Here is a 57171-nt window from a genome sequence, read left to right as displayed (position 1 = left end):
AGCGTAATCAGTGGCCACGGTTACCGGAGCCCGACAGCGAGTACGTCGAGGCGCTGGCGGCTGAACCGTCGTGGGTCGTTGATGCCACAGGTTTCCATCGAGGAGAGTTATGAGTCGGCGTTTCAAGGTCCTGCAATTGCAGCCTGACTACAATGTTAAATCCCATGATTTTGCCGACCTGGCCGAACAGATCGTCAAGGCATTGCCTGCGGACCGCTACGAAGTCACCGCCGCGTTTTTGCGTGGCCGACCCGGGCCCGCGGACCCGATCAGCCGTGCGGCAACGTCGGTCTACTTCGATTTCTCCGACAAGGCGCTCAAGGGCTTGAGGCTGCGCGCCATGTGGCAGATGTATAAGTTCTGTCGCAAGGAACAGTTTGACGTGGTGGTGTGCAACCGCTTCAAGCCGGTCAACATGATGTTGCAACTCAACCGCTGGTTGAAGATTCCACTGTGTATCGGGATCTCCCACGGCTTTGGCGAGTATGACCGTCTCTACCGCCGTAAACAGGCGCGGCGCTGGATCGACGAGCATTGGCGGTTTGTCGGGGTTTCGCCGGCGGTCAAACAGTACCTGCTGGACTGCCAGTGCGGGTTTACCGACAGCAATACCTACGCGATTACCAACGCCATCGACATCGAGCAGGCCGAAGGCTTGCAGCATTCGCGCGAACGCGCGCGTGAGTTACTGGGCATCGACCCTTCGGTGCGGTTGATCGGCGCCCTGGGGCGTCTGGTTCCGGTCAAGGGTCACACCTATTTGCTGCAGGCGTTTGCAGCGCTCAAGGATAAATACCCTGCGGCGCAACTCGCCATCATTGGCGCGGGGCGTGAGCAGGCCAACCTGGCCGCGCAGATCCAGAGCCTTGGCCTTGATGGGCGGGTGCACTTGCTGGGCTTCAAGGAAAACGCCCTGCAGTACGTGCGCGCTTTCGATATCTGGGCCATGCCCTCGCTGGCTGAAGGCTTGGGCCTGGCGCTGCTGGAAGGCATGAGCGGCCGCCTGCCGGTGATCGCCTCCAGTGTGCCGGCCATGCTGCCACTGATTGAAGGTGCCGGTGGCCTGGCGGTGGAGCCGGCCAACGTGCCCGAATTGACCCAGGCGCTGGACACCTATCTGGCGCTGTCCGATGAGGCGCTCGCGCAAAAGGGCGACCAGGCTTACCAGTACCTTCAGGCGCAACATGACATTGAGGTGTTCCGCCAGCAATACCTGGAGCTGATCGAGTCCGGGTTGGCCCAAGCACGCAGGAACAGCGTATGAACCAGAGTCAGCCCTTGGTCACGGTGATCATCGCCTCGTACAACCACGGCCCGTACATCGAGGAAAGCATCCTCAGTGTGTTGAACCAGACCTACCCCAACATCGAACTGCTGGTGATCGATGACGGCTCGACAGACGACAGTGTCGAGCGCATCCGCCGCCTGCAGGAGCGCCACACGTTCGACTTTCGCGTCCAGCAGAATCAAGGCCTGACGAATACGCTCAATGGCGCTATTGCACGCTCCCACGGCCCGCTGATCGTGCCGTTCGGCTCCGATGACATCATGAAGCCAGAGCGCATTGCGACTCAGGTGGCTTACATGGACGGCAAGCCGGAAGTGGGTATCTGTGCGGGTAACATCGAGCTGATCGATTCGCGAGGCGAACTGCTTCCCGAGAAGCGCCAGCGCCGCGACGTGCCGTTTCGGCGTCTGGACTTCGACGACATGTTCCTGGAGCGCAAACCCTATCCGCCGGCACCCACGCTGATGATCCGGCGTGAGGCGCTGGAAAAGGTCGGTGGGTTTGACCCCGAGATTCGCCTGGAAGACTTGTTGATCGAGTTGAAGATCACCCATGCCGGGTACTTCATCGATGGTCTGAACGTGGTCATGGCCCGCTACCGCAAGCACGCCACCAACTCGTACAAGAACCACCGATTCATGATCGATAATATCCTGCGTTCTTACGCGCTGTTCAGTGACCACCCGCTCTATGACGAGGTGCGTTACAAGTTTCTCAGCTCCATGTTCCTCAAGACCTCCAACCGCAATCGCGCGTTGGCGCGAGAGTTGTTGGCGCAGATCCCGTTTCGGGCCTGGAACAAGAAAACCTGGCGGGGTTTGGCGCGGCTGTATTTTTCGCCGCTGGAAAAAGACTGACACACCCTGTGTGCGCCCCTCGCCGGGGCGCACTTGGCGTGCTTCAAGCGGCGGGGCGTGCCAGGGTCAGCACGTGCTCACGGATTTTGACCGTGGCTTGCGGCGACGCAACCAACGCATAGCCACTGGCCAACTGTTCAAAGTGCGCTTCGAACAACCAGTTGCGGTCCTGCGAGTAGCGTTGCATATGCTTCACGTTGCGCTGGCGCAGCGTGTTGCGCAGCGGCGAGGGATAAAGGCGCATGTCGGCCACGTCGATCAGGCCGAACTCACCATCATCCATCAGCAGAACGTTGCCCAAGTGCAGCGAGCGGAAGTACACGCCGCGTTCATGCAGCTGGGCCATGAACCTGCCAAAGCGTTCGATCAGCGATTCTCGCAGGCTGCTGTCCAGGCTTTGCAGCGCCTGGCGCAGGGTCAGGCCGGGGAGTGGCTGATAGCGCACGGCACTGCTGCCATCGCGCAAGCTATACACATCGAGAATCCGCGGTGACGCGATACCCAGTTGCTGCAGGTGTTCGCTGTTGCTGGCAAAGCGTTCCGAATACGGATTGAAGCCCCCGGAGGTGTACCAGCGGCGCGCCCTGAACAGCTTGAGGAAGCTGCCATCCTCAAGACGCAGGACCTTGGGCCCAAGACCATCTTCCTCGATGACGGCAGCGCCTTTACGCAGGGCGTCGAACGCCAGCGGTGCGGGCGTTTGCACACGCATGCTCAGCAGGCTGTGACGGCGCTTGGCGATACTCAGGCCGGCGATCAGCGCCAGCGGAATCCACAGCAGGAACCAATGCTCCTTGGGGCGCGACAGAATCCCGCCGCCTTCGGTCAGACCGGCGCCGATGCCGTAGGCCAGCAGGGCGGACGTCAGCAGAAACAGCGGTTGTGCGCGCTCTTTGAAACCTTTGTACAGGCCCCAGCCAAGCATGAAGATCCACGGGATAAAGCCGATGATGCCGACGTAATAGAGCACGCCGAGGGCAAAGCTGTGCGGCTCCATCAGTTCGTAACCGTCCACGATCAAGGACAGTTCAGAGTCGTAGCTGTGGCCGATCAGCGGATGGTCGGCGATACGCTGCAGGGTCATGCCCCACAATTCAAAACGGTATGAACTGCCACGCTCGGTAATCGCTTCAGGATAAAACAGCAGCAGCGCTGCAGCGCCAAGCACCAGGACCGCGATCATCAGGGCCGAGCGGCGATTGCGGCTGACAAACGCCATCCACACGGCGGCCAGCGTCAGTGCAACCAGCGGCGTGCGAGAGCCTGTGGCCAGCACCGCGAGCGTCATGACCGCCAGCGCAGGCGCGCTGAACAACAACACCTGCAAGCGCTGGGTGGTGATGCAGACATACAGCCAATAGATGCAGAAAAAGCCGAACAGATGGGAGCTGAGCAGCGGGTTATCGAGAGCGCCCAGGCCGCCGATCATGCGCACGCTCACGCCGGGCACGAAGCCTTTGGCGAATGCCACCAGGTTGAACAGGCACACCACCAGGGCAATCACGGCGGCGCTGAAAAAAATCGGTTTGAACAGCTCGCTGCGGTAGTGCAGCAACAGCCCACAGCCGGCAAACAGCATGAAGGTTTGCAGCGGCACCTTGAACAGGTTGGAATCGCCGGTGGGTTGCGGGCTCCACAGCACGGTAATCAGCGCCCAGGCGCAAAATGCCAGAAGCGCAATGATCAAAGGTTCGCGCAGCAGTTCTTTGATTTCCCGCGGGCGCAGGCACAGCAGGAACAAGGTCGGCACACTGAAAAAGCCGTAGTAGAGACGGTGCATGACGTTGCGGTTGGTGACGTAGAACAATGAACTCAGAAGCAACAACAAGCCAATGGGCAAAATCCATAGGACCAGGAAGTCGAAAACGCGATTTGAGCCATAAATAAGGCGCTTGGAGTGCATACAGAAAAGCCATTCCAGAATAGAGAAAGCCGACCATCTTAAAGTAGTGGCTATATAATGTCGTCGGCTGGATCCAACCAGGCCGAGGGTCATACCGGGTGCAAGTACAACAGAGAAGCTGTGCTAAAGTCAGCCTCCTTTTTCAAAACGCCGCGTGATATGACCGACTCCAGTCCGAGCGCAAGCCCTTCGAGCTTGAAAATATACTTCCGCCTGCTCATGTACGTTAAGCCCTATGCCGGCTTGTTCGCGTTGAGTATTGTCGGATTTCTGATTTTCGCGTCGACCCAGCCCATGCTGGGGTACATCCTCAAGTACTTCGTCGACGGTTTGTCCAACCCTGAAGCGGTGCTGTTCCCCAGCGTACCGTTCCTGCGTGACCTGCAATTGCTGCAAGCCGTGCCCTTGTTGATCATTCTGATCGCAGCCTGGCAGGGCCTGGGTTCGTTTCTGGGCAACTACCTGCTGGCCAAGGTTTCCCTGGGCCTGGTCCACGACCTGCGCGTGCAGTTGTTCAACAACCTGCTGACGCTGCCCAACCGCTACTTCGACAACCACAACTCCGGGCACCTGATTTCGCGCATCACCTTTAACGTGACCATGGTCACGGGTGCGGCGACCGATGCCATCAAGGTGGTGATCCGCGAAGGCATGACGGTGATCTTCCTGTTCGCCTCGCTGCTGTTCATGAATTGGCGCCTGACGCTGGTGATGATCGCCATCCTGCCGTTGATTGCGGTGATGGTCAGCACGGCCAGCAAGAAATTCCGCAAGCAGAGCAAGAAGATCCAGGTGGCCATGGGCGACGTGACTCACGTCGCGTCGGAAACCATCCAGGGCTACCGTGTGGTGCGCAGCTTCGGCGGTGAAGTCTACGAGGAGAAGCGTTTCCTCAAGGCCAGCCAGGGCAACACCGACAAGCAACTGCGCATGACCCGCACCGGGGCGATCTACACCCCGTTGCTGCAACTGGTGATCTACACCGCCATGGCGGTGTTGATGTTCCTGGTGCTTTACCTTCGTGGTGACGCATCGGCCGGTGACATGGTGGCTTACATCACCTTGGCTGGCTTGCTGCCCAAGCCGATCCGTCAATTGTCGGAAGTCAGCTCGACCATCCAGAAAGGTGTGGCCGGCGCTGAAAGCATTTTCGAGCAGTTGGACGAAGAGCAGGAAATCGACCGCGGCACCGTTGAGCGCGACAAGGTCAGCGGCCGCCTGGAAGTGCGTCACCTGAACTTCACCTACCCAGGCACCGAACGCCATGTGCTCAAGGACATCAGCTTCACCGCCGAGCCTGGGCAGATGATCGCGCTGGTGGGGCGTTCCGGCAGCGGCAAGTCGACCCTGGCCAGCCTGATTCCGCGTTTCTACCACCACGAGAGCGGTGAAATCCTGCTCGACGGCGTAGAGATCGAAGACTACAAGCTGCTTAACCTGCGCCGGCACATCGCCCAAGTCACCCAGCACGTGACCTTGTTCAGCGACACCGTCACCAACAACATCGCCTATGGCGACCTGGCGGGTGCGCCCCGCGCGGACGTTGAAGCGGCGGCGGCGGATGCCTATGCCAAAGACTTTATCGACCAGTTGCCGAAGGGTTTCGACACCCAGGTTGGCGAAAATGGCGTGCTGTTGTCCGGCGGCCAGCGCCAGCGCCTGGCAATCGCGCGGGCGTTGCTCAAGAACGCGCCGCTGTTGATTCTCGACGAGGCCACCTCGGCCCTCGACACCGAATCCGAGCGGCACATCCAGGCTGCGCTGGACAAAGTCATGCAGGGCCGCACGACGTTGGTGATTGCGCATCGCCTCTCCACCATTGAGAAGGCCGACCTGATCCTGGTGATGGACGACGGTCGGATTGTCGAGCGCGGCACCCACGCCGAGCTGCTGGCCCAGAACGGCTATTACGCCCGCCTGCATGCCATGGGCCTGGACGCGCCGGTCGCGGCCGATATCACCTAAAACCTTGTGGGAGCGGGCTTGCCCGCGATAGCGGAGTATCAGTCACCGATGTTTCGACTGATTCACCGCCATCGCGGGCAAGCCCGCTCCCACATGTGTTCCTCGGTGGATTCAATGGCAGGCCCGTCGCACTATCTTCTGTGCACACCCTCCACAAGCCTCCTGTAACCCTGTGCTAATATCGCGCCCCTGTTCATTTTGTATGTGGGTTGCTCCATGAAGTTGTCCATGCCGCGATTCGATCAAGCCCCTGTCTTGGTGGTCGGCGATGTCATGCTCGACCGTTACTGGCATGGCGGAACCTCACGGATTTCCCCTGAGGCACCGGTACCGGTAGTCAAGGTCGAGCAAATCGAAGACCGCCCAGGTGGCGCTGCCAACGTTGCCCTCAATATTGCCGCTCTCGGCGCCCCGGCCTCCCTGGTGGGTGTGACCGGCGACGACGAAGCCGCCGACAGCCTGGCCAACAGCCTGCGCGGTGCCGGCGTGCGCGCACTGTTCCAGCGCATTGCCCATCAGCCGACTACCGTCAAGCTGCGGGTCATGAGCCGTCACCAGCAATTGCTGCGTATTGATTTTGAAGAACCCTTCGCCACCGACGCCCTTGCACTGAGCGAGCAAGTCGACACGTTGCTTGAAGGCATCAAGGTGCTGGTCTTGTCCGACTACGGCAAAGGCGCCCTGAAGAACCACCAGATGCTGATCCAGGCCGCCAAGGCCCGCAACATTCCGGTACTGGCCGATCCCAAGGGCAAGGACTTCTCGATTTATCGGGGCGCCAGCCTGATCACGCCCAACCTCAGCGAGTTCGAAGCCATCGTCGGCGGTTGCGCCGACGAGCACGAACTGGTGACCAAGGGCGCCACGTTGATGGCCGACCTCGACCTGGGCGCCTTGCTGGTGACCCGTGGCGAGCACGGCATGACGCTGCTGCGTCCGGGCCACCCGGCGATGCACTTGCCGGCGCGTGCGCGTGAAGTGTTCGACGTTACCGGCGCCGGCGACACCGTAATCTCCACGCTGGCCGCCTCGATTGCAGCCGGTGAGGAATTGCCCCACGCCGTGGCCCTGGCCAATCTGGCGGCGGGCATTGTGGTCGGCAAGCTGGGCACCGCGGCCATCAGCGCGCCGGAATTGCGCCGTGCTATCCAGCGCTCCGAAGGCTCTGAGCGCGGCGTGCTGACCATCGAGCAATTGCTGCTGGCGATTGACGATGCGCGTGCCCACAACGAAAGCATTGTGTTCACCAACGGCTGTTTCGACATTTTGCACGCCGGTCACGTGACCTACCTGGAGCAGGCGCGAGCCCAAGGCGATCGCCTGATCGTTGCGGTCAATGACGACGCTTCGGTCAGCCGCTTGAAAGGCCCGGGCCGTCCGATCAACAGTGTTGATCGGCGCATGGCGGTATTGGCCGGTCTGGGCGCGGTGGACTGGGTGATCAGCTTCTCTGAAGGCACTCCGGAAAACCTGCTGGCCCAGGTCAAGCCCGATGTGTTGGTCAAGGGCGGCGACTACTCCGTTGACCAGGTCGTGGGTGCCGATATCGTCGGCGCTTACGGCGGCAAGGTGAAGGTGCTGGGCCTGGTCGAGAACAGCTCGACCACCGCTATTGTCGAGAAGATCCGCAACAATGAGTAACGCTGATAAGTGGGTCCTGATCACCGGCGGTGCCGGTTTTATCGGTTCGCATCTGGTTGATGCGTTGCTTGCCAAAGGCTATGCCGTGCGGGTGCTGGATGACCTGTCCACCGGCAAGCGCAGCAACCTGGCGTTGGGCAACCCGCGCGTGCAACTGATTGAAGGTGATGTCGCCAATGCCGAGCTGGTGGCGCAAGCCGCCGTCGGCGTGAGCGCCGTGGTGCACCTGGCTGCAGTGGCCTCGGTGCAGGCGTCGGTGGATGACCCGGTGAGCACTCACCAGAGCAACTTCGTCGGTACCCTGAATGTCTGCGAAGCGATGCGCAAGGCCGGGGTCAAGCGCGTGGTGTTTGCTTCCAGCGCGGCGGTGTATGGCAACAATGGTGAGGGCGCGTCGATTGACGAAGAGACCACCAAGGCGCCGCTGACACCTTATGCGTCGGACAAATTGGCCGGTGAGCATTACTTCGATTTCTACCGCCGCCAGCATGGCCTGGAGCCGGTGATTTTCCGCTTCTTCAACATCTTCGGGCCACGCCAGGATCCGTCCTCGCCGTATTCCGGGGTGATCAGTATTTTCAGCGAGCGCGTGCAGCAGGGTGTGCCAATCAGCGTGTTTGGTGATGGCGAGCAAACCCGCGATTTCATGTACGTGGAAGATTTGGTCGATGTGCTGGTACAGGCCATCGAAGCGCCCGACGCGCCGCTGGGTGCGATCAACGTAGGCTGGAACCGCACCACCACGCTCAAGCAGGTATTGCAGGCGCTGGAAGAAGTCGTGGGTCAGTTGCCGACGATCACTTACGGCCCGGCACGCTCGGGGGATATTCGGCATTCGCGGGCCAATAACCAGCGGCTGTTGGCGAGTTTCACGCTGCCTGAGCCTACGCCGTTGAAGGTGGGCCTGGAGCGGTTGCTCACGGGCTGAACACCGTCAAAGGGGGAAGCCGCTTTATCTGGGTGCCGGGCAAGCCAGCGCCCAGATCAGAGCGGTTTCACCCCTTGGCTTTTTTCTTCGGCACAATCTTGCGCAGCATCTGCCGCGCCTTGCCGGTCAATCGCTTCAGTTTCGACTCTTTTTCAGGCTGGGCCAGGCCTTGTTGCCTGAGCCAATCCTTCCAGCGAATCCGCTCATCACGTACCAGCCAGCCGTCTTGCTGAGCAAAGCTTTCGGCCAGGTATAAACCGCGTGTGCTGGCTGGATACAGCTGGTCTTTCTTGACGGTGTACAGCTCTGCTACAGGCTGGCCATCTTTGAGCGGCATCAGGTACAAATCCGGGCGCTTGCGGTCCAGCCGGGCTACCAACTGGTCGCCTTCAAGTCGCTCATCCACATGAAACAGGCTGAGGGATTTGGCTTCCTTCGGCACCTCAAGGCGCAAGTCATAAATCAATTGCAGCGACGCCGTCGGCAGGTGCACGTAGGCCCGCGGGCGCTCGATCAATTGCGTGGTCGCACAGCGCACCGGGCGGGCGGCGCCCGACAAAGGGCTCAGCCGAAACGGCAGTGCTTCACGGTAATGCAGGGCGGTGGAGTAGGGCGCCGGCAGCCAGGTGTCGTTGAAGCGTCCACCGAGCCAGCCTTCAGGCGTCTCCAGCAGGCATTCTTCGGCAATTTCCTGGATGGCGGTGTGCAGCGGCAGGTTCAATTCGTGGGCCGGCACATAGCCCGAGATCAGTTTGAGCACCACGTCGCCACGGTCCTGGCGGCGTTGGCGTACCAACACCCAGTAATCCTTGTTTTGCCAGTGCAGGGTCAGTCGCACCGACACGCCCAGATTCGCCAGTTCCAGGGCGAAACGCTCCGGGTCCGCCACCTCCACCGGCTTGCGCCGTTGCAGGGTCTGGGCGAAGTTGAGCGGCATGCCCACGCTCTGGTAACTCAGGCCTTCGGGGGTGGCTTCGACGTGCAGCGGCAGTGTTTTAAAGTTGCTGGGGTTTTTTCTAATAAGCGTGCGCGGCATGTCGGCTCCTTCTTGCGACGGGGTCGGCCGCGTCGGCGGCATCAGAGTTGACGAATGACCTTGGCAGCGGTCGCCACGTTATGGGCCAGGTGCAGCGGATTAATGGTCCCGACAATAGCACTGGCGACGCCCGTTTGCGCAAACAACAACATGAAACTGGCGTGAATTGGATCCATTCCAGGTTCCAGGCATACGTGGCCGCTGGCCAGGGCTTTTTTCACCAGGATGCCTTTGCCGTGGGCCGCTGCGTAATCAATGACGGTTTTCTCGCTCTGTTCGTTCAGATTGTAGGTGACCATTGCGCAATCACCTTGTTCCAGAGCCTTCACGCCGCCTTCGACGGTTTTGCCGGAGAAGCCGAAACCGCGAATCTTGCCCTCTTTTTTCAGCTCCGCCAGGGTCTGGTAAACCTCGCAATCATTGAGGATATGCAGGTCATTACCATCGGAGTGCACCAGCACCAGGTCGATAAAATCCGTTTCAAGTCGTTTCAAGCTGCGCTCGATCGACATCCGCGTATGGGCCGCACTGAAATCATGCTGCGACACGCCATCGGCAAACTCTTCACCGACCTTGCTGACAATCACCCAGTCATTACGTTGGTCGCGTAACAGCGGCCCCAGGCGTTCTTCGCTGCGGCCGTAAGCCGGTGCGGTGTCGATCAGGTTGATACCCAGCTGGCGCGCCTGGCGCAGCAGCATGCGCGCTTCGTCATCATCAGGAATCTGGAAGCCGTTGGGGTATTTCACGCCTTGGTCGCGGCCCAATTTTACGGTGCCCAGCCCCAGTGGCGACACCAGCAGGCCGGTGCTGCCCAAGGGGCGATGCAGGTCGTGCAGGGTGGGCAGGCTCATGGCAACAGGTGCTCCCAGGCAGGTTGGCCGAGGGCTGGTTTTGGCAGCTCGGGCAGGGCGTCGTTGTTGGCGCTCGGCTGGATGCCGTCGCGTTGCAGGGCGTTGAGTACGCGGTCAGCGAAGTCTGGCGCCAGCGCCAGTTTGGTCGGCCAGCCCACCAGCAGGCGGCCCTCTTCGGCAAGGAACGCATTGTCGGGGCGGGTCAGGCCCGACTGCAGCGGCTCGGCACGGTCCACGCGCAAGGTCGCCCATTGCGTCTGGCTCATGTCGATCCACGGCAGCAATTGCGCCAGCTCTTTTTGCGCGGTGGCGATCTGTTCTTCAGGTGTGCGCGCCACGCCATCGGCCTCGGCGATATCGCCGCCCATGTACCACACCCAGTTGCCATCGGCGGCCGGGTGGGTGGTGATGGTCAGGCGCGGCTTGGTGCCGCCGCCCAGGCAGTGCGCATACAGCGGCTTCAAGCCCGGGCCCTTGGCGATGATCATATGCAGCGGGCGCTTTTGCATGGCGGGCTGGCTCAGGCCCAGGGCACTGAGCAGATCTGCCGTGCCGCCACCGGCACTCAGCACGATGCGCTGGGCGCGAATCTCGCGGCCGTCAACCTTCAAACCCACCAGGGTGTCGCCATCGCGCAGCGGTTCGATGTGCTGGCCGGCGAGCAAACCGTCACCCGCCAGTTGGGCCAGACGCTCGATCAGGCTTGGCACGTCGACCACCAGCTCGGCCAGGCGGTAGACCTTGCCCTTGAAGCGGCGGTCCTGCAGGGCCGGCGGCAATTCGTCGCCCTTGACCTGGTCGACCCGGCCACGCACGGCCTTGCTGGCGAAGAAGCTGGTGAGGTTGCCGGCGAGTGTGCCGGGCGACCACAGGTAATGGGCCTCGGACAGCAGGCGCACGCCGGACAGATCGAGTTCGCCATCACCCGCCAACGCCTCGCGCCAGCGGCGCGGCATGTCGGCAATCGCTTCGGACGCGCCGGTGAGCGCGCCGTGCAGGGCGTATTTCGCGCCGCCGTGGATGATCCCCTGGGACTTCACGCTTTGCCCGCCGCCCAGCGTGGCGCTTTCCACCAACACCGTGGAAAACCCCTGGCGGCGCAGGCGCGCATTAAGCCAGAGGCCGGCAACCCCGGCGCCGACAATCAGAACGTCGGTGGAAATAACGGATGGCATCGGCGACCTCAGTGTTCAAGACAAGAGGCGCAGTATACAGGCTGTTGAGTGGCGGTCAGTGCCCGGCGGTTTTCGAGAACAGCTGAATCACCACCACGCCCAGCACAATCAGGCCCATGCCCAGCATCGCCGGCAGGTCGAGCTTTTGCCCATAGATGAACAGCGCGGCGACACTGACCATCACGATGCCCATGCCGGCCCACACCGCATACGCCACGCCCACCGGCACGGTGCGCACCACCAGGGTCAGCATCCAGAACGCAATGCCATAGCCGACGATGACCAGCGCCAGTGGAAGCGGTGTGCTCCAGCCTTTGACGGCTTTCATGGACACGGTCGCGATCACTTCCGAGCAAATGGCGATGGCCAGGTAGAGGTAGGCGGCATTCATGGGGTAATCCTCGGTGTGTGACGTGCTTGAATAAGGTCAGCATTCTAACGCTTCGGCAGATGGGATAAAGTCATTACCTATCCGAATTCAAGATGGGTTGAGCCATGAGCGTGCAGTGGAACCTGGACCAGATGCGCCTGTTTGTCAGCGTTGCCGAACAGCGTTCGTTTTCGGCAGTGGCCCGCGACCAGCGCAAGGCGCAATCGGCGGTGAGCAACGGTATCGCGCTGCTGGAAGCGGACCTGGGGCTGAGCCTGTTTGAGCGTAGCAGCGGCCGCCAGCCCCGGCTGACCGAAGCCGGAAGTGTGTTGCTGGAGGAAGCCCGTGAGGTATTGCGCCAGTGTGAACGGCTCAATGGCCGCGCGCTGTCACTGACGCGTGGCGAGGAAGCCTGCCTGCGCCTGGCCCAGGACGAGGCCATGCTGTTCCAGCCGGTACTCGACAGCCTCGAGGCGCTCGCCGGGCAATACCCGCAGCTGGAGGTGCAGCTTTCCAGCGCTGCTCAAGGCGATGTGGCGCGCAAGTTGGTGGAGCGCAAGGCCGACCTGGGCCTGTTGTTTTATCACGACCAAATCCCTGAGGCGCTTGAGCGGCGGGTGGTGGGCAGTGTGGAAATGGTCACCGTGTGCGGTGTGAATCATCCGCTGGCCAAGCAACCGTACGTGACCTGCCAGCATCTGGCGCAGTTTCGCCAATTGCTGATGTCGACCCAGACCAGCGTCTACCCCGGCAGTGAAGCCGCCAGCCCGCTGGTGTGGCGCGCCGACAGTTTCTACGTGCTGGCCGAATGGCTGATGAGTGGCCTGGGCTGGGCCTGGCTGCCGCGGCACATCGTGCAGTACCCCACCTATCAACAACAAATGGTTGAGCTGGACAGCGAATGGACACCGCCCGCGCTGGTGGTGGAACTGGTCTGGCGCCGTGACGAGCACCTCGGTCCCGCAGCGCGCTTTCTGGCTGCACGATTTGCCGAGTGCTTGCAGGCGATCGACTGAAAAAGCCGATAAACTCCGCCGCCATGAATAGAACTCTCTACAGCTGTCTGTTTTACCTGGCGCTGCCGTTGGTGGCTTTACGTCTGTGGCTGCGTGCGCGCAAGGCGCCGGCCTACGCCAAGCGCGTCGGCGAGCGGTTTTCCTATGGCCTGCCGGTGATGCAGCCGGGCGGGATCTGGGTGCATGCGGTATCGGTAGGTGAAAGCATCGCCGCCGCGCCGATGATTCGCGGGCTGATGGCGCGGCATCCGACGCTGCCGATCACCGTCACCTGCATGACGCCCACCGGTTCCGAGCGCATCCAGGCGCTGTTCGCCAATGAGCCGCGCGTACAGCATTGCTACTTGCCGTATGACTTGCCGTGCGCGGCCAAGCGTTTTCTAGATCGCGTGCAACCTAAGCTCGCCGTGATCATGGAAACCGAGTTGTGGCCCAACCATATTCACGCCTGTGCCCAGCGCGGTATTCCAGTGGCACTGGCCAATGCGCGGTTGTCGGCGCGTTCGGCCAAGGGCTACGCACGGTTTGCCAAGCTGACGGCGCCGATGCTGGCGCAAATGAGCCTGTTCGCGGTGCAGACGCGCACTGAAGCCCAGCGTTTCCTGAGCCTGGGCGCACGCCCGGAAACCGTCGAAGTCACCGGCTCGATCAAGTTCGACCTGACCATCGACCCCGAGCTGCCGGCGCGCGCTGCCGCCTTGCGCGAGCAATGGGGCGCCAGCGAGCGCCCGGTGTGGATCGCCGCCAGCACGCACGAAGGCGAAGACGACGTGGTCCTGGCCGCGCATCGCCAGCTGCTCGAAAGTTATCCCAATGCATTGTTGATTCTGGTGCCGCGTCATCAGGAGCGCTTCGGCCCGATGTTCGAGCTGTGCGGGCAACAAGGCTTTGCCACGGTGCGCCGCTCCAGTGGCGAGCCTGTGACCGCGCAAGCGTCGGTGCTGCTCGGCGACACCATGGGCGAGTTGCTGTTTCTCTACGCCCTGGCCGACAGCGCGTTTGTCGGCGGCAGCCTGGTGCCGACGGGCGGGCATAACCCGCTGGAGCCGGCAGCGCTGGCCAAACCTGTGATCATGGGGCCGCACCTGTTCAACTTCCTCGAAATCAGCGCGATGATGCGCGAAGCCGGGGCGTTGCGAGAGGTGGATGACGCCGAGGGTTTGGCCGAGGCGGTGCGGCAGCTGTTCGAGCTGCCGCAGGATGCGCGCAAGATGGCGCAGGCGGGGCTGGCAGTGATGCAGGCCAACCAGGGCGCGCTCAAGCGCCTGCTGGATGGCCTGGACAGACTGATTCAACGCTGACCCAAAGGTGGGAGCTGGCTTGCCTGCGATAGCATCACCTGGGTGTAACTGATACACCGCGGTGTCTGCATCGCAGGCAAGCCAGCTCCCACATTGGTTTTGAGGTGTTTTCAGTAACCTGGGCGGGCCTTGAGCTGTTCGGCGGCGGCCTTGGCCAGGTCCGGCGGCAGGAAGTCCTTGTCCGGGTTGTAGTCAGCCTTGAGGTAGCGCGTCAGGTCCTGCAAATCGCCCGGGCTCAGCGTGCCCGCCGCCTGCTTCAAGCGCAGGTTGTCGAGGATGTAGTCGTAGCGGCTGTTGTTGTAGTTGCGCACCGACGAGTAAAGCTGGCGCTGTGCGTCCAGCACGTCGACGATGTTGCGCGTGCCCACCTGATACCCGATTTCCGTGGCTTCCACCGCGCTCTGGTTGGAGATGATCGACTGGCGGCGTGCCTGCACCTGTTCCACGTCGGTGTTCACCGCGCGGTGCAGGTTGCGGGTGTTTTCCACCACTTGGCGGCGCAGGCCTTCGCGTTGTTGTTCGCTCTGGTCGAGGCGTGAATAGGATTCGCGCACTTGCGAGCTGGTGAGGCCGCCGCTGTAGATCGGGATGTTCAGGCGCAGGCCGATGGTGCGTTGCGAAACATCACCGCCGTAAGGGATAGGCAGTTGATTCGGGTTGCTGAAACCCAGCGCGTCGTTGTCACCCTTTTCGTACTGCGCCACGGCATCGAGGGTCGGCAAGTGGCCGGCCTTGCGCTGACGCAGGGTTTCTTCGGCTGCCGTGACCGCGTAGTTGCTGGCCAGCAGGTTGAGGTTCTGGCGGCCGGCCGTCTCGACCCAGGCCTTGGCATCATTCGGCGCCGGTGGCAGCACTGGCAGCGTGTGCACGATGCCCTGGATGGCGTTGTACTCGCGGTTGGTCAGGGTGATCAGCGCTTCGAAGGCGTCATCCACCTGGCGCTGGGCGACGATGCGGTTGGCGCGGGCGGTGTCGTAGCTGGCCTGGGATTGCAGCACGTCGGTCTTGTCCGACAGGCCCACGTCAAAGCGTTCGTTGGACTGATCGAGCTGGCGCTTGAAGGCGTTTTCTTCGGCCTTGGTCGAGGCCAGGTTGTCCTGAGCGCGCAGCACCGCGAAGTAGCTCTCGGCGCTTTGCAGGATCAGGTTCTGTTCGGTGGCCGAGAGCTGCAGCGAGGCCTGCTCGTTAACGGCTTCGGCGGCTTGCAGCTGGAACCAGCGGTCGGCACGGAACAGCGGCTGACTCAAGGTTGCGCGCCAGGAGTGCGCATCACGGTTGGCGGTGGCCGCCGGCTGGTCGATCTGGGTGCGCACGTTATTGCTGTCGGCGCCGGCCGACAGGTTTGGCAGCAAGCCGGCACGGGCCTGGGGCACCACTTCTTTTTGCGCGCCGTATTGGGCGCGGGCGGCGGCCAGGTCGGCGTTGTTGTTCACCGCTTCCTGGTAGACGCTGACCAAATCGGTTTTGGTGGACAAGGGCGCTTCAGCTGCCCAGACCATTCCATTGGTCGCACAAGACACGGCAAGAGCCAGTGAGAGTTTGCGCAGCATGAGGCGATCCCTAGTGTGAATATTACGGCGATAATTTAGCGCCCAAGGCTAAGGCTGGCCATTTCTGGCGTCAAGCCATTGTGGCGGCAACCGAGTGTAGTGTTGCTGACCCGGCGCAACAATCCCGCAATCACGCCATTCATCACGCTGAATGCACCGCCATTGGCAATTTGCCCACGCCATGGTCTAGACTGGCCGCGTTCTTGTCGGGGTGCCTTGTTGGAAGGCTGAGATCGGTAAATACCGGATCCCGTTGAACCTGATCAGGTTAGCGCCTGCGTAGGGAACAAGATTTCTCGTCACCCGGCGAGTCCTCTTGTGCTTCGTCCGGGATGTTGTTCGACAATCGAACAGCCCTCGTGCCTTGCACAGCACTGGTTTCAGTGCGTCCATCCGTCACAGGTTCGCTCCGACAAAAATCCACCGCCTGGATAGTTGGAGAGCCCGTGATGAGCACAGATATAAAAAGTACAAAACTGAAAACCACCGTGCACTTGAGTGAATCGGCCAAGGTCGACTCCGGCTCCGTGCAGCCGTTTACCCGCTCGCAAAAAATCTACGTGCAAGGCACTCGTCCGGACATTCGTGTGCCGATGCGCGAAGTCAGCCTGGACGTGACCCCCACCGACTTCGGCGGCGAAATCAACGCGCCCGTGGTGGTCTACGACACCTCCGGCCCGTACACCGACCCGAAGGTGATCATCGACGTGCGCAAAGGCCTGGGCGATGTGCGCTCGCCGTGGATCGAATCCCGTGGCGACACCGAGCGGCTGTCGGGCTTGAGCTCGCACTTCGGCCAACAGCGCCTGAGCGACGCCGAACTCACCGCGCTGCGTTTTGCCCACGTGAAAAACCCGCGCCGCGCCAAGGCCGGCGCCAACGTCACGCAGATGCACTACGCGCGCAAAGGCATCATCACCGCCGAGATGGAATACGTCGCCATCCGCGAAAACATGAAGCTCGAAGAAGCCCGCGCCAGCGGCCTGCTCGAGCAGCAACACGCCGGCCACAGCTTCGGCGCCAGCGTGCCGAAAATCATCACCCCCGAATTTGTGCGCGAAGAAATCGCCCGTGGCCGCGCGATCATCCCGGCCAACATCAACCACACCGAACTGGAACCGATGATCATCGGCCGTAACTTCCTGGTGAAGATCAACGGCAACATCGGCAACAGCGCCCTGGGTTCGTCCATCGAAGAAGAAGTGGCGAAACTGACCTGGGGCATTCGCTGGGGTTCGGACACCGTCATGGACTTGTCCACCGGCAAACACATTCACGAAACCCGCGAGTGGATCATCCGCAACTCGCCGGTGCCGATCGGTACCGTGCCGATCTACCAGGCCCTGGAAAAAGTCGGCGGCGCTGCTGAAGACCTGACCTGGGAGCTGTTCCGCGACACCCTGATCGAACAGGCCGAGCAGGGCGTCGATTACTTCACCATCCACGCCGGCGTGCTGCTGCGCTACGTGCCGCTGACCGCCAAGCGCGTCACCGGCATCGTCTCGCGTGGCGGTTCGATCATGGCCAAGTGGTGCCTGGCGCACCACAAAGAGAACTTCACCTACACGCATTTCGACGAAATCTGCGAAATCATGAAGGCCTATGACGTCAGCTTCTCCCTTGGCGACGGACTGCGTCCGGGCTCGATTGCCGACGCCAACGACGCCGCACAATTCGGTGAGCTGGAAACATTGGGCGAACTGACCAAGATCGCCTGGAAGCACGACGTGCAAACCATGATCGAAGGCCCCGGCCACGTGCCGATGCAGTTGATCAAAGAGAACATGGACAAGCAGCTCGAATGCTGCGACGAGGCGCCGTTCTACACCCTCGGCCCGCTGACCACCGACATCGCGCCGGGCTACGACCACATCACCTCGGGCATCGGCGCGGCGATGATCGGCTGGTTCGGTTGCGCGATGCTTTGCTACGTCACGCCCAAAGAACACTTGGGCCTGCCGAACAAGGATGACGTGAAGACCGGGATCATCACCTACAAGATCGCGGCGCACGCTGCGGATTTGGCCAAGGGACATCCGGGAGCGCAGATCCGCGATAACGCCTTGAGCAAGGCGCGGTTCGAGTTCCGCTGGGAAGACCAGTTCAACCTTGGTCTGGACCCGGACACCGCGCGTTCGTATCACGACGAAACCTTGCCGAAAGACTCGGCCAAGGTCGCGCACTTCTGCTCGATGTGCGGGCCGAAATTCTGCTCGATGAAGATCACCCAGGAAGTGCGTGAGTACGCGGCCAACCAGCGCATTGAAGCGGTGGATGTGGACGTGGCCAAGGGCTTGGCCGAACAGGCGCAGCGGTTCAAGCAGGAAGGTAGTCAGCTTTATAAGAAGGTCTGATCCATAGGCGGCGATGCCCGTACCGCCGCCATCGTGGGCAAGCCCGACTCCCACATTTGATCGAGTTCCACCTTTGGAATGCGGTCGGATGTGGAAGGCAGTCAGCTGTACAAAAAGTTCTGATCCGGGATTGCGGGCGCCTGTAAGGGCCTCTTCGCGAGCAAGCCCGCTCCCACATTGATCGAGTTCCACCTTTGGAGTGCGGTCGAATGTGGAAGGCAGACAGTTTTACAAAAAGTTCTGATCCGGGATTGCGGGCGCCTGTAGGGGCCTCTTCGCGAGCAAGCCCGCTCCCACATTGATCGAGTTCCACCTTTGGAATGCGGTCGAATGTGGAAGGCAGTCAGCTGTACAAAAAGTTCTGATCCGGGATTGCGGGTGCCTGTAGGGGCCTCTTCGCGAGCAAGCCCGACTCCCACATTGATCGAGTTCCACCTTTGGAATGCGGTCGAATGTGGGAGCGGGCTTGCCCGCGATAGCGATCTAGCAAACAACACATGCCCCTCAGAGATAACACCCTTGAGCATTCAACCGAGTACCTACTCCCCCGATATAGCGGTGCCGAGCGACAAACGCGTCTTCGGCGCCCGCGACCTGTTCTCCCTGTGGTTTTCCCTCGGCATCGGCCTGATGGTCCTGCAAACCGGCGCCTTGCTCGCACCCGGCCTGGGCTTGTCCGGTTCGCTGCTGGCGATATTTCTCGGCACGCTGGTGGGCGTGCTGCTGCTGGCCGCCGTCGGCGTGATCGGCAGCGACACGGGCCTGTCGGCCATGGCCGCGCTCAAACTCAGCCTCGGCGCCAAGGGCGCCAGCCTGCCGGCGTTGCTGAACCTGCTGCAGCTGATCGGCTGGGGGTCATTCGAAATCATCGTGATGCGCGACGCCGCCAGTTTGCTGGGCACCCGAGCGTTCAGCGAGGGTAGCCTGCTGGCGAGTCCTTTGCTGTGGACGCTGTTTTTCGGCGGTTTGGCGACGTTACTGGCCGTCAGTGGCCCGCTGACCTTTGTGCGCCAGATCCTGCGCAAGTGGGGCATCTGGCTGCTGCTGGCCGCCTGCCTGTGGCTGACCTGGAACCTGTTCGCCAAGGCTGACCTCGCCGCGTTGTGGGCAAAATCCGGTGACGGCTCGATGCCGTTTGCGGTGGGTTTTGATATCGCCATCGCCATGCCGTTGTCGTGGCTGCCGTTGATTGCCGATTACTCTCGCTTCGGCAAACGCGCAAAAAATGTATTCGGCGGGACGGCGCTGGGCTTTTTTATCGGCAATTTCTGGCTGATGAGCCTCGGCGTGGCTTACACCCTGGCGTTCGCGCCAAGCGGTGAAGTGAATGCGCTGTTACTGGCGCTGGCCGGTGCGGGCCTGGGCATTCCGCTGTTGCTGATCCTGTTGGACGAGTCGGAAAATGCCTTTGCCGATATCCACTCGGCGGCAGTCTCCAGCGGGATTTTGCTGCGTTGGAAGGTCGAACACCTGGCGTTGGCCATCGGCGTTATCTGCACACTGATCGCCTGCTTCGCGCCGTTGGCGCAGTACCAGAACTTCCTGTTGCTGATCGGCTCGGTGTTCGCGCCGCTGTTCGGCGTGGTGCTGGTGGATCACTTTATCCTGCGCCGCCGTGGCCAGGGCCCCGTTCGCAACCTGCACTGGGCGGCGCTGGTCGCCTGGCTGGGTGGCATCGCCACGTATCACGTGCTGGCCAACCTGTATCCGGATGTTGGTGCAACCCTGCCGGCATTGCTGCTGGCAGGGCTGTTGCAATTGATCCTGGGGCGGGCCGTCAGTGGCGCGCGGGCATTAGTTCAGGCTTGAGCACGCCCGTCAGACGCGCATAGGGGATGGTCATTTCGATCAGCCCCAATGCGTACGGGCCAATGGTGGCCACGTTGTACTTGAGTACCACGCCGTCGCTGGTCAAGGCTACGTTCGGGGTTTTCTGGAACGGCCAGTTCTTCACGAACTCCGGGTCGCGGTCCATCTGCGAATTGATCAGCCAGCTGTTGTGGGCGACTTTCGCGGTGTTCCAGAACGCCTGCTCCTGACCCGGCAGCAGCATGTCGGTCAGGCTCAGCTCTTTGTGCTGCAGGCGTGAATAGTTGATGAAACCGCGGCCGGGTTCACCGTGGGCGGCTCCGGTGTCCAGGTAGCTGGACACTTCAATGATCACCAGTCCGTCATGCTGGTCACGTACCTTGGCCTGCAAGTACATGCTGTTGCGGTCTGGCGATTCGCGCAGGAACTTGTCCCGGTAGGCATTCAGCGTCGGCGGCACGCTGGCGCCGGGCGTGGTGCGGGTCATTTGCAGCAGGCGTTGCTCCACAATCGTGTCGAGCTGCGGCTCGCTGGGGAAGTGCACGGTATCAATGTTCACCAGCGGGCAGTCAGGGCTGCCGCAGCCGGGTTTGATCTGTTCGGAGGCGTCCGGTTTGGTGTCCAGCGGCTTCAGGTAGCTGGGCTGGAACAGGCTCTGGCAGGCACCCAGGGTCAAGGCAATACAAGCCACGGAGGCGATTTTTAAAAGCGACATGTGCGTCCTTCGGAAATCGATGGAAAGCGAAAAAGAGTAGCGCTTCGACTGCGAACAGAGCCGTCAGTTCGCCACTAAGCTGATTAGAGTGAGTTTGACCTCCGCCGTCTATCCCGGCAACTGGAAAGGGGCTGCATCAAGTGGCAAGGGCGCGTTAGGATGGCGCGAATTGCACCCGCGTAAACGAGGAAGAATATGACGGACATTGCTAAATCGACGCCGAACAAAATCGAGATTGTTCAGCGCGACAATGCCTACAAGGGCTTCTACAAGCTTGATCGCGTGCAACTGCGCCACGAGAAATTCGATGGCGGCATGAGCCGGGTGATCAACCGTGAAGTCTTTGTTCGGCATGACGCGGTGTGCGTGTTGCCTTACGACCCGCAGCGCGATGAAGTGGTGCTGATCGAGCAATTCCGCGTGGGCGCCATGGGCCGTACCGACAACCCGTGGCTGATAGAAATGGTTGCCGGCCTGATCGACAAGGATGAAGAACCTGAGGAGGTTGCACACCGCGAAGCCGAGGAGGAAGCTGGGCTGACATTCTCCGCGCTGTGGCCGATTACTAAATATTTCCCATCGCCCGGTGGCAGTACCGAATTTGTCCACTTGTACCTGGGCCGTTGCGACAGCACCGGGGCCGGTGGCGTCCATGGACTGGAAGAAGAGGCAGAAGATATCCGCGTCACCACCTGGGCTTTCGAAGATGCCCTGCAAGCGGTGCGTGACGGCAAAATTTCCAACGCAGCCAGCATTATCGCCCTGCAATGGCTTGCGCTTAATCGCGCGGAAGTGAGGGGGTTATGGCAGTAAAGGCACGGGAACGATATCGCGTTGACCTGATCGGGTTGCAAGCCGCCTGCGAGGCCAACTATGAGCGGCTGATGCGCTTGCTCCCCGACATGCGCCACACCCCGGAGGCGCGGCGCATTGCCGTGACCCACGGCGACCAGATGCTTGGCGTGCTGACCCTTGAAGTCATCGTCAACTGCCCGTACACCACCACCCTGCGCGTGCGTCAGGAGCACAGCCTGCCGTGGCTGCCGGTGCCGCAGTTGGAGGTGCAGGTCTACCACGATGCGCGCATGGCCGAAGTGATCAGCGCCGAACATGCGCGGCGCTTTCGCAGCATCTATCCTTACCCGAACGTGTTCATGCACCAACCCGATGAGAAAGCACAGCTCAATGTGTTCCTCGGTGAATGGCTGAGCCACTGCCTGGCCCTGGGCCATGAGTTTGAAGTCGTGCGGTAGATGTGAACTGCGTCTTTCCTCTTTGCGTCCTGCCCTAGCATAATCGCCCACCTGTCCTTTTCTGTGATTGCCTTGGGAGAGCGCCTTGCCGAGCGTATCCACCGTGAACCCTGATGCGCCAGCGCTGCTGGTGCAGCTGTCCGACAGCCACCTGTATGCCGAGGCCGATGGCACGCTGCTGGGCATGAACACCCGCGAAAGCCTGCAGCGAGTGATCGGGTTGGTGCGCTCGCAACAGCCGCAGATCGATTTGCTGCTGGCCACCGGCGACCTGTCCCAGGACGGCACGCTTGAGTCCTATCAACAGTTTCGCGACCTGACCCGACAGATCGACGCGCCGGCGCGCTGGATTCCCGGCAATCACGACGAGCCGCAGATCATGGCCCTCGCCGCCGAACACAGTGATTTGCTGGAACCGGTCGTCGACATCGGCAACTGGCGCGTCACCTTGCTGGATTCGGCTGTTCCAGGCTCGGTGCCCGGTTACTTGCAAGATCAGCAACTGCAATTGCTTGCCCAGGCCTTGAGCGAGGCGCCTGCCCGTCATCATCTGGTGTGCTTTCACCATCATCCGGTGCCCATCGGCTGTGCGTGGATGGAGCCCATCGGCCTGCGCAACCCGGAGGCTTTGTTTGCGGTGCTCGAGCGCTTTCCGCAGGTCAAGGCGCTGCTCTGGGGTCATGTGCATCAGGAGATCGACCGCGATCGCAACGGGGTGCGCTTGCTGGCGTCGCCGTCCACCTGCATTCAGTTCGCGCCGGGCAGCGAAGACTTCAAGGTCAGCGAGCAAGCGCCGGGTTACCGCTGGCTGCGCCTGCACGCCGACGGGCGGTTGGAGACCGGCGTAGAGCGGGTCGAAGGCTTCGCGTTTACCATCGATTACGGCAGTAACGGTTACTAAACCCTGCAAACACTGATTAAAAATGTGGGAGCGGGCTTGCTCGCGAAGGCGGTGTATCAGTCACCCGATGTATTGACTGACACTCCGTATTCGCGAGCAAGCCCGCTCCCACATGGGTTCTTCTCTGACTGGACGATAGGGGCCTCACACACCACCCCGATCCCTGTAAACTGCGCCTCTTTGGCTGACGCACGGAGAGCCCGGCATGTCTGCTTCGATCTTGTATATCCACGGTTTCAACAGTGCGCCGGCCTCCAACAAGGCCAGCCAGTTGATCGCCGTGATGGACAGCCTTGGCCTGGCCGACCAATTGCGCGTGCCGGCGCTGCATCACCATCCGCGCAAGGCAATTGCTCAATTGGAAGACGCGATTGCGCAGCTGGGGCGGCCGCTGCTGGTAGGCAGCTCACTCGGCGGCTACTATGCAACCCATCTTGCCGAACGCCATGGCCTCAAGGCGCTGCTGGTCAACCCGGCGGTCAGCCCGCATCGGATGTTTGACGGTTACCTGGGGACCCAGAAGAACCTCTATACCGATGAAACCTGGGAGCTGACCCACGACCACGTTGCGGCCCTGGCCGAACTGGAAGTGCCAGCCCCGCAGGACGCCGCGCGTTATCAGGTGTGGTTGCAGACCGGGGATGAAACCCTGGATTATCGCCTCGCCCAACAGTATTACCGGGCCTGTGCCTTGCGCATCCAGGCCGGTGGCGACCATGGCTACCAAGGGTTCGCCCGGCAACTGCCGGCGATGTTGAGCTTTGCCGGCATTGGTGCAGATCAGTATCAATCCTTCGACTTTGCAGCCCTGTAAAGCCGCAGGTTACTTTTTAATCGAACGACTCACGACGAGACCCCATGGCCACTCCCAGCGCTAGCTCTTATAACGCCGACGCCATCGAAGTCCTCTCGGGCCTCGACCCGGTGCGTAAACGCCCAGGCATGTACACCGACACCAGCCGGCCGAACCACCTTGCCCAGGAAGTCATCGACAACAGCGTCGACGAAGCCTTGGCCGGGCATGCCAAGTCGGTACAAGTCATCTTGCACGCCGACCATTCCCTGGAAGTGTCCGACGATGGTCGCGGCATGCCGGTGGACATCCACCCCGAAGAGGGTGTGTCGGGCGTCGAGCTGATCCTCACCAAGCTGCACGCCGGCGGCAAGTTCTCCAACAAGAACTACCAGTTTTCCGGTGGCTTGCACGGTGTGGGTATTTCCGTGGTCAACGCCCTGTCCACGCAGGTCAGGGTCAAGGTCAAGCGCGACGGCAACGAGTACCAGATGACCTTCGCCGATGGCTACAAAGCCACCGACCTGGAAGTGATCGGCAGCGTTGGCAAGCGCAACACCGGCACCAGCGTGTACTTCGCGCCGGACCCGAAATACTTCGATTCACCCAAGTTTTCCATCAGCCGCCTCAAGCATGTGCTCAAGGCCAAGGCCGTTCTGTGCCCGGGCCTATTGGTCAGCTTTGAAGACAAAGGCACCGGCGAGAAGGTCGAGTGGCATTACGAAGACGGCCTGCGTTCCTACCTCGAAGACTCTGTCAGCGACTTCGAACGCCTGCCCAACGAGCCGTTCTGCGGCAGCCTGGCCGGTCATAAAGAAGCCGTCGACTGGGCGCTGCTGTGGTTGCCTGAAGGCGGCGACAGCGTGCAGGAAAGCTACGTCAACCTGATCCCCACCGCCCAGGGCGGCACCCACGTCAACGGTTTGCGCCAGGGTTTGCTGGACGCCATGCGCGAATTCTGCGAATACCGCAGCCTGTTGCCGCGCGGCGTGAAGCTGGCGCCGGAAGACGTGTGGGAGCGCATCGCGTTCGTGCTGTCGATGAAAATGCAGGAGCCGCAATTCTCCGGTCAGACCAAAGAACGCCTGTCGTCGCGTGAAGCGGCGGCGTTTGTCTCCGGCGTGGTCAAAGATGCGTTCAGCCTGTGGCTCAACGAGCACCCGGAGCTGGGCCTGGCCCTGGCGGAGTTGGCGATCAATAACGCCGGCCGCCGTTTGAAGGCCAGCAAAAAGGTCGAGCGCAAGCGCATCACCCAAGGCCCGGCATTGCCAGGCAAGCTGGCCGATTGCGCCGGGCAGGACCCGATGCGTTCCGAACTGTTTCTGGTCGAAGGTGACTCCGCCGGCGGCTCTGCCAAGCAAGCGCGGGACAAGGAATTCCAAGCGATCCTGCCGTTGCGCGGCAAGATCCTCAACACCTGGGAAGTCGATGGCAGCGAAGTCCTCGCCAGCCAAGAGGTGCACAACATCGCCGTGGCCATCGGCGTCGACCCAGGCGCGGCGGACATGAGCCAGCTGCGCTACGGCAAGATCTGCATCCTCGCCGACGCCGACTCCGACGGTTTGCACATCGCCACGTTGCTGTGCGCGCTGTTCGTCCAGCACTTCCGCCCATTGGTGGATGCCGGTCACGTCTACGTTGCCATGCCGCCGCTGTACCGTATCGATTTGGGCAAAGAGATTTTCTACGCGCTGGACGAAGCCGAGCGCGATGGCATCCTCGACCGCCTGGTCGCCGAGAAAAAACGCGGCAAGCCACAGGTCACGCGATTCAAAGGCCTGGGTGAGATGAACCCGCCGCAGCTGCGCGAAACCACCATGGACCCGAATACGCGGCGCCTGGTGCAGTTGACCCTGGAAGACTTCGCCGGCACGTCGGAAATGATGGACATGCTGCTGGCGAAAAAACGTGCACCGGATCGCAAGGCCTGGCTGGAGTCCAAAGGCAACCTGGCCGAGGTTCTGGGCTGATGCGCACAGGTTTCGCCCTGGCGATCCTGATGTTGAGCGGGTTGGCGGCGGCCCAAGTGGTCGCCGAGCCCGTGGCTGAGCTAAAGCTGATATCCGAGCATCCGGTGGACGGCATGCGCGGCGGTAACCTCTCGGGCCTGGCGGTATGTGGCCAGGCGCTGTGGACGGTGTCCGATCGCGATGACGACCAGATTTACCGACTCGATATCAGTGCGCCGACCTGGCAGGCCGAAACCGTGAAGATTGACGTGCCGCCAGTGCCCGAGTCCGGGTTGCCCTGGGGTTTGCGCTCGCGCACCAAGGCTGCGTCGTTCATTCGCGGTGGCGACCTCGATTTTGAAAGCATTACCTGCGATGCCGCCGGCAACCGCTACATTGTCAGCGAAGCCCATGCGGCGGTGCTGCAAGTGCCGATGGCGGGCGCCCCCGAGTGGTTGAAAATCGCCCCTGGCATGGTGCGTGAAGCCCGCGCCAGTGGCATGTTGCTGCACTTCAACGCGTTGTTCGAAGGCTTGGCGGTGAATCCTGCCGGTAATCAGATTTGGCTGGCGGCCGAGCGTGAGCGGCGTGGCTTAATCTCGATCAAGCGCGGGCAGAGCGTATGGGATTGTGACGGTCCCTGTGTGTTGTTGAGCGAGGCTGGCCAGGAAGTGCAACCGGCGCAGTTCACCAACGCCAAGGCTGTGTCCAAGGATTTTGCCGACCTGGCGCTGTTTGACGGCAAGCTGTTTACCCTGGAGCGCAATGCGTTCCAGATTTGCCGGCGCGATGCGGTCACCGCCAAAGTCGAGCTGTGCTGGTCGTTTGCCGACGAAACCCTGATGCCGAAACGGCGCTATGCCCAGCCCTACGGTCTGGCCGAAGCCCTGGTGGTGGATGCAGACGGCGCCTGGCTGGGGATCGACAACAATTTTGGCCCGCGTGCCGATGGTGAAAAACGCCCTGTGGTCTATCGTTTCGCCGCGCCTGCCGGCGGCTGGAGCGCCCAGCCATGAGCGGGCAGCCGCCCGGCAAGCGCGCCGGACGTGTGCTGATGTTTGTGGCGTGGGGCGCCGGGCTGTTTTTGGCTACGCGGTTTTTTGGGCAGTGGGAAGCGCGTCAGGAAAATCCCAATGCGGTGGTGACCTCGCAGCAACACGAGGGTTACATCGAAGTGAAATTGCTGGGCAACGGCCAAGGGCATTTTGTTGCCAGCGGCCAGATCAATGGTCAGCCGGTGGAGTTTATGCTCGATACCGGCGCGACCGATGTGGCGGTGCCGGCCGAATTGGCCGACCGCCTCGGGCTTAAACGTGGCCTGCCAGTGACCTTGAGCACCGCCAACGGCCGTGTTCAGGGCTACCGCACCCACCTCGACCGCCTGAAGCTGGGAGATATCGTCCTGCAGGACGTCCGCGCGATCGTGGCGCCGGGCTCGGACGGGGAACAGGTGCTGCTGGGCATGAGTGCATTGAAACAACTTGAATTTACCCAGCGCAGCGGCACATTGCTGCTGCGCCAGACCACACAATGATGAGGCCCGCATGAGTGACATCCTCGCAGACAGCTTAGACGGCGTAGAACGCCGGTCGCTGGCTGACTTCACCGAAAATGCCTACCTCAACTACTCCATGTACGTGATCATGGACCGTGCCTTGCCGCATATCGGCGACGGCCTGAAGCCGGTACAACGGCGCATCATCTACGCCATGAGTGAGTTGGGGCTGGACGCTGATTCCAAGCACAAGAAGTCGGCGCGTACCGTCGGCGACGTGCTCGGCAAGTTCCACCCGCACGGCGACTCGGCGTGCTACGAAGCCATGGTGCTGATGGCCCAGCCGTTCAGCTACCGCTACACGCTGGTGGACGGTCAGGGTAACTGGGGTGCGCCGGATGATCCCAAGTCCTTCGCGGCCATGCGATACACCGAAGCGCGCCTGTCGCGTTACTCCGAAGTGCTGCTCAGCGAGTTGGGCCAGGGCACCGCGAACTGGGGCCCGAACTTCGACGGCACCCTGGACGAACCCTTGGTGTTGCCGGCACGTTTGCCGAATATCCTGCTCAATGGCACCACCGGCATCGCGGTCGGCATGGCCACCGACGTGCCGCCGCACAACCTGCGTGAAGTCGCCACCGCCTGCGTACGCTTGCTGGATGAACCTAAGGCCACGGTCGAGCAGCTCTGCGAGCATATCCAGGGCCCGGACTACCCGACCGAAGCGGAAATCATCACACCGCGCGCCGACTTGCTGAAGATGTACGAAACCGGCAAGGGTTCGGTACGCATGCGCGCCGTGTACCACATCGAAGACGGCGACATTATTGTCACCGCGCTGCCGCACCAAGTGTCTGGCGCCAAGGTGCTGGAACAGATCGCCGCGCTGATGCAGGCCAAGCCGTCGAAACTGCCGCAAGTCGCTGACCTGCGTGACGAGTCCGACCACGAGAACCCATGCCGCATCGTGATCATCCCGACCAACAGCCGGGTCGACCACGAAGTGCTGATGCAGCACCTGTTTGCCAGTACCGACCTGGAGTCGAGCTACCGGGTCAACGTCAACATCATCGGCCTGGACGGCAAGCCGCAGCTGAAGAACCTGCGCAACTTGCTGGTGGAGTGGCTGGAGTTCCGCATACAAACCGTGCGCCGCCGCCTGCAATTTCGCCTCGACAAGGTCGAGCGTCGCCTGCACCTGTTGGACGGCTTGCTGATTGCTTATCTCAACCTGGACGAAGTGATCCACATCATTCGTACCGCCGAGCACCCGAAAGCCGAACTGATCGCGCGTTTCGAGCTGAGCGAGATCCAGGCCGACTACATCCTCGACACCCGCTTGCGCCAGTTGGCGCGCCTGGAAGAGATGAAGTTGCGCGACGAGCAGGATGCACTGCTCAAGGAACAAGCCAAGCTGCAAGCGCTGCTGGGCAGCGAAGCCAAGCTCAAGAAGCTGGTGCGCAGCGAACTGATCAAAGATGCCGAAACCTATGGTGATGACCGTCGCTCGCCAATCGTCGAGCGCGCAGAAGCGAAAGCGCTGACAGAAACCGAGCTGTTGCCTAACGAGAAAATTACCGTCGTTCTGTCGGAAAAGGGTTGGGTTCGCTCTGCCAAAGGGCATGATATTGACGCTACCGGGCTCTCGTACAAGGCCGGGGATGGCTTCAAGACCGCGGCTGCCGGGCGTTCCAACCAATTTGCAGTGTTCATCGATTCCACCGGGCGCAGTTACTCGGTGCCGGCGCACACGTTGCCTTCGGCGCGTGGCCAGGGCGAGCCGCTGACCGGGCGACTCGCACCGCCACCGGGGGCGAGTTTCGAATGCGTGCTGCTGCCGGACGATGATTCGCTGTATGTGATCGCTTCCGACGCGGGTTACGGTTTTGTGGTCAAGGGTGAAGACCTGCAGGCCAAGAACAAGGCGGGCAAGGCGTTGTTGAGCTTGCCCAACAACGCCAAGGTGATCCTGCCGCGCACAGTGGAAGACCGCGAGAGCAACTGGCTGGCGTCGGTGACCACCGAAGGGCGCCTGCTGGTGTTCAAGATCAGTGACTTGCCGCAGCTGGGTAAAGGCAAAGGCAACAAGATTATTGGGATTCCCGGGGAGCGGGTGGCCAGTCGCGAAGAGTACGTGACCGACATTGCCGTGATCCCGGAAGGCTCTACCCTGGTGCTTCAGGCTGGCAAACGCACGCTGTCGCTGCGTGCTGACGACCTGGAACATTACAAGGGTGAGCGTGGGCGGCGCGGTAACAAACTGCCGCGGGGCTTCCAGCGAGTGGATGCTTTGTTGGTCGAAACGCCGGTTTAAGGCGTATTAGAGCCCTCGATCTACGATTTAACGCGTAGATCGGCGCTTTCGCGCTGGAGTCATGGAGCATATTCACGGATGATATGGCCTTTCCAGCGCCGGCGTGGCCGAGCGTATTTAGGTTATTTTTAGTATTACATTGTGGTTCGCCTTGTGGCAGCCACCTGGATGGGATGATGACTGCTCCACGCCTTCCTTTATTTTTGATGCTCGCTGGCCTTTTGGGGCTGGCGGGTTGCAGCACGCACCAACCGGTGTCGCTGTACCAGCTGGACAGCGGAAGTCCAGCTCAGCCGGCGCAAACCGCTGGCATGGCCGTATTGCTTGGCCCGGTAGTCGTAGCCGATTACCTGCAACGCGAAACCCTGCTGCAACGTCAGAACGATGGCAGCCTGCAAGGTTCCACTGACGGCCGTTGGGCGGGCAGCTTGTCGTCCGACATCAACCAGCTGATGTTGCGCCAGGTGGCCGGTCATCTGGACAGTCAGCGTGTGGTGCTCGCGCCTGCGCCAACCGGCTTTACTCCGGATGTGCAGGTGTTGCTGACCATTACGCGGCTCGACTCGGGCGCCTCGCAGCCGGCCATCCTCGACGCGCAGTGGCGTCTGATTGACCGCCGTGGCCAGGTGCGCGATAACCGCATCGTGCATTTGCAGGAAGAACACAGCGGCACCACCGCGTCCCAGGTCCAGGCCCAGGGCGTGTTGTTGCAGCATCTGGCGCAGCAGTTGTCGGTGGCGCTCAAGCCATTGGCCAACCAGCCGCCGATTGCCGAGGCACCGCGCAAGCAAGCCCCGGCTCAGGCCAAGCCCGCAGCGCCGGAAAAGCCGAAGATGCCGATGGCTACGCCGATTCGTACGGACATGGAAGTGTTCAGGTTCTGATCTGAATCGCAGACAAACAAAAGGCCCGCTTATTCAGCGGGCCTTTTTGTTTGTCTGCGATTCGAGCCATGCTGAAGATCAACTGTGGGAGCGGGCTTGCCCGCGAATGCGTTGGATCAGTCGATAAGTCTGGCGACTGACACACCGCCTTCGAGCAAACCCGCACCCACACAAGCCCACTGCTCAGTGGGCTTGGCGGTGTTCCTCAGGACTTGGTACGGGTCTCATGCATCCGCGCCAACTGCCGCTCCAGCATTGACGGATACGGCTCCATCAAGCGTTCCACACAGCTGGCGCCTTCAGGGCTGGCAATCGGGCGGATACGCGCGCGTTGGCGAATCAGCGTGTCTTCGCTGATCTTGCGCTCCACCAGCAGCAGGTTGCGGCTGTGTTGCGACAAGGCCAGCGCATCCTGGGCGATTTCAGTCAGCAGCAGGTCGATCTGGCTCATGCCAAACAGATCATCGCCCACGGTCAAACCAAGCTGCAGTTGCAAGGTGATGCCGCTGTCGGCCACTTCGATCTGCAGGGCATGGCCCAGTGCGCGCAACAACTCGCCGCAGCAAATAGCGTTGGTCAGGTAATCTTCGCCGCTGTCTTCGCTGTGGAACAGCATCAGCGTGCTGCCGTCGTTCAGGGTGTGCAGCTCGCTCTGATACAGCGAGGCGGCCTGGTCCAGGCAGTCGCGGTAGCGTTCCAGCAATTCCGTCAGGCGGGCGCGGGGCAGGCGGCGCAGTTGGTCCTGGGCGCCCAGTTGCACGGCCAATACGGCGCTGTGCTGTGGCTCGGTGTTCTTCGCCGGTTCAGGCTTAGGCGCAACCGCCGGGGTGGCGGCCGAGGTATCGCGCAGGTCGGAGAACGGGTCTTCATCATCCAGTTCATCTTCCTCAGCCTTGATGACCTGACGAGGCGCGGGCTTGAGGCCTGCCACCGGGGCACTTTCGTCAAAGCCCGGATCACGCAGGTCGCGCACTTCAAACTCGGGTTCGTCGTCGTACTCGGTGTCGTCGTACTCGGGCTCGGGTTCGACCTCGGGCACTACCGGTTCTGGAGCGAAACTGGCGTGAAGCTGGCGGGCGAGGTCGCCGATTTCATCCTGGCGATCGGTGGCCGGGGTGTGTTCGTCAATATCGCGCAGCCAGATGCGCAGTTGCATCAGCGGCGTGGAGATATGCCGGCCCAGGCGCAAGCTCAAGGCCAGGGCCAATGCCAGCAGGATCGCACTGAGGATGCCCATGCTTTGCAGGCTGATGGTCATCGGCTGCTGGAATTGCTGCATGTCCAGGCTGATGCGCAGTTGGCCGGCCTTCACATCCTGAAACGTGATGTTGCTCGAATACAAACCTTCGGCTTCACCCAGCAGGCCGTTTTTCGGGCGTTGCCCGGCTTCGGCCATGATCCGGTTGTCCACGCTGTAGATCGCGGCGTGGGCCACCAACGGGTTCTTGGTCAGGTTGTTGAGCAGCACGTTGAGGCTGAGGATGTCGTTGGACACCAGCAGCTCAGTCGCCGACGTGGCGGTCTGAGTGGTCAGGCTCTCGCCCAGGGCGTCGGCTTGCTCGTGCATGGCCTGCTTGAACTGCAAGCCCATCACGCAGGCATAGATCACCAGGGCCAGAGCGACCAGGATCACGTTATGGCTGGCGATGCGTAATGCGATCGGTACACGGCGGTGGCGCAGTGCCCGGAAGATCAGCAGGAAGAAGTTATCGGTTTTTACTGGCGTAGGCCGGTTCACTTGAGCTCGGCTCTTTAGTCCGTGAAGTTGACGCGCAGTATAGCGACAGGCCTGGGACCGGCAAAGCGCTGGCTGTGCCCGATGGTCACTGAAAGTGGGTAGAATGCGGTTTTTTTCCAGCCTGGGGGTGCGCTTTGCGCGAAATTGTCCTGATAAACATCACAGGTGTTGACCGACCGGGTCTCACCGCAGCCATTACCGGTGTGCTGGCCCAGGGTGGTGTGAACATTCTCGACATCGGCCAGGCGGTGATCCACGACACCCTGTCGTTCGGCATCCTCGTGGAAATCCCGAGTACCGAACAGGCTTCGTCGGTGCTCAAGGACATCCTGTTTACGGCGTATAAGCTCGATCAGCAGGTGCGTTTCACCCCGGTCTCCGAAGCCGACTACCAGCACTGGGTCGACGGCCAGGGCAAAAAACGCCACATCGTGACGCTGCTGACTCGCAAGGTCACCGCCGAGCAGTTGCAGCGCGTCAGCTCGATTACTGCCCAGTACGGGTTGAATATTGATCATATCGACCGTCTGTCGGGTCGCATGCCGCTCGATACGCCAGCCGACAAGGGCAAGGGCTGCATCGAGTTTTCCGTGCGCGGCGAACCGGCGGACCCGCAAGCCCTGCGCGCCGAGTTCTTGAGCGTGGCTCAGGAGCTGAATGTCGACATCGCCTTCCAGGAAGACTCGCTGTTCCGCCGTAACCGCCGCCTGGCGGTGTTCGACATGGACTCCACGCTGATTGAAGCCGAAGTCATCGACGAGTTGGCCAAGGCTGCCGGTGTGGGCGAGCAAGTGTCTGAAATCACCGAGCGCGCCATGGCCGGTGAGCTGGATTTCCGTGCCAGCTTCAAGGAGCGCCTGGCGCTGCTCAAAGGCCTGGATATGGGTGTGCTGGACTCGATCGGCGCCTCGCTGCGCCTGACCGAAGGCGCCGAAACCTTGTTCGCCGAACTCAAGCGCCTGGGCTACAAGACCGCAATTCTATCGGGCGGCTTTACCTACTTCGCCAAGCAACTGCAGGCCAAGCTGGGCATCGACTATGTGTTCGCCAACGAGCTGGAAGTGGTGGATGGCAAGGTGACGGGCGTGGCGGTGGAGCCGATTGTCGACGCTCAGCGCAAGGCGGATCTGCTGAGGGAATTGGCCCATAAGGAAGGTTTGCGTCTGGAACAGACCATTGCGGTCGGTGACGGCGCCAATGACTTGCCGATGCTGGCGATTGCCGGCTTGGGTGTGGCGTTCCGCGCCAAGCCGCTGGTCAAGCAATCGGCCAAGCAGGCGATCTCGACGTTGGGGCTGGATGGCGTGTTGTACCTGCTGGGCTTGCGCGACCGCGACGTTCAGTTGTAACTGGCAAAACGCAGTTAAAAATGTGGGAGGGGGCTTGCCCCCTCCCACATTGGGTTCGGTGTCAGGCTTTAGGAGCGGCGATGCCTTGGCCCATCTGCACCGGCGTACCCGCCACCAGTTCTTCAGCCCACTTAACCTGATCCGGCCCGAACAGCACAATTGCAGTCGAACCCAGCTTGAAGCGGCCCAGCTCCGCGCCTTTCTCCAAGTGAATCGGTGCGCGTGCAGCCTCGTCGTAGCGGAAGGTTTTCAGCTCGCGTTTTGGCGGCGTCACCAGCCCGGCCCATACGGTTTCAATCGACGCGACGATCATCGCACCTACCAACACTACAGCCATCGGGCCGCGTTCGGTGTCGAACAGGCAGACAACACGTTCGTTACGGGCAAACAGCTCAGGCACGTTTTCGGCGGTGGTCTGGTTGACCGAGAAAATCCGCCCCGGCACGTAGACCATCTCGCGAAGCGTACCGGCCAGCGGCATATGCACGCGGTGGTAGTCCTTTGGCGACAGATAAATAGTGGCGAAATCACCGCCCATAAACGGTGCAGCCAATGCTGCATCGCCGCCCAGCAATTCCAGCACGCTGAAGCTGTGGCCCTTGGCCTGGAACACGCGGCCGTGTTCGATTGGGCCAAGCTGGCTGACGGCGCCGTCGGCCGGGCTGAGTACCGCGCCTGGGGTTTGATCCAGCGGGCGCGCGCCGTCTTTCAAGGCGCGGGTGAAGAAGGCGTTGAAATGCTCGTAGGCGGTCAAGTCTTCAACCAGGGCTTGGGACATGTCCACCTGGTAGCGCTTGGCGAACCAGGCGGTGAAGGCGTTCTTGAACCAGCGCACGCGGCACTCGGCGATGCAGCCGGCCAGTCGCGAGAGCAAGTGGTGCGGCAGCAAGTACTGGCTGAGGATAAACAACTGCTTTTTCATTAACTGTCCTTAAACCTTAAATCTCAACGGGGGTGTCGGGGTGGTTGCCCCATTCGCCCCAGGAACCGGCATAACCTTTGACTCGCGGATAACCGAGCGCCTTGGCCACCAGGTAGGTGAAGCCAGAGCGGTGGTGAGTCTGGCAGTGGGTGATGATTTCTTTGTCTTTGGTCAACCCGAGGTCTTCGAGGATCTGCGGCATGTCGCGACGGATGCGCAGGTTGCGCGCCTTGTCCATGCCGGCGGTCCATTCGAAGTTCACGGCGCCGGGGATGTGTCCGCCCTTGGCGGCGAGCACTTTCTCGCCGGAATATTCCAGCGGGCCGCGGGCATCCCAGATACCCAGGTCGGCCGCGCCGAGTCGGCTTTGCAGGTATTCGCGAGTGGCCGTGGGGCCGTCATGCAGCGTGAGGCTGACAGGGCCGCCGACGGGGGCGGGCACTTCGGTGGAAACTGGGTATTTCTCTTCCAGCCAGGCCAGCAGGCCGCCGTCCAGGTAGTGGTATTTCTGGTGGCCGATCACGTCGAGCATCCAGATGAAGCGCCCGGCCCAGCCGCCGCCTTCGTCGTCGTAGACCACGTAGGTGGCATCCGGGGTGTGGCCCAGTTCGCCGAACAGTTTTTCGAGGTCGGCCTTGGGCGGCAGCAAACCGGGTGCGGGGGCCTGGCCCAGTTGGGTGCGCTTGGGGTCAACGAAATGCGCGCCGGGGATATGCCCTTCGGCGTAGCGGGCGGCACTGGTGAGGTCCACCAGAATCAGGTGTTCGGCATCCAGTTGACCGAGCAGGTCGCTGGACTCGATCACCAGCGGCAAGCCAGAGAAGTCAGGCATGTGAGGTCTCCTGGGCACAATTGTTGGCGATAAAAGAGGGCGATTGTAGCGCAAGCATCAAGCGCTGCGGTTGGTAAAGCTGTGCAGCGCTTTCTCGATGCATTGAGCGGTTTTGCCGAAGGCCTGCACGGTGGTTTCCGAGAAGGGTCCGCCGCCCTGATCGGCGACCATCAGCATCACGACCTTGCCGTTGCAGCTCAAGGAGCGCAGCAACAGGTGTTCGCCATTGAACAGGCGGCGCAGGATCGGCGGCAGCAAGGCTGAGAACTGTGCGTGATTGTCTGGCGTGAGGCGTACCTGGGCAGACTTTTCCAGCAGGCGCTGCAGCAGCGTGCTGTTGACCACATCCAGGCTCAGGTTCGCCGCGTCCTTGGGCAAGCCGTCGGCCTGGTGCACGCGCAAGGTGCTCAAGGCGCGGTCCGCCATGAACAACAAGACGCGCTGCATGCCACTGGCGACCAAGGCTTCTCGGGCACAGGTGGTCAGGTGCATGGCATTGGCAAAACGGCTCGGTTCGACCAGCAGCTCGGTGCAACGCTTGCGCCACACGGCGAGTGCCTCGGCAGTGGGCGGCGGCGCCGGCAACAGGCCGCGATGGATTTTCTGCACATGCCACGGCCAGATCAGCGACAACGCCGGGTGCCAGAGGTCAGGCATCAAGGTCGCGCGTGCGCTGGTCACCGCTTGCTGGTGAACCTGTTGCTGCACGTCACTCAGCGGCTCTTGCAGGTACAACGCGGTGAGGTACTGCCAGCGCTCGGTGTGCGGGCAGGTCCAGGATTCCTGCGCCGACATCGCCAGGCCGTTGGCCAGCAGCACAGTGTTGGCCGGCTGGTTCAGCCAGCGGCGCAGGTTGGGTTCGGCGTCGAGCAATTGCTGTTGGCGCAGCGCGTCGTCTTCACGGGCGATGTGCAGCGCCTTGACCAGCAAGCGCTGTTCGGTCAGCAGCAGGTTATAGCCTTGGGAGACCCAGATCGGCAGGTGCCAGGCTTCGGTCAAGCCGCGGCACAAGTCCAGCAGGCGCACGCCGAACAATGCCTGTTCGACCTTGTGTGCCGACTGGCCTTTGTGGATCACCCGCAGTTCCCATTCTTCCAGAAGCTTGGGGTAGGCGACGGCCATCGGCCACAGCGGCGACAGAAACAGCAGGCTGCCCCAATGAATGTCTTGCCACAACCGCGCGAGGCGGCTGGCGAACAAACCGTTGGCTTGCTGGGAAGCGTGCTGGCTCACCAGCAGCAGTTGGCGCAGGGCCACCGGAATGTCTTTTTCCGGCACTGAGGGCAGGCGCGCCAATAACTCCTCGGCGCGTTTGAGGCCGAGGCGGTTGAGCGCCACTTCGAGGTTTTCCGCCGGCCCTGACAGGCTGCCATGGGCCTGGCCGTTGGCCTCGCGCATCACGCTGAGCACCAGCGCCGGGCTGTGTTGCATCAGCTCGGCAATATCCCGTAAAGAACTACGGCTATCGCGGATGGCCTTGCACACGCGTTCGTGACTAGCCTGAGGAACAGGCAGCAGCACATCGTCCAGGCGCTTTATCCAAGCCGCGAGGGTAGTGGGTTTTGTCGTTGGAGCTGTCGTTTCATTAGCCATGATTGGGGCGCGATCATCACTTGCGTTCTACACGCCCGGAACGGGCCGAATTGGCTTTTCGCCTTAACGGGCTATAGTCTGGCGCAGTTTTGCCGATAAGTAGAACAAGAGTTTTCAGCTTCACCCAATATGTCCATGAACCCGACGGCGCAAGTACCAATCTCCTATGGCTAAAATTATCGGCATCATCGTCGTCATCGCAAGTGTGCTCGGTGGGTACGTCCTGTCCCACGGTAAAATTGCCGCGCTGATCCAGCCCTTCGAAGTGTTGATCATCGGCGGTGCCGCGTTTGGCGCATTCCTGCAGGCCAACCCCGGCTACATGACCATGCACGTGATCAAGAAGTCGCTGGGCATGTTCAGCTCACGCTTCTCCCACACCTTTTATTTGGAAGTGCTGGGACTGATCTACGAGATCCTCAACAAGAGTCGTCGCGAAGGCATGATGGCCATCGAAGGCGACATCGAAGACGCCGCCGCCAGCCCGATTTTCGCCAAGTACCCGGCGGTGCTCAAAGATGAGCGCATGACTGCCTACATCTGCGATTACCTGCGCATCATGTCCTCCGGCAACATGGCGCCGCACGAGTTGGAAGGCCTGTTCGACATGGAGCTGTTCAGCCTTAAGGAAGAGCTGGAGCATCCGTCCCACGCCGTGACCGGCGTTGCCGACGGCATGCCCGGTTTCGGTATCGTCGCGGCGGTACTCGGCATCGTGGTGACCATGGCTTCCCTGGGCGAAGGCGACCAGAAGGCCATCGGCATGCACGTGGGCGCGGCCCTGGTGGGTACCTTCTTCGGTATTCTCGCCGCTTACGGCTTCTTCGGCCCACTGGCCACTTCCCTGGCGCACGATGCCAAGGAAGAAGTGAATTTGTACGAAGCGATCAAGGCCTGCCTGGTGGCTTCGGCGTCCGGCATGCCGCCATCGCTGGCAGTGGAGTTCGGGCGCAAGGTGCTGTACCCGAAACATCGCCCAAGTTTTGCCGAGCTGGAACAAGCGGTTCGCGGTCGCTAAGTCATGGAAAACAACCAGCCGATAATCATCAAGCGCGTCAAGCGCTTCGCTGCGGGGCACCATGGCGGCGCCTGGAAAATCGCCTTCGCCGACTTTGCGACGGCGATGATGGCGTTCTTCCTGGTGCTGTGGCTGATGTCCACCGCCACGCCCGAACAGAAGATCGCCATCGCCGGTTACTTCAAAGACCCGATTGGCTTTTCGGAAAGCGGCACGCCGTTTGTGATTGACCTGGGCGGCTCGCCGCAGCTGGCGCCTGAGCGCACCATCAACCCGGAGGTCAAGACCGAAGCGCCGCAGGAAAAAATCCCGATCGAGCGCGACACCGTCGAATCGATGGCCGAGCAGGTCGAGCAGGAACGCCTGGAATTGTTGCTGCAGGAACTGCAGACCAAGGTTGAAGAGAACCCGCAGTTGCTGAAGTTCAAGGATCAGATTTCTTTCGAGATCACGCCGGAAGGCTTGCGCATCCAGATCACCGACGCCGCCAACCGGCCGATGTTCGACTCCGGCAGCGCGCGCCTGAAACCGTACTTTGAAGACATCCTGCTGGCCATGGCTGACACCATCAAGGCGGTGCCGAACAAGATCAGCATCAGCGGCCACACTGACGCCAAGCCGTATGCGGGCCAGGGTGACTTCGGCAACTGGGAACTCTCGGCCAACCGCGCCAACGCCGCCCGCCGTGCGCTGGTAGCGGGCAGCTACCCGGACCCGCAAGTGGCGCGCGTGGTGGGTTTTGCGTCGTCGCAGCTGTTTGATCCTAAAGACCCGTTCAACCCGATCAACCGTCGGATTGATATTGTCGTGCTGACCAAAAAGGCCCAGCGTGCGATCGAAGGCGATCAGGGCGCAGCGCCGGCGGCACCGGCCCAAGGCGAGGGCGCACCGGGCGAAGTGCCGGCCGACCCGAACGCGATTCCGCCAGGGCAGGAGCCGCTGCCGGCCCACGAGCTGCGGCAGAAGCTGAACCTGTTTGATGATGGTGGGGTGAAAGATCCTACGGCGCCTGCGCCAGGCTCCTAGTGGTCTTTACACAACATCAATGAAAACGCCCCGATAATCGGGGCGTTTTCAATTCTGCTCAGAGTGGCAGGTAGGCTTTGATACCACTAATTACGCCTCGCATGTCATCGCTGCACAGGCGCGGCACGAAATACTCTCGTCCTTTGGCGCGTGTTTTTCTGTGGAGTTTGTCGAGGCGTTCGAAGCTGACGGTATAAATCATGTCGCACTTCACCCAGAGCTGTTTATAGCCATCGGATTGAAGGGGATTGGTTCGCAACAGATGGTGCCAGTCGTGCTGGATATCTGGCGCGGTGGAGGAGATCGGCACCACTGTGCAGAGCTTGCGGCTGTGGGTTGCGGTGGGGGATATCACTACGACTTTGCGGATCTTCAGCATTTCCGGAGCCACAAAGCCGCGGGTGAAGTCGCAGAGCAGCACATCGCCTTGTTTGGGGTGATAGTAGAGAGCCAAGTGTTAATTCCCCACAAAAAGCAAAGCCGCCCGAAGGCGGCTTCATTCGACACGCAGCGGAGCTTGCTTCGCCCCTTCTGCGCCGCTGGATCAACCCCGAAAAGGATCCAGACTCCTGCCAGCTTTCGCTGGTGACGGAGCAATTATGGGCATCGGGAAATCCGAATACAAGCTGGCTTGTGCGTATGAGCCACCCAGTTGGTCCGGATTCTTGATGCCTGCTCCTACTAAATCAATGGGCTAGGGCCTGCAGTGCCCTAGTTTATGTGTGTCAAGAAATGGATGGTCAGTAACTGCTCTCGGGCAAGCTCGCAATAATCGACCGATAGCTGTTCATGCGCTGCTGCTGAACGCGACCATCTTCCAGCGCCTTGAGCAGTGCACAGCCCGGCTCGCGGTCGTGTTTGCAGTCGCGGAAGCGGCAGGTGCCGATCAGGTCGTTGAACTCGATGAAACCCGCTTCCACATCGGCACGGCTGACGTGGCCGAGGCCGAATTCACGGATGCCTGGGGAGTCGATCAGTTCGCCGCCGCCGGGGAAGTGGAACAACCGCGCGGTGGTGGTGGTGTGGGTGCCCTGGCCGGACAGTTCCGACAGCGGGCCCACGCGTGTGTCGACTTCTGGCAGCAAGCTGTTGACCAGCGACGACTTGCCCACGCCCGACTGGCCGACGAACACACTGATGCGCCCGTCCAACTGCTGTTGCAGCTGTTCCATGCCATTGCCGTGATGCGCCGAGACTTCCAGCACCGGGTAACCCAGCGTGCGGTAGACCGCCAGCAGCGCGTTGAGCGCCGGGGCGTTTTGCTCGTCGATCAAGTCGAACTTGTTCAACAGCAACAGCGGGCGAATGCCGGCATGCTCGGCCGCGACCAGGTAACGGTCGATCAGATTGGCATGCGGCTCGGGCAGCGGCGCGAACACGATCACGATCATGTCGACGTTGGCGGCCACCGGCTTGAGCTGGCCGCGGCTGTCAGGGCGACGCAATTCGGTGGTGCGGGGCAACTGGGCGACGATCACGCCGATCCCCTGGTTGCCGGCGCGCCACACGACCTTGTCGCCGGTCACCAACGCAGGCAGGTTGGCGCGCAAGTGGCAGCGGGAAACAGAGCCTGCGAGTTCGCCTTCCAGCGCCTCGACTTCGACCTGCACACCAAAGTGCGCGATCACCAGGCCCGTCTGTTCGGGGCCCAGGTCGCCGCCCTCGAGCGCCTCTACGGCGGAGGATTCACGTTTGGCGGCGCGCGCTGCGCGTTCACCTTGGATCTTTTCGATGCGCCAGTTTTGGCGACGATTGAGCTGGCGTTTGGCCATGGGTGTTCCGTGTCGATAATGCAAAAGTTAGGTAAAACGGTCGCGAGTCTAGCACGCCCCTGCCTGCTAAACTGCGCAGCTACGCCAAGGTGCCAAGAGAATCAAGCCATGCAAAACCCACAGAACCTGATTTGGATCGATCTGGAAATGACCGGTCTGAACCCCGACACCGACGTCATCATCGAGATGGCGACGATTGTCACCGACAGCAATCTCAACACCTTGGCCGAAGGTCCGGTGATCGCCATTCACCACAGCGACGCCGTCCTCGCCACCATGGATGAATGGAACACGCGCACCCACGGCAACTCCGGACTGACCCAGCGGGTGCGAGACAGCCGCATCAGCATGGGCGACGCCGAAGCTGAAACCATCGCCTTCCTGGAAAAATGGGTGCCCAAGGGCAAGTCGCCGATCTGCGGCAACAGCATCTGCCAGGATCGCCGCTTCCTTTATACGCACATGAAAGCGCTGGAAAGCTACTTCCACTACCGCAACCTCGATGTGTCGACGCTCAAAGAGCTGGCCGCACGCTGGGCGCCGGAAGTCAAAGACAGCTTCCATAAAGGCAGCACGCATTTGGCGTTGGATGACATTCGCGAGTCGATTGCTGAGCTGCAGCATTACCGTAAGCATTTCATCAAAGCTTGAATCTGTGGCGCCTAGCCCGGCGCCATCGCAGGCAAGCCAGCTCCCACATTTTGATGTGTGAATACATTCAAGTGTGGGAGCTGGCTTGCCTGCGATGCTGTTGACGCGGTCTTTCGCCTGGCGCCCCCTTTTGGTGCCATCACCAAATGATTAGACTGCGCGCCTCATTGCAAGGATCGCCATCATGCTGTTGATGCTCTACCTCATCGCCATCACCGCCGAAGCCATGACCGGCGCGCTGTCCGCCGGGCGGCGTGGCATGGACTGGTTTGGGGTGGTGCTGATTGCTTGCGTCACGGCATTGGGCGGTGGTTCGGTGCGCGATGTGTTGCTTGGGCATTACCCGTTGACCTGGGTCAAACACCCGGAATACCTGGTGCTGACGTCCATCGCTGCCTTGGTGACGATTTTTATTGCACCGTTGATGCGCCACCTGCGTTCACTGTTCCTGGCGCTGGACGCCGTGGGCCTGGTGGCGTTCACCTTGATCGGCTGCATGACCGCCCTGGAAATGGGCCACGGCATGTTGGTGGCGTCAGTCAGCGGCGTGATCACTGGCGTATTTGGCGGCATCCTGCGGGATATTTTCTGCAACGACATCCCGCTGATCTTCCGCCGCGAGCTGTACGCCAGCGTGTCGTTCCTTGCCGCCTGGTTCTACATGCTCTGCCTTTATCTGCAGTTGCCCAGCGAGCAAGCAATTCTGCTGACCTTGTTCAGCGGCTTTCTGTTGCGCCTGCTGGCCATCCGTTTTCACTGGGAAATGCCCAAGTTCGTCTACAACGACGACGTGCACTAGCGCGTAGCGTGCTGGTTGAGTGCCCACTCGACGTGTTCGCGCACCAAGTCCGATGGGTAATCCCGGCGCGCCTTCAAGGCTTCAAGCACTGGAATGCTCGACGGCGCATTGCCCAGGCCCACGGCCAGGTTGCGCAGCCAGCGTTCATAACCGGCGCGGCGTAGTGGCGAACCTTCGGTGCTGCTGAGAAATTTATCCTCGTCCCACATAAACAATTCGGCCAGCTCGGCGTTATCCAGGTTGTGCCGAGGCTTGAAATCGCCTTCGTCGGTAGGTCGGGCGAAACGATTCCACGGGCAAACGATCTGACAGTCATCGCAACCGAACACGCGATTGCCGATCAGCGGGCGCAGGTCTTCAGGAATCGAGCTTTTGAGCTCGATGGTGAGGTAGGAAATGCAGCGTCGTGCGTCCAGTACATAGGGACCGACAAACGCGTTGGTGGGGCAAATATCCAGGCAAGCAGTGCAGCGGCCGCAGTGCTCGGTGGCGTGAGGCGGATCTACCGGCAGTGGCAAATCGACAAACAGCTCGCTGAGGAAGAAATAGCTGCCGGCCTTGCGATTGAGCACCAGGGTGTTTTTGCCGATCCAGCCGAGACCGGCTTGCTCGGCAATGGCTTTTTCCAGCACCGGCGCGCTGTCGACAAACGCGCGAAAGCCAAACGGGCCGATCTGGGCCTGAATGCGATCGGCCAGTTGCTGCACGCGCTTGCGGATCAGCTTGTGGTAATCGCGGCCGAGGGCGTAACGGGATATGTAGGCTTTTTCTGGCTTGGCCAGCAACTGCGCCATTTGGGTGTCGCCTGGCAGATAATCCATGCGCAGCGAGACCACGCGCAGCGTGCCCGGCACCAGTTCATCAGGGTGCGAGCGTTTGCTGCCATGGGCGCCCATGTAGTCCATCTCGCCGTGGTAGCCCGCGTCGAGCCAGCGTTGCAGGTGCTGTTCATGCTCGGCCAGGTCCAGGCCGCTGATGCCGACTTGTTGAAAGCCCAGCTCGCGACCCCAGTCTTTGATCGATTGGGCAAGGGCGGGCAAATCGGTGGTGATGGCAGGCATGAGACAAGGGAAACCGCAGGTGAGATAGGTATAATTCTGCCAGACATCGGAGCTTGAAGACGCATGCCGCAGACAAAACACGCAATAACCGACGTACAGCCGCTGTTGCACGGCCATTTGCCGCAACTGGCTGCACGCTCTCCGGATGCCCATAAAGGCCAGTTCGGTCACCTGCTGGTCATCGGCGGCGACCACGGCTTTGGCGGCGCCGCGCTGCTGAGCGCCGAAAGCGCCTTGCGCAGCGGCGCGGGCATGGTCTCGCTGGCCACCCGCCCTGAGCACGTCCCCGCCGCACTGACGCGCCTGCCGGAAGTCATGACGGTTGGCGTGAGCTCGGCCAATCAGTTGATGGGGCTGCTGGAAAAAATTTCGGTGATCGTCATCGGTCCAGGCCTCGCAGAGGCGTCCTGGGGCAAAAGCCTGTTATCCGTCGCCGCCAACGCCAAACAGGCGCAAGTCTGGGATGCGGACGCCTTGAATCAACTGGCTACCGGCAGCGTCAGCCTGCCGGCCAACTCGGTGATCACGCCACATCCTGGCGAAGCAGCGCGCTTGATGGGCATGAAGACAGCCGAGGTTCAGGCCGATCGCCTTAAGGTGGCGCGCGCGTTGAGCCAGAAATTCAATGCAGTGGCTATTCTCAAGGGTGCTGGCAGTTTGATTGCCAGCCCGGACGGGCGTGTTTCGCGCTGTGACCAGGGCCACCCGGCGATGGCCACGGCGGGCCTGGGCGATGTGTTGAGTGGTCTGGTCGGCGCGTTGCTGGCCCAGGGCATGCCGGCTTATGAAGCCAGCTGCCTGGCGGTGTGGTTGCACGCCACGGCGGGGGATCGCCAAGGCACTTTCGGTCGCGGGCTGGCTGCCAGCGACCTGATACCTGCCATTCGTCAATTGCTGGAGGAGCAGTCACCGTGTCTGAAGTAACGCTTTTTCTGGGCGATGAAGACGCCATGGTTGCGTTCGGAAATCGCATTGCCCAAGTCACAAACGGCGCGGGGCTGATCTTTCTCGAAGGCGACCTGGGGGCGGGCAAGACCACGCTGTCACGCGGCATTATTCGCGGGTTGGGCCACACGGGCGCGGTAAAAAGCCCGACGTTCACTCTGGTCGAACCCTACGAGATCGGTAGGGTTCGCGCCTTCCATTTCGACCTGTATCGTCTGGTCGATCCGGAAGAACTGGAATACATGGGCATCCGTGATTACTTCGACGAAGACGCTTTGTGCCTGATCGAGTGGCCAGATAAAGGCACAGGCTTTTTGCCAAAGCCGGACCTGACCATTACCATTACGCCGCATGACCACGGACGTCAGCTGAAGTTGTTGCCCCAGAGCGCGCGCGGTGAGTCGTGGTGCGCCGCTCTGGCACTGGAATTCAAATAAAATTGGTGGGGTTAGGTATGCGCTTTCGCGCGATGGTTGCTGTCGTAGGGGTGTTGCTTGCGGCAATGACTTTCAATGCTCTGGCTGCTTCACAGGTGAAAAGTGTTCGCCTGTGGCGAGCGCCGGATAACACGCGACTGGTGTTTGACCTGTCTGGCCCGGTCCAGCACAGCGTCTTTACCCTCACGGCGCCTGATCGCCTGGTGATCGACATCAACGGTGCGACCCTGGCCGCGCCGTTGAAAGTCTCTACCGCCAACACGCCGATTACCTCGATGCGCTCGGCGCAGCGCACGCCGACCGACCTGCGAGTGGTGATCGACCTGAAAAAGGCGGTGACCCCGAAAAGCTTTGTGCTGGCGCCGAACGCCCAATATGGCAACCGCTTGGTGGTCGATCTGTTCGACAATGCCGCCGATGCCGCGCCGCCGCCTGCGCCGACGCCAAGCGTGGCGACTGTGCCGGCCGTGCCGGTCAATCCATCGCAGCCTCAGGTCAAGCTGCCACCGCCGCCGCCCGCACCTGCGGGTAAGCGCGACATTATTGTGGTGATCGACGCCGGTCACGGCGGTGAAGACCCGGGCGCCTCCGGCTCGCGCGGCCAGCATGAAAAAGACGTGGTGCTGGCCATCGCCCGTGAACTGCAACGTCAGGTCAGTGGCATGAAAGGCTATCGCGCCGAGCTGACCCGTACCGGCGACTACTTCATTCCTTTGCGTGGCCGTACCGAAATCGCTCGCAAGAAGGGCGCCGACCTGTTCGTGTCGATCCACGCCGACGCCGCGCCATCGGCCGCTGCCTTCGGCGCCTCGGTGTTTGCCCTGTCGGATCGCGGCGCCACGTCCGAGACCGCGCGCTGGCTGGCGGACAGCGAAAACCGTTCCGACTTGATCGGCGGGGCTGGCAACGTGTCCCTCGACGACAAAGACAAAATGCTCGCCGGCGTACTGCTCGACCTGTCGATGACCGCCTCGCTGACCTCCAGCTTGAACGTCGGCCAGAAGGTCCTGAGCAACATCGGTCGCGTGACCTCGCTGCACAAGCAGCGCGTGGAGCAGGCGGGGTTCATGGTGTTGAAGTCGCCGGACATTCCGTCGATCCTGGTCGAAACCGGGTTTATCTCCAACTCCAACGAAGCCTCGAAGCTGGCCAGCGCCAGCCACCAGCAGGCGTTGGCGCGCTCGATCAGCGCCGGCATTCGCCAGTTCTTCCAGCAGAACCCGCCGCCGGGCACCTACATTGCCTGGCTGCGTGACTCCGGGAAAATCGCCCAGGGCCCACGTGACCATCGCGTGCAGCCTGGCGACACCCTGGCGATGCTGGCCGTGCGTTTTCAGGTGTCGGCCGCTACCTTGCGCAGCGCCAATAACCTGAAGACCGACGAGTTGAAAGTCGGCCAGGTGTTAACCATCCCTGGCACCGAATTGGCGGCGCAGTAATGAGCGAATCAGTCTTGAACAGTGGCTCGCGCATCGAGCTGCTCAGCCCGCGCCTGGCCAACCAGATTGCCGCGGGCGAGGTGGTTGAGCGCCCGGCGTCAGTGATCAAGGAGCTGCTGGAAAACAGCATCGACTCCGGCGCCAAGCGCATTGATGTCGACGTGGAACAGGGCGGCGTCAAGCTGCTGCGCGTGCGCGATGACGGCAGTGGCATCTCTTCCGAAGACCTGCCGCTGGCCCTGGCGCGTCACGCCACCAGCAAGATTCGCGACCTGGAAGACCTTGAACGGGTGATGAGCCTGGGTTTTCGCGGTGAGGCGCTGGCGTCTATCAGCTCGGTGGCGCGCCTGACCCTGACTTCGCGCACCCGCAGCGCCGAGCAGGCCTGGCAAGTGGAAACCGAAGGCCGCGACATGGCGCCCAGGGTCCAGCCGGCGGCGCACCCGGTGGGCACTTCGGTGGAAGTGCGCGACCTGTTCTTCAATACCCCGGCGCGGCGCAAATTCCTCAAGGCCGAAAAAACCGAATTCGATCACCTGCAAGAAGTCATCAAGCGCCTGGCCTTGGCGCGTTTCGACGTGGCGTTTCACTTGCGCCATAACGGCAAGACCATCCTCAGCCTGCACGAAGCTCATGACGACGCGGCGCGCGCTCGGCGTGTGTCGGCAATCTGCGGCGCGGGTTTCCTGGAGCAGGCGCTGCCGATCGAGATCGAACGCAATGGCTTGCGGCTGTGGGGCTGGGTGGGTTTGCCAACCTTTTCCCGTAGTCAGGCGGACTTGCAGTATTTTTTCGTGAATGGCCGCGCGGTGCGCGACAAGCTGGTGGCTCACGCGGTGCGTCAGGCCTACCGCGACGTGCTGTTCAACGGGCGGCATCCTACGTTTGTTCTGTTTTTTGAGGTCGATCCGTCGGTGGTCGACGTCAACGTGCACCCGACCAAACACGAAGTGCGCTTCCGTGACGGGCGCATGGTGCATGACTTCCTTTATGGCACCTTGCACCGCGCCCTGGGCGATGTGCGCCCGGATGATCAGCTGTCTGCGCCGATCGTGACGGCCGTTGTGCGGCCGAGCGGCCCGGAAGCCGGCGAGTTCGGCCCCCAGGGCGAAATGAGCCTGGCGGCCAACCTGCTGCAATCGCCACAGCCTCAGCCTGCTTACACGGCGCCGGGTTCCGGGTCGGGCGCGGGTTATCAGTATCAATACACGCCGCGTCCGCAGTCGGCAGTGCCGGTGGCAGAAGCCCAGGCGGCCTATCGCGAGTTTTTCGCGCCGCTGCCGGGGGCCGAGCCCACTGCTGTCGCGTTGCCAGAAGGTGGCGGTGATATCCCGCCGCTGGGCTATGCGCTGGCGCAACTCAAGGGCATCTACATTCTGGCGGAAAACGCCCACGGCCTGGTGCTGGTGGACATGCACGCCGCCCATGAGCGGATCATGTACGAGCGCTTGAAGATCGCCATGGCCAGCGAAGGCCTCAGCGGCCAGCCATTGCTGGTGCCCGAATCCCTGGCCGTCAGCCAGCGTGAAGCCGATTGCGCTGAGGAGCACCACAGCGTGTTCCAGAAACTGGGGTTCGAGTTGCAGCGCCTGGGCCCGGAAACCCTGGCGATCCGCCAGATTCCTGCGCTGCTCAAACAAGCTGAAGCTAATCGTCTGGTCGCCGATGTACTCGCGGACCTGATGGAATACGGCACCAGTGACCGCATCCAGGCACACATCAACGAACTGCTCGGCACCATGGCCTGCCACGGCGCGATCCGCGCCAACCGCCGGCTGGCCTTGCCAGAAATGAACGGTTTGCTGCGCGACATGGAAAACACCGAGCGCAGCGGCCAATGTAACCACGGCCGACCGACCTGGACCCAGATGGGCCTGGACGATCTGGACAAACTGTTCTTGCGCGGCCGTTGATGAGCGCCTTGCCCCCCGCAATTTTCCTGATGGGCCCCACGGCTGCCGGCAAGACTGACCTGGCCATCGAGCTGACCAAGGTGTTGCCGTGCGAGCTGATCAGTGTCGACTCTGCCCTGGTTTACCGGGACATGGACATCGGCACGGCCAAGCCTTCAAAAGCGCTGCTGGCCGAGTATCCGCATAAGCTGATCGACATTATCGACCCGGCCGAGAGCTATTCTGCGGCAGATTTTCGCACCGATGCCTTGGCCGCCATGGCCGAAATCACCGCGCGGGGCAATATTCCGCTGCTGGTGGGCGGCACGATGCTCTACTACAAGGCGTTGCAGGAAGGTCTGGCGGATATGCCGCCGGCCGACGCGCAGGTTCGCGCCGAACTCGAGGAAGAGGCTGCACGCCTTGGCTGGCAAGCCCTGCACGACCAATTGGCGGCGGTTGACCCGGTGTCGGCGGCGCGCATTCATCCCAATGACCCGCAGCGACTCACTCGCGCCCTGGAAGTCTGGCGGGTCAGCGGCCAGACAATGACTGAACATCGGCTGAAACAAACTGCGCAAAGTGCTGACGCAGGCGCGTCTGGACAGGCAGTATTACCCTATACTGTGGCGAATCTGGCCATTGCTCCGGCAAATCGTCAGGTGCTGCATGAACGAATTGCACAAAGATTCACAATTATGTTGGAACAGGGGTTTGTGGATGAGGTCGTAGCACTGCGTTCCCGAGGTGACCTGCATGCTGGGTTGCCGTCGATACGTGCTGTTGGCTACCGCCAAGTCTGGGATCATCTGGATGGCAAGCTGACGTCAGCCGAAATGCAGGAGCGCGGCATCATTGCCACGCGCCAATTGGCGAAACGCCAGTTCACCTGGTTGCGCAGCTGGAGCGATTTGCACTGGCTGGACAGCCTGGACAGCGACAATCTGTCACGCGCCTTGAAATACTTGGGAACGGTCTCCATATTGAGCTGAGTCCTTGCAATTGCCGTCTATCCTTGGGGGTGTGACGGCCATAAGCTATCTATTTTCCGAATTTTATTATTGATCCTTAAAGGAGTGCGGCACATGTCAAAAGGGCATTCGCTACAAGACCCTTACTTGAATACTTTACGTAAAGAGAAAGTGGGGGTTTCCATCTACCTGGTCAACGGGATCAAGCTGCAAGGCACGATCGAGTCGTTCGACCAGTTCGTGATCCTGCTGAAAAACACCGTCAGCCAGATGGTTTACAAGCACGCTATCTCGACAGTCGTTCCCGTTCGTCCTATCCGTCTGCCTAGCGCAACTGATACCGAACAGGGTGACGCTGAGCCAGGTAACGCCTGATAGGAGTCTCCTTTGTTCTTTGAGCGCCACGGTGGTGGTGAGCGAGTAATCCTCGTTCACTTGGATGGACAGGACCCTGAGGCGCGCGAAGATCCGCAGGAGTTTCAGGAGTTGGCAAATTCGGCCGGCGCCGAGACCGTTGCGTTTTTTAACGTACCGCGTCATCGGCCAACCGCCAAATTCCTGATCGGCAGCGGCAAGGTCGAGGAACTGCGCGACCTGGTCCATGCTGAAGAAGCCGATCTGGTGATCTTCAATCACACCCTCACGCCTAGTCAGGAACGTAACCTCGAACGTGTTTTCGAGTGTCGCGTGATCGACCGTACAGGTCTGATTCTCGATATTTTCGCCCAACGCGCCCGTACCCATGAAGGCAAGCTCCAGGTCGAACTGGCCCAGCTTGACCACATGAGCACCCGGCTGGTTCGCGGCTGGACTCACCTTGAGCGTCAGGGTGGCGGTATCGGCATGCGCGGTCCGGGTGAAACCCAGCTGGAAACCGACCGCCGTCTGCTGCGGGTTCGCCTGCGTCAGATCAAGGGTCGCCTGGAAAAAGTGCGCAGCCAGCGTGAGCAATCGCGTCGCGGCCGCATGCGGGCGGACATCCCTACCGTTTCCCTGGTGGGCTATACCAACGCCGGCAAATCCACCCTGTTCAATAACGTGACGAAATCGGACGTGTACGCGGCCGACCAACTGTTCGCCACCCTCGACCCGACCTTGCGCCGTCTGGAACTGGACGACCTGGGGCCGATTGTCCTGGCCGACACCGTGGGTTTCATTCGTCACTTGCCTCACAAGCTGGTCGAGGCGTTTCGGTCTACGCTCGAAGAGTCGAGCAATTCCGACCTGCTGTTGCACGTGATCGATGCGGCCGAACCGGATCGCATGTTGCAAATCGAGCAGGTGATGGTGGTGCTGGGCGAGATTGGTGCACAGGACTTGCCGATCCTCGAGGTCTATAACAAACTCGATTTGCTTGAAGGCGTTGAGCCACAAATTCAGCGTGATGAAGACGGCAAGCCCCAGCGGGTCTGGCTGTCGGCGCGCGATGGCAGTGGTTTGGAATTGCTTGAACAAGCCATTGCCGAGTTGCTGGGCAGCGATTTGTTTGTCGGCACCTTGCGCTTGCCTCAGCGTTTTGCTCGACTGCGTGCACAGTTTTTCGAGCTGGGCGCCGTACAGAAAGAAGAATACGACGAAGAAGGTGTCAGCTTGCTGGCCGTTCGATTGCCGCGCTCGGAGCTGAATCGGCTGGTCAGCCGTGAAGGTGTGGTGCCGACGGAGTTCATCGAACAACACACTTTGCAATAAAAGCCTCCGAAAGCGGTTGTGCCGCAGTAGCAGGCATTCTGTAGCATTGGTCGGCGCGCCGTGGGTGCGTCTTTGCTTTATCAGATGGAGAGCGCTATGGCTTGGAATGAGCCGGGTGGCAACTCGAATAATCAGGATCCTTGGGGTGGTAAGCGCCGCAATAATGGCGACCGCAAGGGGCCACCGGATCTCGACGAGGCCTTCCGAAAGCTGCAGGAAAGCCTGAATGGGTTGTTCGGTGGTGGGAAAAAACGTGGTGGTGACGACGGCGGTCGCACAAGCAAGGGCGGTGGCTATGGCCTGCTGGGCCTGGGTCTTGTCGTGCTCGCAGCCGTGTGGCTGTACAGCGCGGTTTATGTCGTGGACGAGCAGGAGCAGGCCGTGGTGCTGCGCTTCGGCAAGTACTACGAGACTGTCGGCCCGGGCCTGAATATCTACTTCCCCCCGATCGACAAGAAGTACATGGAAAACGTCACGCGTGAGCGTGCCTATACCAAGCAGGGCCAGATGCTGACTGAAGACGAGAACATCGTCGAAGTGCCGCTGACCGTGCAGTACAAGATCAGCAACCTGCAGGACTTCGTGCTGAACGTTGATCAGCCGGAAATCAGCCTGCAACACGCAACCGAAAGTGCACTGCGTCACGTGGTCGGTTCCACCGCCATGGACCAGGTGCTGACCGAAGGTCGTGAATTGATGGCCAGCGAGATCAAGGAGCGCCTGCAACGGTTCCTCGACACTTATCGCACCGGTATCACCGTTACCCAGGTGAACGTACAGAGCGCAGCTGCACCGCGCGAAGTGCAGGAAGCCTTTGACGACGTGATCCGCGCCCGTGAAGACGAGCAGCGTTCGCGCAACCAGGCAGAGACCTATGCCAACGGCGTCGTGCCGGAAGCGCGCGGTCAGGCCCAGCGTATCCTCGAGGATGCCAATGGTTACCGCGACGAAGTGGTTTCCCGCGCCAAGGGTGAGGCGGATCGCTTCACCAAGCTGGTCGCCGAGTACCGCAAGGCTCCGGAAGTCACGCGTGAGCGTCTGTACCTGGACACCATGCAGGAAGTCTTCAGCAATACCAGCAAGGTTCTCGTGACCGGCAGCAAAGGTGGGCAGAACAACCTGCTGTACCTGCCGCTGGACAAGATGATCGAAGGTGGTCGTAGCAGCACCAGCGCACCGGCTACCGGTTCGACCGCTGCTGCCAATGAAGCGAGCGCCCGTGCGGCCGCTGACTTGCTGCAACAGCAAACACGTACCAGGGAGAGTCGTTGATGAGCAATAAATCGCTGACCGCCCTGATTGTGGGCGTCGTCGTGGTCATCGCTGCCTGGAACTGCTTCTACATCGTGTCTCAGACCGAGCGCGCGGTGTTGCTGCAATTCGGTCGTGTGGTCCAGGCGGATGTCCAGCCGGGCCTGCATGTGAAAGTCCCCTACGTGAACCAGGTGCGCAAGTTCGACGGCCGCCTGATGACCCTGGATGCACCGACACAGCGCTTCCTGACCCTGGAAAAGAAAGCCGTGATGGTTGACGCCTACGCCAAGTGGCGCGTCAAGGATGCCGAGCGTTTCTACACCGCGACATCCGGCCTCAAGCAGATTGCCGACGAGCGTTTGTCGCGCCGTCTGGAATCGGGCCTGCGTGACCAGTTCGGTAAACGCACCCTGCACGAGGTGGTGTCCGGTGAGCGTGATGCGCTGATGGCTGACATCACGCGTTCGCTGAACACCATGGCTGAAAAAGAGCTGGGCATCGAGGTTGTTGATGTCCGGGTCAAGGCGATCGACCTGCCCAAGGAAGTGAACCGCAGCGTGTTCGAGCGTATGAGCACCGAGCGTGAGCGTGAAGCCCGTGAGCACCGCGCCAAAGGTAACGAGTTGGCCGAAGGTATCCGTGCGGATGCCGACCGTCAGCGCCGTGTACTGCTGGCAGAAGCCTATCGCGAGTCTGAAGAGGCCCGTGGTGATGGCGATGCTCAAGCTGCGGCGATCTACGCCAAGGCTTACGGTCAGGATCAGGAGTTCTACGCGTTCTACCGTAGCCTGCGCGCTTACCGTGAAAGCTTCGCGAACAAAACCGACGTCATGGTGCTGGACCCAAGCAGCGACTTCTTCCGCTACCTGGAAAAGTCCAAGTAACCAGCCGGTGATTCTGTAGGACACACTCCGTCGGGCGGCTAAAATGCCTGGCGGGGTGATCCTTTCAGAAAACGGGTGTATGATGCGGCAGCCGGGAAATTCCCGGCTTTTTTGCGTCTGCATGTTTGATTGTTGTGGTGCGTTGCAGACGCCACAGGTTTTTCGAGGAAAGTGCCCGACGAGGCCGCTAGCAGGCCATTCGTCATGTCGTTCTTGCGCGTTGTTTATGCAGGGGCCGGGCATTTTCTGCTTCACTCAGGGCTCGGCCGAGGGCTGGCCGCCCGGATCATAGGGGAATGGCGTAATGGCAACGGTAGACCGCTGGCTGCTGCCAGATGGCATCGAAGAAGTACTGCCACCAGAAGCTGCGCGCATTGAAGTAGCGCGTCGCCAGGTGTTGGATCTGTTCCAGAGCTGGGGTTACGAGTTTGTCGTGACCCCCCATATCGAGTACCTGGAATCCCTGCTGACCGGCGCGGGCCAGGACCTGGATCTGCGCACCTTCAAGGTCATCGACCCGCAATCGGGTCGGCAAATGGGCTTTCGCGCCGACATAACGCCGCAAGTGGCGCGGATCGATGCGCACACCCTGCGCCGCGAAGGTCCCAGCCGTCTTTGCTACGCCGGCAGCGTGTTGCATGCGCAACCGCGTGCCTTGTCGTCTTCGCGTAGCCCGATTCAATTGGGCGCCGAGTTGTACGGTGATGCCAGCCCGAGCAGCGACGTTGAAGTGATCAGCTTGATGCTGGCCATGCTGCAACTGGCTGACGTGCCGGATGTGCACATGGACTTGGGCCACGTCGGTATCTACCGTGGCCTGGCTCGCGCGGCCGGTTTGTCCGGTGAAGTGGAGCAGCAGTTGTTCGATGCCCTGCAACGCAAGGCTATCGATGAAGTGATCGCCCTTACCGAGGGTGTACCTGCTGACCTCGCCGGCATGCTGCGCGCGCTGGTTGATCTGTGCGGTGGCCGTGAAGTGCTGGTGGCTGCGCGCGAGCGCCTGGCCAATGCGCCGGCGCCCGTATTGGCGGCGCTCGATGACGTGCTGGCGATTGCCGAGCGTTTGTCGGCGCGCTTCCCGCAACTGCCGCTGTATTTTGACCTGGGCGAATTGCGCGGCTACCACTACCACACCGGTGTGGTGTTCGCTGTGTTTGTACCGGGTGTTGGCCAGGCCATCGCCCAAGGCGGTCGTTATGACGATATCGGCGCCGACTTCGGTCGCGCCCGTCCGGCAACCGGCTTTTCCACCGATTTGAAAACCCTGGTGACCCTGGGGCGTGCTGAGGTCGAGCTGCCGTCTGGTGGTGTCTGGATGCCCGACAGCACGGACGCAGCACTCTGGCAGCAGGTTTGCCAGTTGCGCAGTGAGGGTCAGCGTGTCGTCCAGGCTTTGCCTGGGCAGCCATTGGCCGCCGCCCGTGAAGCGGACTGCGACCGGCAATTGATTCTGCAGAACGGGCTTTGGCAAGTATCGCCACTGGCTTCTTGAGTTTTCCTGCCGGCCATCGCCGGCACCAAGTTTGCGCGAATGAGGACAAGTGTTATGGGTAAGAATGTCGTAGTCCTGGGCACCCAATGGGGTGATGAGGGCAAAGGCAAGATCGTTGATCTGCTGACCGAACATGCTGCCGCCGTAGTGCGCTACCAAGGTGGCCACAACGCTGGCCACACCCTGGTCATCGATGGCGAAAAAACCGTCTTGCACCTGATCCCGTCGGGCGTATTGCGCGAAGGCGTACAGTGCCTGATCGGCAACGGCGTGGTGGTTGCACCTGACGCCCTGCTGCGCGAGATCACCAAGCTGGAAGAAAAGGGCGTGCCGGTGCGCGAGCGCCTGCGTATCAGCCCGTCCTGCCCGCTGATCCTGTCCTTCCACGTTGCGCTGGACCAGGCCCGTGAAAAGGCCCGTGGCGAGCTGAAGATCGGTACTACCGGTCGCGGCATCGGCCCGGCCTACGAAGACAAGGTTGCACGTCGTGGCCTGCGTGTGGGCGACCTGCTCAATATGCCGCGCTTTGAAGACAAGCTGCGTGAACTGGTGGATTACCACAACTTCATGCTCGTTGGTTATTACAAAGAGCCGGCCATTGAATTCGAAAAGACCCTGGCCGAGTGCAAAGAGTACGCCGAGCTGCTTAAGCCGCTGATGCTCGACGTGACGGCTGAGCTGCACGACCTGCGCCGCGCCGGCAAAGACATCATGTTCGAAGGCGCCCAGGGTTCGTTGCTCGATATCGACCACGGTACCTACCCGTACGTGACCAGCTCCAACACCACCGCTGGCGGCGTTGCTACCGGTTCGGGTGTCGGCCCGATGTTCCTGGACTACATCCTGGGCATCACCAAGGCTTACACCACGCGCGTAGGTTCGGGCCCGTTCCCGACTGAGCTGTTCGACGAAGTCGGCGCGCACCTGGCCAAGCAAGGTCATGAGTTCGGCGCCACCACCGGCCGTGCTCGTCGTTGCGGCTGGTTCGACGCGGTTATCCTGCGTCGCGCTATCGATGTGAACAGCATCTCGGGCATCTGCCTGACCAAGCTGGACGTACTCGACGGTCTGGAAACCATCAACATCTGCGTCGGCTACAAAGATGCAGACGGTAAGGACGTTGCGCCGACCGACGCTGACAGCTACGTGGGCCTGCAGCCTGTGTACGAAGAAGTGCCGGGCTGGACCGAGTCCACCGTGGGGGCCAAAACCCTGGAAGAGCTGCCAGCCAACGCCCGTGCATACATCAAGCGCGTTGAAGAGCTGATCGGTGCACCAATCGACATTATTTCGACGGGCCCGGACCGCAACGAGACCATCGTTCTGCGTCACCCGTTCGCTTAATAAGCTGTTGATGTAAAAAGCAAAGGGCTCCTTCGGGAGCCCTTTTTCGTATCCGGCTGGCAAACGGCACGACCCTTGCTATGGTTCTTTCTTTCGCGGTGCTATCAAATTAATGGCACCCGTGGTGGAGGGATTTCCAGTGTCTGCCGTTCTCTCATTGTTACAAAGCCGGCTGTTGCGGCCGGTGTTCGTTACCCTTGGTATCGCTCTTTTGGTGCAAGTGCTGGTCGCCGTCGCTCTGACGCGGAGCACGGTCACCGCATTGGAGGCTGATTTGGGCAACCGCCTGGGTATCGACAGCCAGAAACTGTCCGGCGAGCTGGCGCAAGCCGGCAAGGAAGTCACCTCCAGTCTGGACAGTCTGTCTTCGAGCACGCGCCAGCGTCTGACGGCAGGGCTTTCCACGCGCTTGCAGGATGAGCAGAAGCAACTGCGTGCGACCCTGGAAAAAGACCTGCAAGACTCGGCCAGTGACATGGCACAACTGCTGGCCTCGGTGGCGCCACGCGCCATGTGGGACAGCGACGTGCCAACGCTGTCGGAGTTCGCCCGGCGCGCTCAGCGCAATCCCAACGTGCTGTTTGTGGTTTACGACGATGCGGCCGGCGAGCATCTGACCCGTTATCTGAACCGCGACAACCCGATCAACCAGGCGTTGCTGGCCAAAGGTCAGGGCGACCGTGCGCTGGATAAAGTCTTGGATGCGGCGAAAAATGATCCTGCCGTGTTCTACGTCGAAGCGTCGATCAGCCCCAATGGCGTAGAGATTGGCAAGGTGCGCATGGGCGTTTCGACCGCGGCGGTAGAAACCGACCTGGCGGCACTGGACAAGCGTTTTGCCGCGCTGATCGCCAGCAGCGATCAGCTGGTGGGCGACAGTCTTAAGGGTGCTGCCGCAGACAGCGCGGCCTCCATGGGCGCGCGGCTGCAGTCTGCGCAAGCCACCGCCACGCAGATGGCCGCCAACACCACCAGCGCCGTGCAGGAGACCGCAGGCACCTTGCGCTGGCGCATCGGCATGGGGCTGGCGATGGTTGGGTTCGGCGTATTGCTGCTGATCGCTGTCGTGCTGGGGCGCCGTGTGGTCAATCGTCTGAAGCTGCTGATTGCGGCCATGGATGATCTGGCCGCGGGCGAGGGCGACCTCACCAAGCGCGTGCAAATCAGCAGCAAGGACGAGATCGGCGACATGGCCTCGGCGGTCAATCGCTTTGTGGATAAGTTGCAGCCCATCGTGCGCGAGGCCGGCGATGTGGCCCAGCGCACCGGCGTGGAAATCGGCGCGATGACGTTACGCAATGCCGGCGCTGATGCGGCGGCGGGCCTGCAGCGTGATGAGGTGGCCGAGAGCTTGCGCGCGCTGTCGCAAATGGCCGATGAGGCCCAGGCCGAAAGCCACGCGATGCAGGCGGCGTTGCAGCAGGTGGTGGATATTCGCCAGGCCACGGATGAAAACTCGCGGACGTCGGCGGAAGTTGGCAGCTTGATCGAGGCGTTGGCCGGGCAGGTGCAAGCCGGCTCCCAGGTCATTGAGCGGCTGGCTCAGCAAAGCGAGCAAATTGAAGTGGTGCTCACAGTGATTCATGGCATTGCCGAGCAGACCAACCTGCTGGCGCTCAACGCGGCCATCGAAGCGGCGCGTGCCGGTGAGACCGGGCGTGGTTTTGCGGTCGTGGCCGATGAAGTGCGGGCGCTGGCGAGTAAAACCCAAA

Annotated in this window: 50 protein-coding genes and 1 riboswitch (2 of these 51 running past the window's edge); of the genes, 36 read left to right on the top strand and 14 right to left on the bottom strand. The window is 61.3% G+C overall.

The features are described from left to right. The 3 genes in view from ACM530_RS07490 to ACM530_RS07480 are tightly spaced (each overlapping or abutting the next) and all read left to right on the top strand, a layout consistent with a single transcriptional unit that may run on beyond the window. Nucleotides 1-113: the final stretch of a DUF6625 family protein gene (locus tag ACM530_RS07490; protein ID WP_242198901.1), read on the top strand. The gene continues 772 nt to the left of window position 1, outside the view; the window shows 113 of its 885 coding nt (coding positions 773-885); the start codon falls outside the window, past its left edge; it ends in the stop codon at nucleotides 111-113. Beyond that, nucleotides 110-1264: a glycosyltransferase family 4 protein gene (locus ACM530_RS07485; protein WP_416364519.1), complete on the top strand. Its 1155-nt coding sequence runs from the start codon at nucleotides 110-112 to the stop codon at nucleotides 1262-1264. The genes ACM530_RS07490 and ACM530_RS07485 overlap by 4 nt, the downstream gene beginning before the upstream one ends. Beyond that, nucleotides 1261-2145, top strand: a complete 885-nt coding sequence (locus tag ACM530_RS07480; protein WP_416364518.1) for a glycosyltransferase — start codon at nucleotides 1261-1263, stop codon at nucleotides 2143-2145. The genes ACM530_RS07485 and ACM530_RS07480 overlap by 4 nt, the downstream gene beginning before the upstream one ends. 43 nt (nucleotides 2146-2188) lie before the next feature. Here the strand turns inward: ACM530_RS07480 and ACM530_RS07475 are convergent, their stop codons facing one another. Further along, nucleotides 2189-4048, bottom strand: a complete 1860-nt coding sequence (locus tag ACM530_RS07475) for an O-antigen ligase family protein (RefSeq protein ID WP_369301589.1) — start codon at nucleotides 4046-4048, stop codon at nucleotides 2189-2191. A gap of 159 nt (nucleotides 4049-4207) precedes the next feature. On the opposite strand from ACM530_RS07475, the gene msbA reads away from it, so the two are divergent. The 3 genes from msbA (at nucleotide 4208) to ACM530_RS07460 (ending at nucleotide 8582) form a co-directional block, all read left to right on the top strand. Continuing rightward, nucleotides 4208-6013 carry a lipid A export permease/ATP-binding protein MsbA gene (msbA, locus tag ACM530_RS07470; RefSeq protein WP_145160101.1) on the top strand — a complete coding sequence of 602 codons (1806 nt, stop codon included), beginning with the start codon at nucleotides 4208-4210 and terminating at the stop codon, nucleotides 6011-6013. 216 nt (nucleotides 6014-6229) lie between these two features. Next, entirely contained in the window at nucleotides 6230-7654 is a 1425-nt protein-coding gene (gene hldE / locus ACM530_RS07465) for a bifunctional D-glycero-beta-D-manno-heptose-7-phosphate kinase/D-glycero-beta-D-manno-heptose 1-phosphate adenylyltransferase HldE (RefSeq protein ID WP_145160103.1), read from the top strand. After that, nucleotides 7647-8582, top strand: coding sequence for an NAD-dependent epimerase/dehydratase family protein (locus tag ACM530_RS07460; RefSeq protein ID WP_145160105.1), 936 nt, complete (start codon nucleotides 7647-7649; stop codon nucleotides 8580-8582). The genes hldE and ACM530_RS07460 overlap by 8 nt, the downstream gene beginning before the upstream one ends. Before the next feature lie 67 nt (nucleotides 8583-8649). Here ACM530_RS07460 and ACM530_RS07455 read toward each other — a convergent pair whose 3' ends face one another. Genes ACM530_RS07455 through ACM530_RS07440 form a run of 4 tightly spaced genes read right to left on the bottom strand, consistent with a single transcriptional unit; the run spans nucleotide 8650 to nucleotide 12038 of the window. Continuing rightward, complete coding sequence (locus tag ACM530_RS07455; protein ID WP_106577594.1) at nucleotides 8650-9618, bottom strand: metal ABC transporter ATPase; 969 nt, start codon at nucleotides 9616-9618, stop codon at nucleotides 8650-8652. Between the two features lie 41 nt (nucleotides 9619-9659). Then, complete coding sequence (locus ACM530_RS07450) at nucleotides 9660-10472, bottom strand: aldo/keto reductase (protein ID WP_416364517.1); 813 nt, start codon at nucleotides 10470-10472, stop codon at nucleotides 9660-9662. Continuing rightward, a complete protein-coding gene (locus ACM530_RS07445; protein ID WP_262209727.1) occupies nucleotides 10469-11647 on the bottom strand; it encodes an NAD(P)/FAD-dependent oxidoreductase in 1179 nt (392 codons plus the stop codon). Before ACM530_RS07445 ends, ACM530_RS07450 begins: the two co-directional genes overlap by 4 nt. Nucleotides 11648-11702: 55 nt before the next feature. Next, nucleotides 11703-12038 carry a DMT family transporter gene (locus tag ACM530_RS07440; RefSeq protein WP_106577597.1) on the bottom strand — a complete coding sequence of 112 codons (336 nt, stop codon included), beginning with the start codon at nucleotides 12036-12038 and terminating at the stop codon, nucleotides 11703-11705. Nucleotides 12039-12142: 104 nt separating this feature from the next. Here ACM530_RS07440 and ACM530_RS07435 point away from each other — a divergent pair, with 104 nt between their 5' ends. Next, nucleotides 12143-13033, top strand: a complete 891-nt coding sequence (locus tag ACM530_RS07435) for a LysR family transcriptional regulator (RefSeq protein WP_106577598.1) — start codon at nucleotides 12143-12145, stop codon at nucleotides 13031-13033. Between the two features lie 23 nt (nucleotides 13034-13056). Continuing rightward, nucleotides 13057-14334, top strand: a complete 1278-nt coding sequence (waaA, locus tag ACM530_RS07430) for a lipid IV(A) 3-deoxy-D-manno-octulosonic acid transferase (protein WP_416364516.1) — start codon at nucleotides 13057-13059, stop codon at nucleotides 14332-14334. 110 nt (nucleotides 14335-14444) lie between these two features. Here the strand turns inward: waaA and ACM530_RS07425 are convergent, their stop codons facing one another. Next, a complete protein-coding gene (locus tag ACM530_RS07425) occupies nucleotides 14445-15884 on the bottom strand; it encodes a TolC family outer membrane protein (RefSeq protein WP_262209724.1) in 1440 nt (479 codons plus the stop codon). A gap of 197 nt (nucleotides 15885-16081) precedes the next feature. After that, nucleotides 16082-16187, top strand: a riboswitch (TPP riboswitch). 146 nt (nucleotides 16188-16333) lie between these two features. Between ACM530_RS07425 and thiC the strand changes: the two genes are divergently transcribed. Both thiC and cytX read left to right on the top strand, forming a co-directional pair. Next, nucleotides 16334-18238 (top strand): phosphomethylpyrimidine synthase ThiC, encoded by a 1905-nt coding sequence (gene thiC, locus ACM530_RS07420; protein WP_416364515.1) that lies wholly within the window; start codon nucleotides 16334-16336, stop codon nucleotides 18236-18238. Nucleotides 18239-18757: 519 nt separating this feature from the next. Beyond that, nucleotides 18758-20047 carry a putative hydroxymethylpyrimidine transporter CytX gene (gene cytX, locus ACM530_RS07415; RefSeq protein ID WP_416364514.1) on the top strand — a complete coding sequence of 430 codons (1290 nt, stop codon included), beginning with the start codon at nucleotides 18758-18760 and terminating at the stop codon, nucleotides 20045-20047. Here the strand turns inward: cytX and ACM530_RS07410 are convergent. Continuing rightward, nucleotides 20016-20762 carry an RsiV family protein gene (locus ACM530_RS07410; protein WP_242198933.1) on the bottom strand — a complete coding sequence of 249 codons (747 nt, stop codon included), beginning with the start codon at nucleotides 20760-20762 and terminating at the stop codon, nucleotides 20016-20018. The genes cytX and ACM530_RS07410 overlap by 32 nt on opposite strands. Nucleotides 20763-20957: 195 nt before the next feature. On the opposite strand from ACM530_RS07410, the gene ACM530_RS07405 reads away from it, so the two are divergent. The 9 genes from ACM530_RS07405 (at nucleotide 20958) to ACM530_RS07365 (ending at nucleotide 30351) form a co-directional block, all read left to right on the top strand. Next, entirely contained in the window at nucleotides 20958-21575 is a 618-nt protein-coding gene (locus ACM530_RS07405) for an NUDIX domain-containing protein (protein ID WP_145160119.1), read from the top strand. Then, nucleotides 21566-22015: a DUF1249 domain-containing protein gene (locus ACM530_RS07400; RefSeq protein WP_416364513.1), complete on the top strand. Its 450-nt coding sequence runs from the start codon at nucleotides 21566-21568 to the stop codon at nucleotides 22013-22015. The genes ACM530_RS07405 and ACM530_RS07400 overlap by 10 nt, the downstream gene beginning before the upstream one ends. Nucleotides 22016-22100: 85 nt before the next feature. Then, the gene (gene cpdA / locus ACM530_RS07395) at nucleotides 22101-22916 is read left to right on the top strand and encodes a 3',5'-cyclic-AMP phosphodiesterase (protein WP_145160121.1); all 816 of its coding nucleotides are present in this window, start codon (nucleotides 22101-22103) and stop codon (nucleotides 22914-22916) included. Nucleotides 22917-23121: 205 nt separating this feature from the next. Next, nucleotides 23122-23730, top strand: coding sequence for a YqiA/YcfP family alpha/beta fold hydrolase (locus ACM530_RS07390; RefSeq protein WP_145160123.1), 609 nt, complete (start codon nucleotides 23122-23124; stop codon nucleotides 23728-23730). Between the two features lie 44 nt (nucleotides 23731-23774). Continuing rightward, complete coding sequence (gene parE / locus ACM530_RS07385; protein ID WP_145160125.1) at nucleotides 23775-25679, top strand: DNA topoisomerase IV subunit B; 1905 nt, start codon at nucleotides 23775-23777, stop codon at nucleotides 25677-25679. Next, complete coding sequence (locus ACM530_RS07380) at nucleotides 25679-26674, top strand: esterase-like activity of phytase family protein (protein ID WP_416364512.1); 996 nt, start codon at nucleotides 25679-25681, stop codon at nucleotides 26672-26674. Before parE ends, ACM530_RS07380 begins: the two co-directional genes overlap by 1 nt. Beyond that, nucleotides 26671-27192, top strand: a complete 522-nt coding sequence (locus tag ACM530_RS07375) for a retropepsin-like aspartic protease family protein (RefSeq protein WP_416364511.1) — start codon at nucleotides 26671-26673, stop codon at nucleotides 27190-27192. Before ACM530_RS07380 ends, ACM530_RS07375 begins: the two co-directional genes overlap by 4 nt. 10 nt (nucleotides 27193-27202) lie before the next feature. After that, the gene (gene parC, locus ACM530_RS07370; RefSeq protein WP_145160131.1) at nucleotides 27203-29467 is read left to right on the top strand and encodes a DNA topoisomerase IV subunit A; all 2265 of its coding nucleotides are present in this window, start codon (nucleotides 27203-27205) and stop codon (nucleotides 29465-29467) included. Nucleotides 29468-29643: 176 nt separating this feature from the next. Beyond that, nucleotides 29644-30351 carry a PqiC family protein gene (locus tag ACM530_RS07365; RefSeq protein ID WP_145160133.1) on the top strand — a complete coding sequence of 236 codons (708 nt, stop codon included), beginning with the start codon at nucleotides 29644-29646 and terminating at the stop codon, nucleotides 30349-30351. 205 nt (nucleotides 30352-30556) lie between these two features. Here ACM530_RS07365 and ACM530_RS07360 read toward each other — a convergent pair whose 3' ends face one another. Then, on the bottom strand, nucleotides 30557-32089 hold the full coding sequence (locus ACM530_RS07360; protein ID WP_242198941.1) for an AhpA/YtjB family protein: 1533 nt from the start codon (nucleotides 32087-32089) through the stop codon (nucleotides 30557-30559). A 134-nt stretch (nucleotides 32090-32223) separates the two neighbouring features. On the opposite strand from ACM530_RS07360, the gene serB reads away from it, so the two are divergent. After that, nucleotides 32224-33438 (top strand): phosphoserine phosphatase SerB, encoded by a 1215-nt coding sequence (gene serB / locus ACM530_RS07355; protein ID WP_416364510.1) that lies wholly within the window; start codon nucleotides 32224-32226, stop codon nucleotides 33436-33438. 61 nt (nucleotides 33439-33499) lie between these two features. Here the strand turns inward: serB and asd are convergent, their stop codons facing one another. The 3 genes from asd to ACM530_RS07340 are packed head-to-tail and all read right to left on the bottom strand — an operon-like array spanning nucleotide 33500 to nucleotide 36785. Further along, on the bottom strand, nucleotides 33500-34360 hold the full coding sequence (gene asd, locus ACM530_RS07350; RefSeq protein ID WP_106577614.1) for an archaetidylserine decarboxylase: 861 nt from the start codon (nucleotides 34358-34360) through the stop codon (nucleotides 33500-33502). 16 nt (nucleotides 34361-34376) lie between these two features. After that, nucleotides 34377-35192 (bottom strand): rhodanese-like domain-containing protein, encoded by an 816-nt coding sequence (locus ACM530_RS07345; RefSeq protein WP_242198946.1) that lies wholly within the window; start codon nucleotides 35190-35192, stop codon nucleotides 34377-34379. Between the two features lie 57 nt (nucleotides 35193-35249). Beyond that, entirely contained in the window at nucleotides 35250-36785 is a 1536-nt protein-coding gene (locus tag ACM530_RS07340; RefSeq protein WP_416364509.1) for an HDOD domain-containing protein, read from the bottom strand. Between the two features lie 166 nt (nucleotides 36786-36951). Here ACM530_RS07340 and motA point away from each other — a divergent pair, with 166 nt between their 5' ends. Both motA and motB read left to right on the top strand, forming a co-directional pair. Continuing rightward, nucleotides 36952-37803 (top strand): flagellar motor stator protein MotA, encoded by an 852-nt coding sequence (motA, locus tag ACM530_RS07335; protein ID WP_017138472.1) that lies wholly within the window; start codon nucleotides 36952-36954, stop codon nucleotides 37801-37803. A gap of 3 nt (nucleotides 37804-37806) precedes the next feature. Further along, entirely contained in the window at nucleotides 37807-38829 is a 1023-nt protein-coding gene (gene motB, locus ACM530_RS07330) for a flagellar motor protein MotB (RefSeq protein ID WP_145160146.1), read from the top strand. Between the two features lie 58 nt (nucleotides 38830-38887). On the opposite strand, the gene ACM530_RS07325 is transcribed toward motB, so the two are convergent. After that, nucleotides 38888-39283 carry a type II toxin-antitoxin system PemK/MazF family toxin gene (locus ACM530_RS07325; protein WP_145160148.1) on the bottom strand — a complete coding sequence of 132 codons (396 nt, stop codon included), beginning with the start codon at nucleotides 39281-39283 and terminating at the stop codon, nucleotides 38888-38890. Nucleotides 39284-39569: 286 nt separating this feature from the next. Beyond that, nucleotides 39570-40601, bottom strand: a complete 1032-nt coding sequence (gene rsgA, locus ACM530_RS07320; protein ID WP_262208748.1) for a small ribosomal subunit biogenesis GTPase RsgA — start codon at nucleotides 40599-40601, stop codon at nucleotides 39570-39572. A 108-nt stretch (nucleotides 40602-40709) separates the two neighbouring features. Between rsgA and orn the strand changes: the two genes are divergently transcribed. Further along, nucleotides 40710-41252, top strand: coding sequence for an oligoribonuclease (gene orn, locus ACM530_RS07315; RefSeq protein WP_416364508.1), 543 nt, complete (start codon nucleotides 40710-40712; stop codon nucleotides 41250-41252). 181 nt (nucleotides 41253-41433) lie between these two features. Next, a complete protein-coding gene (locus ACM530_RS07310; protein WP_177410090.1) occupies nucleotides 41434-42051 on the top strand; it encodes a trimeric intracellular cation channel family protein in 618 nt (205 codons plus the stop codon). Here ACM530_RS07310 and queG read toward each other — a convergent pair. Then, complete coding sequence (queG, locus tag ACM530_RS07305) at nucleotides 42048-43112, bottom strand: tRNA epoxyqueuosine(34) reductase QueG (protein ID WP_416364507.1); 1065 nt, start codon at nucleotides 43110-43112, stop codon at nucleotides 42048-42050. The genes ACM530_RS07310 and queG overlap by 4 nt on opposite strands. A 63-nt stretch (nucleotides 43113-43175) precedes the next feature. Between queG and ACM530_RS07300 the strand changes: the two genes are divergently transcribed. The 12 genes from ACM530_RS07300 to ACM530_RS07245 all read left to right on the top strand — a co-directional run. Next, nucleotides 43176-44036, top strand: coding sequence for an NAD(P)H-hydrate dehydratase (locus tag ACM530_RS07300; protein ID WP_416364506.1), 861 nt, complete (start codon nucleotides 43176-43178; stop codon nucleotides 44034-44036). Further along, nucleotides 44024-44494, top strand: a complete 471-nt coding sequence (gene tsaE, locus ACM530_RS07295; RefSeq protein ID WP_145160157.1) for a tRNA (adenosine(37)-N6)-threonylcarbamoyltransferase complex ATPase subunit type 1 TsaE — start codon at nucleotides 44024-44026, stop codon at nucleotides 44492-44494. Before ACM530_RS07300 ends, tsaE begins: the two co-directional genes overlap by 13 nt. Nucleotides 44495-44511: 17 nt before the next feature. Further along, nucleotides 44512-45933, top strand: coding sequence for an N-acetylmuramoyl-L-alanine amidase (locus ACM530_RS07290; protein WP_106577622.1), 1422 nt, complete (start codon nucleotides 44512-44514; stop codon nucleotides 45931-45933). Continuing rightward, the gene (mutL, locus tag ACM530_RS07285) at nucleotides 45933-47846 is read left to right on the top strand and encodes a DNA mismatch repair endonuclease MutL (RefSeq protein WP_145160159.1); all 1914 of its coding nucleotides are present in this window, start codon (nucleotides 45933-45935) and stop codon (nucleotides 47844-47846) included. Before ACM530_RS07290 ends, mutL begins: the two co-directional genes overlap by 1 nt. Further along, nucleotides 47846-48817, top strand: a complete 972-nt coding sequence (gene miaA, locus ACM530_RS07280; RefSeq protein WP_145160161.1) for a tRNA (adenosine(37)-N6)-dimethylallyltransferase MiaA — start codon at nucleotides 47846-47848, stop codon at nucleotides 48815-48817. Before mutL ends, miaA begins: the two co-directional genes overlap by 1 nt. A 93-nt stretch (nucleotides 48818-48910) precedes the next feature. Beyond that, nucleotides 48911-49171, top strand: a complete 261-nt coding sequence (hfq, locus tag ACM530_RS07275; protein ID WP_083355553.1) for an RNA chaperone Hfq — start codon at nucleotides 48911-48913, stop codon at nucleotides 49169-49171. 12 nt (nucleotides 49172-49183) lie between these two features. Next, entirely contained in the window at nucleotides 49184-50485 is a 1302-nt protein-coding gene (gene hflX, locus ACM530_RS07270) for a ribosome rescue GTPase HflX (protein WP_106577625.1), read from the top strand. Nucleotides 50486-50581: 96 nt separating this feature from the next. Next, the gene (gene hflK, locus ACM530_RS07265; RefSeq protein ID WP_106577626.1) at nucleotides 50582-51757 is read left to right on the top strand and encodes an FtsH protease activity modulator HflK; all 1176 of its coding nucleotides are present in this window, start codon (nucleotides 50582-50584) and stop codon (nucleotides 51755-51757) included. Then, the gene (gene hflC / locus ACM530_RS07260; protein ID WP_017138460.1) at nucleotides 51757-52623 is read left to right on the top strand and encodes a protease modulator HflC; all 867 of its coding nucleotides are present in this window, start codon (nucleotides 51757-51759) and stop codon (nucleotides 52621-52623) included. Before hflK ends, hflC begins: the two co-directional genes overlap by 1 nt. Nucleotides 52624-52927: 304 nt before the next feature. After that, nucleotides 52928-54115 carry an ATP phosphoribosyltransferase regulatory subunit gene (locus ACM530_RS07255; protein WP_145160163.1) on the top strand — a complete coding sequence of 396 codons (1188 nt, stop codon included), beginning with the start codon at nucleotides 52928-52930 and terminating at the stop codon, nucleotides 54113-54115. 54 nt (nucleotides 54116-54169) lie between these two features. Then, nucleotides 54170-55459 (top strand): adenylosuccinate synthase, encoded by a 1290-nt coding sequence (locus ACM530_RS07250; RefSeq protein WP_145160165.1) that lies wholly within the window; start codon nucleotides 54170-54172, stop codon nucleotides 55457-55459. Nucleotides 55460-55598: 139 nt separating this feature from the next. Further along, nucleotides 55599-57171, top strand: partial view of a methyl-accepting chemotaxis protein gene (locus tag ACM530_RS07245; RefSeq protein WP_262208759.1) — the 5' portion only. Its footprint extends 362 nt past the window's final position; only the first 1573 of its 1935 coding nucleotides appear in the window; it begins with the start codon at nucleotides 55599-55601; the stop codon falls past the right edge of the window.

The organism is Pseudomonas sp. NFX183, assembly GCF_047943075.1.
Taxonomy (GTDB): domain Bacteria; phylum Pseudomonadota; class Gammaproteobacteria; order Pseudomonadales; family Pseudomonadaceae; genus Aquipseudomonas.
The sequence above is the reverse complement of the archived record's forward strand: the minus strand, read 5'-3'. Positions and strand labels throughout refer to the sequence as shown.

Excerpts from the sequence above, each read along its gene's own strand:
- ACM530_RS07485 (WP_416364519.1), top strand. The coding sequence starts at position 110 with ATGAGTCGGCGTTTCAAGGTCCTGCAATTGCAGCCTGACTACAATGTT.
- ACM530_RS07480 (WP_416364518.1), top strand. The coding sequence starts at position 1,261 with ATGAACCAGAGTCAGCCCTTGGTCACGGTGATCATCGCCTCGTACAAC.
- ACM530_RS07475 (WP_369301589.1), bottom strand. The coding sequence starts at position 4,048 with ATGCACTCCAAGCGCCTTATTTATGGCTCAAATCGCGTTTTCGACTTC.
- msbA (WP_145160101.1), top strand. The coding sequence starts at position 4,208 with ATGACCGACTCCAGTCCGAGCGCAAGCCCTTCGAGCTTGAAAATATAC.
- hldE (WP_145160103.1), top strand. The coding sequence starts at position 6,230 with ATGAAGTTGTCCATGCCGCGATTCGATCAAGCCCCTGTCTTGGTGGTC.
- ACM530_RS07460 (WP_145160105.1), top strand. The coding sequence starts at position 7,647 with ATGAGTAACGCTGATAAGTGGGTCCTGATCACCGGCGGTGCCGGTTTT.
- ACM530_RS07455 (WP_106577594.1), bottom strand. The coding sequence starts at position 9,618 with ATGCCGCGCACGCTTATTAGAAAAAACCCCAGCAACTTTAAAACACTG.
- ACM530_RS07450 (WP_416364517.1), bottom strand. The coding sequence starts at position 10,472 with ATGAGCCTGCCCACCCTGCACGACCTGCATCGCCCCTTGGGCAGCACC.
- ACM530_RS07445 (WP_262209727.1), bottom strand. The coding sequence starts at position 11,647 with ATGCCATCCGTTATTTCCACCGACGTTCTGATTGTCGGCGCCGGGGTT.
- ACM530_RS07440 (WP_106577597.1), bottom strand. The coding sequence starts at position 12,038 with ATGAATGCCGCCTACCTCTACCTGGCCATCGCCATTTGCTCGGAAGTG.
- ACM530_RS07435 (WP_106577598.1), top strand. The coding sequence starts at position 12,143 with ATGAGCGTGCAGTGGAACCTGGACCAGATGCGCCTGTTTGTCAGCGTT.
- waaA (WP_416364516.1), top strand. The coding sequence starts at position 13,057 with ATGAATAGAACTCTCTACAGCTGTCTGTTTTACCTGGCGCTGCCGTTG.
- ACM530_RS07425 (WP_262209724.1), bottom strand. The coding sequence starts at position 15,884 with ATGCTGCGCAAACTCTCACTGGCTCTTGCCGTGTCTTGTGCGACCAAT.
- thiC (WP_416364515.1), top strand. The coding sequence starts at position 16,334 with ATGAGCACAGATATAAAAAGTACAAAACTGAAAACCACCGTGCACTTG.
- ACM530_RS07410 (WP_242198933.1), bottom strand. The coding sequence starts at position 20,762 with ATGTCGCTTTTAAAAATCGCCTCCGTGGCTTGTATTGCCTTGACCCTG.
- ACM530_RS07405 (WP_145160119.1), top strand. The coding sequence starts at position 20,958 with ATGACGGACATTGCTAAATCGACGCCGAACAAAATCGAGATTGTTCAG.
- ACM530_RS07400 (WP_416364513.1), top strand. The coding sequence starts at position 21,566 with ATGGCAGTAAAGGCACGGGAACGATATCGCGTTGACCTGATCGGGTTG.
- ACM530_RS07390 (WP_145160123.1), top strand. The coding sequence starts at position 23,122 with ATGTCTGCTTCGATCTTGTATATCCACGGTTTCAACAGTGCGCCGGCC.
- parE (WP_145160125.1), top strand. The coding sequence starts at position 23,775 with ATGGCCACTCCCAGCGCTAGCTCTTATAACGCCGACGCCATCGAAGTC.
- ACM530_RS07380 (WP_416364512.1), top strand. The coding sequence starts at position 25,679 with ATGCGCACAGGTTTCGCCCTGGCGATCCTGATGTTGAGCGGGTTGGCG.
- ACM530_RS07375 (WP_416364511.1), top strand. The coding sequence starts at position 26,671 with ATGAGCGGGCAGCCGCCCGGCAAGCGCGCCGGACGTGTGCTGATGTTT.
- parC (WP_145160131.1), top strand. The coding sequence starts at position 27,203 with ATGAGTGACATCCTCGCAGACAGCTTAGACGGCGTAGAACGCCGGTCG.
- ACM530_RS07365 (WP_145160133.1), top strand. The coding sequence starts at position 29,644 with ATGACTGCTCCACGCCTTCCTTTATTTTTGATGCTCGCTGGCCTTTTG.
- asd (WP_106577614.1), bottom strand. The coding sequence starts at position 34,360 with ATGAAAAAGCAGTTGTTTATCCTCAGCCAGTACTTGCTGCCGCACCAC.
- ACM530_RS07345 (WP_242198946.1), bottom strand. The coding sequence starts at position 35,192 with ATGCCTGACTTCTCTGGCTTGCCGCTGGTGATCGAGTCCAGCGACCTG.
- ACM530_RS07340 (WP_416364509.1), bottom strand. The coding sequence starts at position 36,785 with ATGGCTAATGAAACGACAGCTCCAACGACAAAACCCACTACCCTCGCG.
- motA (WP_017138472.1), top strand. The coding sequence starts at position 36,952 with ATGGCTAAAATTATCGGCATCATCGTCGTCATCGCAAGTGTGCTCGGT.
- motB (WP_145160146.1), top strand. The coding sequence starts at position 37,807 with ATGGAAAACAACCAGCCGATAATCATCAAGCGCGTCAAGCGCTTCGCT.
- rsgA (WP_262208748.1), bottom strand. The coding sequence starts at position 40,601 with ATGGCCAAACGCCAGCTCAATCGTCGCCAAAACTGGCGCATCGAAAAG.
- orn (WP_416364508.1), top strand. The coding sequence starts at position 40,710 with ATGCAAAACCCACAGAACCTGATTTGGATCGATCTGGAAATGACCGGT.
- queG (WP_416364507.1), bottom strand. The coding sequence starts at position 43,112 with ATGCCTGCCATCACCACCGATTTGCCCGCCCTTGCCCAATCGATCAAA.
- ACM530_RS07300 (WP_416364506.1), top strand. The coding sequence starts at position 43,176 with ATGCCGCAGACAAAACACGCAATAACCGACGTACAGCCGCTGTTGCAC.
- ACM530_RS07290 (WP_106577622.1), top strand. The coding sequence starts at position 44,512 with ATGCGCTTTCGCGCGATGGTTGCTGTCGTAGGGGTGTTGCTTGCGGCA.
- mutL (WP_145160159.1), top strand. The coding sequence starts at position 45,933 with ATGAGCGAATCAGTCTTGAACAGTGGCTCGCGCATCGAGCTGCTCAGC.
- miaA (WP_145160161.1), top strand. The coding sequence starts at position 47,846 with ATGAGCGCCTTGCCCCCCGCAATTTTCCTGATGGGCCCCACGGCTGCC.
- hfq (WP_083355553.1), top strand. The coding sequence starts at position 48,911 with ATGTCAAAAGGGCATTCGCTACAAGACCCTTACTTGAATACTTTACGT.
- hflK (WP_106577626.1), top strand. The coding sequence starts at position 50,582 with ATGGCTTGGAATGAGCCGGGTGGCAACTCGAATAATCAGGATCCTTGG.
- hflC (WP_017138460.1), top strand. The coding sequence starts at position 51,757 with ATGAGCAATAAATCGCTGACCGCCCTGATTGTGGGCGTCGTCGTGGTC.
- ACM530_RS07255 (WP_145160163.1), top strand. The coding sequence starts at position 52,928 with ATGGCAACGGTAGACCGCTGGCTGCTGCCAGATGGCATCGAAGAAGTA.
- ACM530_RS07250 (WP_145160165.1), top strand. The coding sequence starts at position 54,170 with ATGGGTAAGAATGTCGTAGTCCTGGGCACCCAATGGGGTGATGAGGGC.